Below are 57,150 nucleotides of genomic sequence, written 5' to 3'. Positions count from 1 at the left end.
GCCCGCTCGTATCGGGAGGCGTACATGAAGATGTTCTGCGCGGTGGGCAGGCAGGCCGTAGTGACGGGCACGAGCAGCGCCTGGCCCCGCAGTCCCATGAGGCCGCCGACGGCGAGAGCGATGAGTGGCGCGACGAACAGTTTCCAGCCCACCGCGCACCACAGCGCCGGACCGGCGGGCTCGGTCACCCTCCCGAGCGGCTCCGGTCCCATCCGGCGCTCGCGCTGCGAGTCGGCCAGGCTCAACCCCAGGGAGAGCATCATGAGGGGGACCGCCATGCGGCCCAGCAGGCCCAGGACCTCGGCAGGGCTCCCTCCGGCGATCCCGGCCAGGTCCCACCCGGCCAGGTTGAGGGCGGTGCCCGTCGCCACGCCGATGAGGAGCGGGTTGCGCAGTGGCGCGGTGGCGCGCCGCAGGGCGGTCTGACCCCGCCTGCCGGTGATGACGTCGAGGATCGCGAAGGAGACCGGGGTCAGGACGATGAGCTGGAGCAGGAGGATCGGCGCGATCGGTGTCACATCGCCGACGACGAGGATCGCCACCGGGATCCCCAGGTTCGCCGCGTTGACGTAGCCCGAGGCCAGAGCCCCGATGAGGGCGTCGGCGGTGCCGCGCCCCAGCACCCACCGGTGCACTGCCCAGGCGCCGGCAATCGTCAGCAGCTCGGCGATGATCGCGGCCAGCGCCCGCGCGGAGACGACGGCGCCCAGGTCGGCGCCCGCCAGCGTCGTCAGCATGAGGGCGGGGGTGGCGGCGAAGAAGGCAAGGCGCGTGAGCACGCGATCGGATCGGGGCGGGAGCGCGCCGGTGCGCCCGAGGACCCACCCGATCGTGATGACGACGGCGAAGACCGCCAGTCCGCTGATGATCCTCAGCATCGTCTCATCACGGTCTCAGCACGGCGGGCTCACGGGACCGGCTCGAGGTCGGCCCAGGCGCCCGCATGGTCGGAGACGACGAAGGCGCGGGTCCCCCAGGCGACCGCGCGCAGGAGGGGCGCGTCCGTCGAGCCCGGGGAGAGCGCGGTGCCCGGCGCTCCCGGCATCCCGTCGGCACCCATGGGCCAGGGATCGGTGAGGAGGTGATCGATGCGCTCGCGGGGCGCCCAGGCGGGGAACGTCGCCCCCTCCCCCAGGGGACGGGCCACCCCCGTCGCCGCGACGCCGCCCGGCCCCATGTTGAGGTCGCCCGCGAGTAGGCGCGGCCCGGGCAGGGTGGTCAGAGCCGCCCAGGCGGCGGCGAGCTGCCGGGCGGCCATGCCGGTGCGCGTGGCCAGATGCGTGGAGGCCAGGGTGATCGAGCCGACTCCGCCGTCCCCGGGGACCTCGATCCGGGCGGCGAGCATGGTGCGGGCGGTGGAGGTCTCGAGGCGGTAGGAGCGGGGGCTCCAGGCGCGTTCGCCCCGTCGACTGAGGGTGGCCGGGCCCCTGCCGAGGCGGCGCACGTGCCAGGAGCACACGGGCAGGCGGGACAGGATCGCGTTGCCGAATCCGGCGGGCCCGCGGCCCTTGATCAGGTGGAGGGGGGCGAGGATGTCATCCCAGGCGCGCTCCAGGGACGAGCGCAGGGGGCGGCGCCGCAGGCCGACCACGGGCCCGGCCCAGGCGGCGGCGAAGCGGTGGTGCTCCCAGCCGAGCAGGCGGGCGAGCTCGCCGGCCTGGTCGAGACCGCCGGAGCGCCTCTGGCGCATATCGACCTCCTGGAGGGCGACGACGTCGGGGGCGAGCGCGGAGATCTGTTCTGCGAGCGCCTCCAGCACGGTCCGTGCGGCGGCGGGGTCGGTGATATCGGCTCCCGCCAAGGAGGCGGTGCCGCTGTCGTGCTCGGCCCCGGCGCCAGGAAGGCAGTGCTGGAGGTTGAGGCTGAGCACCCGGATCACGGGAACCGACTCTATGCCCGCCCGACGCGTCGAAGCCAGTGACGCCGTCCTGCGCCCCCGTCCGCAGCGGCCTCGGGCTCGCCGTCGTCGCCGTCGGAGGAGCCATCGTCGGCCTCGAAGGTGAGGCTCACGGAGTTCATGCAGTAGCGCTGGCCGGTGGGCGTGTGGGGGGCGTCGTCGAAGACGTGGCCGAGGTGGGAGTCGCAGGCGGCGCAGCGCACCTCGGTGCGCACCATGCCGTGGGAGGTGTCGCGCAGGAGGGTGACCGCCCGGGAGTCGGCGGGGTCGTAGAAGGAGGGCCAGCCGCATCCGGACTCGAACTTGGTGGTCGAGCGGAAGAGCTCGGCACCGCAGCCCCGGCACCGGTAGACGCCGACGCGCTTCTCATCCAGGAGGGCGCCGGTGAAGGCCCGCTCGGTGCCGGCCTCGCGCAGCACGTGGTACTCCATGGGGTCCAGGAGGGCGCGCCACTGGGCGTCGGTGCGGGCGATGGCCGCCGGGTCCAGACGGGGGATGTCGGTTCCGGTCTCCCCGGCGGAGGTGCGGTCCGGTGCTGGCGTGGTCGGGTTGCTCGTGGTGCTCACGGGCCCATGGTCGCCCGCCCGCGCCGTTAGCGCGAGCCCGACGGCGCTGTTTTCACGATCCGGGAACCGCGCCATCCGCGGACGCCATCGGCTCCGAACCATCTGCTCCGCCGTCGTCCTGTCCCTGGCCCTCGGCGCCGGGCCCTTCCAGCTCGGCGACGGCGGACGCGCCCTGGGCCGTCTCGATGCGGATGCGGGTGCGCGGCAGGGCCTCGGGGGCCTCGCGCTGCAACCAGACGAGGATCTCCTCGCGCACATGGGCGCGCAGATTGGCGACGTCGATGGGGTTGCGCCCGGAGACGGCGATGCGCAGCATGACCGTCGCGGTGGAGGTGTCGAGGACGGAGAGGGAGGCCAGGCGCCCGTCCCACAGCGGGGTACCGGCGACGACATGCGCGAGTTGGGCGCGGATCGCCTCGATGGGGGCGCGCCAGTCGAGGGCGAGGTCCACCGAGCCCGTGTACTGGGCGGAGCGTCGGGACCAGTTCTCGAAGGGGTTCTGGGTGAAGTGCGTGGAGGGGAGGATGAGGCGGCGGTCGTCCCAGGTCCGCATGACCACGTAGGTCAGCGTGATCTCCTCGACGACGCCCTGCTGGTCCTTCTGGACGACGACGGTGTCCCCCACTCTCATGGCATCGGTGCTGGCCAGTTGGATGCCGGCGAAGACATTGCTCAGGGCGGACTGGGCGGCCAGGCCCATGACCACCGAGAGGATGCCGGCGGAGGCCAGGAGGGATCCCATGGCGACCCGGGCGGCGGGGAAGGTCATGATGACGCCGACCAGCCCGCAGATGATGATGATGGCCTTGGCGACGCGCCGCAGGATCTGGGCCTGGGTCGTCACCCGGTTGGTGCGCCCGGGCTCGCCGCGGGCGCGCACCCCCTCGACGACGAGCGCCTCGACGGCCTTTGTCAGGGAGACGACGAGGAGGGTCGACGCCGCTATGACGCCGATGAGCAGGATGTGGAGGGCGTCGCTGGTCCACTCGGGCGCGTCACTGCTCCCGGCGGCGAACTGGCAGCCGAAGTAGCCGCCCAGGGCGCCTCCCAGGATGACCAGCGGCGTACGGCAGTGCTCCACGAAGTGCGTGTAGTAGCCGCGGCGCCGCGCCATGACGCGCAGGGCGAAGACGATGGCGACGGCGATGAGCGCGCCCGCCAGCGCGAACAGCAGGACCTTCACCGCCAGGGCCGCCACGTCGAAGGTGGCCTCGACGGCGACCTCGACGGTCCCGGGGGTGGCGGTGACGCTCGGGGTGGGCGTGGCCGAGGGGTCGAGCGGGGGCGAGGGGATCGGGGTGGCCGACGGACTGGGGATCGGGGTCGGGGAGGGAACCGGCGGCGTCGTCATGAGCACAGCGTACTGAGGAGGGGCCCGGAGCCGCCTCATGCGGGGGTCGATGAAGGATGGCCGATGGGCCCTCCGGCGTCCATGATCGCCGTCGCGGATCGGAGGCGCCGCTCCTGAGCGGCGCGCTCGCGCTCACCGATCAGCCTGCCACCTGGCGGCGAGCGCCTCGGCGCGTGCGACGAGTCCGGAGACGTCCTCCCCCGTGCTGGCGGCCGCCCAGCCGATGATGAATGCCGTCATGGGCGCAGCAGGACGTGATGGGCCGTGGGCGACGGTTGAGACGAGGTGGAGGAGCTCATCCCGGTGGGCGTCGATGATCGCGCGATCGCTCCCGATCTCGGCGCACAGAGCGTCGAGCCAGCGCTCCATCTGGAACATCCGGCGGGCCTCGTCGTCGTGGCCACTCCGCTTGCGCGCCCCGCGCACGGGCTCAACAGGCACGGACGCCTCCTCTCCATCGTGAGCATCGTCGAGAAGAACACCGATGCGCCGACCATCGAGAGGCACGATACACGCAGCGGCTTCCCGCTGCCTCCCGCAATAGAATTATGCACACGGTCTTTGTCGATATCTCACCTCATCGAGAGCGCGCAGCAGTGGCTCAGAAGCACACTCCACCTGCGACTCCACCATTTCGGGCATCCCGCTCCACTCCTGTCGTCTAGCGTGGTGGGCGATCTGAACCCGTTCCCTGAGCGTTCCCTCAATGAGGAGAGGCCGCGATGCCCACAGGCGACCAGGCGCAGTCCGCGCCTCTGCCCCCATCAGCCACCGCCCCCACGATGACGCCACCCGCCGGAGCGGCGCAGGGTCCGCAGAGCCCCGCCGGCCCGCGTCCCAAGCGCCGCTCCGTACTCGCATGGTCGGCGGTCGCCGCCGGGACCGCCGGACTCGTGGCCGCCGCCACGGACCTGGGCATGCCGGGGATCGGCGCGCCCGCCCGGGCGGAGCAGGCCGAGGGCATGGCCGACGCGGATAAGATCGTCTGGTCCGCCTGCACGGTCAATTGCGGTTCGCGCTGCCCCCTGCGCCTCCAGGTCAAGGACGGCACAGTGGTGCGGGTCCTTCCGGACAACACCGGTGATGACTCCCTGGGCTCCCAGCGCGTGCGGGCGTGCGTGCGCGGACGCTCCATCCGCCACCGCATCTACAACCCCGACCGCCTCAAGAAGCCCCTCAAGCGCAAGGAGGGCACCGAGCGCGGTGACGGCCAATGGGAGGAGATCCCCTGGGAGCAGGCCATCAGCGAGATCGCCGCGAAGATGAGGGACATCAAGTCCCGCCACGGCAATGAGGCCTTCTACATCAATTACGGCACTGGCACACTCGGCTCCACGATGGCCTGCTCCTGGCCGCCGGACCAGACGCCCTTCGCCCGGATGATGAACTGCTGGGGCGGCTATCTGGATCACTACTCCGATTACTCCACCACGGAGATCACCGCCGCCTACCCCTATTTCTACGGGGACTGGACGGCGTCGAACTCCCTGGATGACGCTGCTCACTCCAAGCTCCAGGTCTACTTCGGCAATAACCCTCTGGAGACCCGCATGTCCGGAGGCGGCTGGACCTTCGTCTCCCAGCAGGTCAAGAAGCAGACCTCCGTGCGCACGATCATCATCGATCCGCGCTACTCCGAGACCGCCGCGCTGCTCGGCGACGACTGGATCGCTCTGCGCCCCGGCACCGACGCCGCACTCGTGGCCGGCTTGATCCACGTGATGCTCAAGGAGAACCTGCACGACCAGGCATTCCTCGACAAGTACTGCATCGGCTTCGACGAGGCTCACATGCCGCCCGGCGCTCCAGCCAATTCCTCCTACCGCTCCTACATCGAGGGCAAGGGCGCCGACGGCGTCGAGAAGACACCCGAGTGGGCGGCCGGCATCTGCGGGGTTCCGGCCGAGCGCATCCGCAGACTCGCCCGCGAGATCGCGTCCGCCAAGCCCTGCGCGATCAATCAGGGCTGGGGACCGCAGCGCCATGCCAACGGGGAGAACACCTCGCGAGCGATCTTCCTGCTGGCCTGCGTCACCGGCAATCCCGGTATTCCCGGTGGAGGCACCGGTGGCCGCGAGGGAGCCCCCTCCCTCAAGTTGGACCGCACCTTCCTCACCGGCAAGACGAACCCCTCCAACCGCATCATCTCAGTGTTCTCCTGGCTCGACGCCATCGACCACGGAGAGCAGATGGACACCTTCAACGCCGGGGTCTGCGAGAAACCGGAACCCGGCGTTCGCGCGGCCAAGGTCCCGGTGGACGAGGCCGGTAACCCTACGAACGTGGGCCTGAGCTCTCCGATCAAGATGGTGTGGCAATACTCCGGGAACTCGCTCGTCAATCAGACAGGGCAGAACAATCTGTCCGTTGAGATCCTGCGCGATGACACGAAGTGCGAGCTCATCGTCGTATGCGATATCCAGATGACCGTCTCGGCCCGCTACGCCGACTACGTCCTGCCGGGGACCTCTACGGCCGAGGAATTCGACCTCCATCCCGGGGAGAACGCCTCTCCCATGGCCTACGGCATCATGTCCAGTCAGGCCATCGAACCGCTCTACGAATGCCGCTCCGTGTTCGACATCTGCGGCGCGCTGGCCACGGAGCTCGGCGTCGGCGACGAGTATTACGAGGGCAAGGACCGCGAGGGCTGGCTGCGCGAGATCGTGGAGAAGTCACGCACCAAGGACCCCGATCTGCCCACCTACGACGACTGGGTCGAGATGGGTCTCTTCCGCAAGAACGTCGGCCCAGTCATCCCCCTGGAGGACTTCCGCGCAGATCCCGTGGCCAATCCACTCCCCACGCCGTCGGGAAAGATCGAGATCTACTCCTCCCGCCTGGCCGCCATGGGGGAGAAGTGGACCTGGGACACCTTCCGCGAGCCGCTGCCCGGGGATCACTTGGCCCCCATCCCCGAGTTCACCGCGACCTGGGAGGGAGCGCTGGAGACCCGGGAGTCGGAGAAGTACCCTCTGCAGATCATCGGGCACCACTACCGCCAGCGCACTCACTCCACCTACGGGAACGTGGATTGGATGAGGGAGGCGCACCACCAGTACCTGGCCATCAACCCCATCGACGCCGCACCGCGGGGCATCAAGAATGGCGACCTCGTCTTCGCCTACAACGACCGCGGCACCATCCGCATCGAGGCTCGCGTGACCGAGAGGATCGTGCCCGGCGTCGTCGACGTTCCCCAAGGCGCGTGGTACGACCCCCGTCCCGCCTCCGAGGTGGCCCCACCGCCCGGCGCCAACCCCGACCATCCTGTCGATGTCAACGGCTCGGTCAACACGCTGACCTCTTTGCATCCCTCGCCCTTGGCGAAGGGCAATGCCGTCCATACCTCGGCAGTCCAGGTCGTCAAGGCCTGAAGCGGAAAGGAACCAGGACGATGACTGAGTACGCGGACACCGCCGATGACTCCCTGACCCGCCCCGGAGCGGACTACGGCTTCTACCTTGATCAGACCTTGTGCACGGGTTGCAAGGCCTGCCAGGTGGCCTGCAAGGACAAGCACGACCTGCCCGTGGGCGTCACCTGGCGCCGCGTGGTGGAGTACGCCGGCGGCTCCTGGCGGATCGACGGCGACACCTTCGTCCCCGATGTCTTCACCTACTACACCTCCGTGTCCTGCAATCACTGCGAGAACCCGATCTGCGTGGAGGTCTGCCCGACGACGGCGATGAGTCGACGCGACGACGGCACGGTGTACGTCGATGGCGACAAGTGCGTGGGCTGTCGCTACTGCCAGTGGGCCTGCCCCTACGGCGCCCCGCAGCTCGACCCCCGCACCGGCCACATGTCCAAGTGCGACCTGTGCTACGACTACCGCTCCACCGGCCAGGACCCGGCATGCGTGGACGCCTGCCCCTCCCGCGCCCTGCACTGGGGGCCCATCGAGGAACTGCGCGCCGAGCACGGCGATGAGGCGGGGATCTCGCCTCTGCCCGACCCGTCCTTCACCAAGCCCCATCTGGTCATCAAGCCTCACCGCGATGCGCAGCGCTGGGACGGCGGCACGGGCGCCATCATGAACCCCAAGGAGATCTGATGAATGCCGCCGAATTGCCGATGATCCTGTTCACGGTCCTGGCCCAGATGTCAGTGGGGGCATTTCTCACGCTGGTGCTCATCCAGTCCTACGGAGCGGTGCGCAGGATTCCCGCGGCGAGCATCGATCGCGTCACCCATGCCGCGGCCTTCGCCGTCGGCCCCCTCCTCGTGCTGGGGTTCCTGGCCGCCTTCTTCCACCTGAACGACCCCTTTCACGCGCTGAGCACCTTCCGGCACGTCGGCACGTCCTGGCTGAGCCGTGAGATCGCCTTCGGCGTTCTCTACGGCGCGCTCGGCCTCCTCACCACCGCGATGGAGTGGTTCTCCTGGGGGCCCCGGCGCGCCCGCCAGGCGCTGGCGGTCCTCACCGCGCTGTCGGGAGCGGGGCTCGTCATCGCGATGACCTGCGTCTACTACTCCGTGCGCACCATCCCGGCATGGCACACCCCCGCGACCTGGATGCTGTTCGTCGGCTCCACGCTGCTGACCGGGCCGCTCGCCGTCGGGGTCGCCCTGCTCTTCTCCTGGACGAGGCAGCGGGTTCGCGAGAAGTGGGGCGCGCGGACGGCGTGGAGCCGGTTCCTCGAACGCCTCCAGGTCACGCGCGAGGAGCCCATGGACGCCGACTGCTCGGGGCTCATCGCCCGATCGATTCAGCTCACCGCCGCCATCGCGTCAGTCGCCGGAGCGCTACTGCTCGTCGCCTACCCCTTCTGCCTCATGCGCTTGGCCGGCGCGGGAAGTGGGGAGGAAGAAGCCGCCGACCATGTGCTCGCGGGCCTCTCCGAAGGGCCCGTGCTGGGCGTGCGACTGGTGCTGCTGGCCGCCGTCGTGGTGCTGATCAGGCTCGTGGCCCATCAGCGGGCGAAGGAGTCCTCGCAGCCCTCGCGCGTCCTGGTGTGGGTGATGATCGTGGCCTGCATCATGGCCGTGGTCACCGAGCTCATGGGGCGCGCCATCCATTACGAGGGTTTGTTCCATGTCGGGATCAACACGCTGCAGACGGGTCTGGGGCAGTGACCCCGGATGATGCACGGAGCGTCGCGGGCTCACAGCAAGGTTGGAAAGGGGCGGGCCGCCGGGCCCTGAGCATCGATGATCTCGATGCCCTCGCCGCAGCGCTCGGAGCCCTCGGCCGTCTGCACCTGGCCCCCGCCAGCGCCGAGGAAAGAGCCGACGTCGTCCCCCTCCTGGAGGAATGGCCTCTCGACGCGCTGCCGGTGAGCGAGGAGACGGCCGAACTCGCCAGGAGGGCGAAGGCGCTCCTGGCGGCCTCCCTCGCCGACGGCGAGACGCAGGAGGCCACCGCGGGGGACCAGGACGCCCTGTATGGGATCAGTCGCGGCGCGATCGTACCGCCTTTCGAGTCGGTTCATCGTGGGGAGGAGGGACTGGTTTTCGATACCCACACCCTCCAGGTGCGCCAGGAATTCCGGGCCGCGGGCCTGCGGGCGCCCCATCTGGGCCGTGAGCCTGACGACCACCTCGGCCTGGAGCTGGAGTTCGTGGCCCGCTGCTGCGCTGCCGCCGCGGATTCGCTGGGGGGCGGGGAGGCCGGCGCGGCCGGCATCCAGGTGGAGCGCGCCCGCGACTTCAGCGTGGAGCACCTTCTCGTCTGGGCACCGTCGATGCTCCAGGAGGCAGCCGCCCATGCCCGTACGAATTGGATGCGGGGCCTGTGCTCCCTCACCCTCGCCGCACTGGCCACCTGGGTGGAGGCGGCCGGGATCGAGGCGCCCGCCGGCCAACCCGCGCGAGTGCGGATCGCCCGTCGGCAGGGATGGGCGTGAGCATGCCCCGGCAGTCGTTCACGCCCTACGAAGCACCTGCCCAGGAGGATGTCGGCGCCCGCGCCGTCCGGCTCGCCACTGCCCTGGCGGTGCTGTCGATGATGACGTCCGCGCCGCCGTCGCCCGGGCTGCTGGAGAACCTGCGCGAGGCCGACATGCTTGACCGCTGGCCTCTGCGCGACGAGCAGTCGGCGGCAGGTGTGGCGATGCTGCGCGCGGTGGCGCTGGCCCGCGATGGGGCGCTGCACGAGGACTTCCAGGACCTCCTCGGGCCGGCGGGGAGGATCAGCCCGGTGCTCCCCGACGACGAAGTTGCGAGCATCGTCGCCGACTGCTCGGCGCTGGGATTCCGAGCGCCGCATTCAGGGGGCCTGCCGACCGGGCATATCGCCGCGCTCATGGCCCGCGCCGGGTTCCTCGCCACTGCTCGGGGCCAGGCGATCCATGCCGGGGACCACGTACAGGCGGAGGCTCTCCGAGCGGCGCTTGCGAGGCTCATCGGCGAGAGCCTGGGGCCCTTGGCCGAGCAGGTGGCGCGCGAGGCGCAGGAGCACGCGCGGACGAGTATGTACGCCGCACTGGCGCCGCTGCTGCGCGGGGCGGTCACGGAAGCGGACTCTCTCTGCTCCCAGCGAGCGCCCATGGCGGCGGGGACGGCGGATGATCAGGCGCCGGGCGATGGCTGATCCGACTGCGCTGCTGGAGTTGCTGCGCTCGCGGGACCCCTACGAGCGAGTCATCCTGGTGTGCGCGGGCCTCGCGCCGCCCAGGGTGGGGCGCCACGATCTCGTCGTCGTCTGGGACGAGTGCCTGGGCGGGGGCGAGTGCCGGGGCGGCGAACCACAGGACAAGGATGATGCGGTCGACGGCGCCTCTGGTGCCCCGGTGGGGCGGGCCGGTCTGGCGGCGCGGCTCCTCCATGCCGGAGCGCGCCGCGTGGAGGCCGTCGCCTGCCCTGGTGGCGCTCTGATCATCAGCCTGTGGGCGAGGCTCACTCCGGGGCTCGTCGGTCCGTACACTCCTGGCGGCCGGCACCCGCTGCGTCGGGGGGAGGTGCTGCGAATCGATGCCATGCCGCTGCCCCGCAGGAGCCTTCTGCGCCTGGGGAACCCGCCGGAGCCGCCACCGGATGGGCAGGCAGGCGCATTGGCGGCGCTGAGCGGTCTGGAGGCCGAGGGCCGGACCCGCGTCGACCGCGATGCCCTGGCGGAGATCAGCGCCGCCGGTCGCAGGCTCGTGGCGCGGGACTGCACGAGTTGCGGGGTCTGCACCGCTGCCTGCCCGGAGCGGGCCCTGGAACTCATCCTCACCCCGGGTGACGATGAGGAGTCCGGGAGGGCCTCATTGCGGGGGCTCGTCCATGACCTGGCGGCGTGCCGCTCCTGCGGAGCCTGCGTCGAGGCCTGCCCCGTGGCCGCGCTGGCCCCGGCGGGGCGGGTGTCACTGCGCGAGGCCTGGGCCGACCGCCATGAGGTCTTGGAGGTGCAGGAGGTCAAGGCCTGCGATCACTGCGGCAATCCGCATCCGGCTCGGGAGGGCGGGCTCTGCGCCCTGTGCTCCGCGCGGCGGCGCTCCCCCTTCAGGGCGGAACTGCCCGCAGAGGCGCTGGCCCAGCTGCCCGCGAGCGTGGTGGCCGCCATCCGCCGCTCCCGGAACCCGGTCGAGGATTCCGGAGAAGCTGCCGGGCTTCGCTCCCGGGGCGCCGGAACCGGGCTCGGGCGCAGGATCCCGAGATGAGCGAAACCCCTGGAGCCTTGTGGGTTCCAGGGGTTATCGCCGTGGCTCCGACCGGCGTCGATCCGGTGACCTTTCGATTTTCAGTCGAACGCTCTACCAACTGAGCTACAGAGCCATGGGATGCGATCGGCCCGATCATCATCTGATCGGGCCGACCCTTCCGCGACCTCGACGGGACTTGAACCCGCGACCTCCGCCGTGACAGGGCGGCGCGCTAACCAACTGCGCCACGAGGCCTCGTGTGGCACGAAGCCGGACTCTATTCGAGTTCTTCCACTCGCACAAGCCGTACCCCCAACGGGATTCGAACCCGTGCTACCGCCGTGAAAGGGCGGGGTCCTAGGCCGCTAGACGATGGGGGCCCAGATGCCCTTGGCGTCGCCGCGCCTCGAACCAGATAGAACCTTAGGGGGCGCCGCCGAGGGCGCGCAAATCGGCCGGGCGTGAGTCGCCTCACCACGACGGAATGGCACCGTGGCACTATGAGGCCATGGCACCGGCCCACCTGACCGCGGAGGAGTTCGAGGACGCCGTCGACGCCGGTCTCGGCCTCATCCCCGGCGCCCTCCTCGACCAGATCGACAACGCCGCCATCATCATCGAGGCCGAGCCCGACGCCGAGCTGCTCACCCCCGAGGATTACGACGACGACGGTCTGCCCACCCTCCTGGGCTGCTACGACGGCATCCCCCTGACCGAGCGCGATGACGGCTGGTCCGGGGTCCTGCCGGACCGGATCCTCATCTTCTCCGGACCCTTGGAGCGCTGGTGCGACAGCCGCGAGGAGCTGGTCGAGGAGATCGCCGTGACCGTCATCCACGAGATCGCCCACCACTTCGGCATCTCCGATGAGCGCCTCCACGAGCTCGGCTGGGAGTGAGCCCCGCCGCACTCCGCCACTCGCCGCCACCCGCTCCCCCGACTCGGCGCCATCCTCTAGGGTGCTGGGCATGACGTCCCTCGACCCGAGCCCTGCCACCACCCCTGCGGCCGGCGCCCACTGCGCCGGACGGACGCGCGTGGGCCGGCGCCCCGTGCTGATCGCGGCCCTGCTGGGAACAGCGGGCCTGGCCGCCTGCGGCGAGGACTCCTCGGACTCCGGCGCCGCGCCCGAGCAGAGCCCGTCGGACGCGCCCTCCCCCGCCGAGACGACGTCGGAGCCCGCCCAGGAGCCGACCGCCGCGCCATCGGAGACGACGGCCCCCGATGACCCGCTCGCGGGCTGGCCCCTGGAGGAGAAGGTCGGGCAGCTCCTCATGGTGGGCGTGGACGCCACCACCCCCTCGCAGGCCTCCAAGGACGCCGTGACCGCCCATCACGTGGGCAATGTCTTCCTGTCCGGGCGCTCCACCGCCCCCGCCCCCACGATCAGCCGCACCGTCTCCGCGTTCACCGGGCTCGCCGAATCCGCCACCCGCGGCACCGCCATGCTCGTGGCCACTGATCAGGAGGGCGGGAATGTCCAGGTCCTGTCCGGCTCCGGATTCTCCTCCATCCCGTCGGGCACCGAGCAGGCGGGGCAGTCGCGCGAGCAGCTGGTCGCCTCCGCCACGGCCTGGGGCCAGGAGCTCGCGAGCGCCGGGGTAACGATGAACCTGGCGCCGGTCGCCGACCTCGTCGACATCGCCGGCCCCACGTCCAACGCCCCCATCGGCCAGTGGCACCGCGAGTACGGTCACGACGCCGCCACGGTGAGCTCACAGGCGAGGGCCTTCGCGGAGGGGATGCGCGCCGCCGGCGTCACTCCCGTCTTCAAGCACTTCCCCGGGCTGGGCAGGGTCAAGGAGAACACCGACACCGCCTCGGGCGTCACCGACTCCGCGACCACGCGCACCGGGGACCCCGCCGTCGCGATCTTCGGGGACGCGATCGCGGGCGGCGCCGAGGCCATCATGGTCTCCTCCGCCTACTACCCGCAGATCGACGCCGGCGCCCCCGCCGTCTTCTCCTCCACGATCGTCACGGACATGCTGCGCACCGAGATGGGCTTCACCGGCGTCATCATCACCGATGACGTCTCGGCCGCCATCCAGGTGCAGGACTGGGGGGCGGGCGAGCGCGCGGTGAAAGCAGTGAGCGCGGGCTGCGACCTCGTCCTGGCCTCGGCCGACGCCTCGGTGGCGGGCGACATGGCGACGGCGCTCGTCTCAGCCGCGCAGTCCGATCCGGCGCTGGCGGCGCGGATCGATGAGTCGGCCCGGCGGATCCTGGCGCTCAAGAGCGCCAGGCAGGGCGGATGACCGGGAGTCACTATCCCGTGTACCCGGGGCGCAGGGCGATCGATTGCACCGTGGGGTCGTCGACGAGGAGGCCTCCGCTCCGGAACCGCGACGCACCATGGATGGCCATAATGCTGGACGCCTCGCCCGAGGACATCCCGTATCGGCTCATCGTCAGATCGGCATCCGGATCAGCCGGCACGTCCAGGACGAACACGTAGGCGTCCATGAAAGCGAATTGAGAGAATGACAGCTCATCGCTCAGCGGGATAGAGAAGTGCGACTTCAGGGCGCCTGTCGGCAATTCCACCCGATAAGCCTCCCCTTCCCTGGTGACGACCTGCAGCTCTCCATCAATAATTCTGTTGGCGGCACCACTGATATCTTGCGAGGAGAAATCGAGAGGAGTCCCGGACGCGTCAATGACGGGGATTATCCTGCGCTGGCCCGAAGAGGTGTCCCAGGCCTGGATGACGAGAGTGGCGGCCGTGGGATCCAGGCCATTGCCGGGATCGGCCTGCGGGTGGGATCGCTTCGCGGTCGGGACGTAGATCACGTCAGTGTCGCACGTGTAGTAGTTCAGTGCGGCATCCAGGGAATCATCATGCTCATCCGTTCCGAGAATAACGGGAAGATCGCCCCCCTCGGCGTGCGGATAGACTTGGACGAGCGCGTCGAAAGGGCCATTGCTGTCGGGCAAGGTGATTCTCGAGCCGATATCCGGGGCGTAGCCGGTGTTGACGATGGACACCACCCTGTCCCCGCAGTGGCCATTGCTCGCGAACATTCCGTTCTGATCCGAGCGCCCCTTGATGCCCGTCTTATCACCGACGATGACGCTCTGCACTCCCGCGCGCGAGTAGAATGCCATGTAACCCTGCGAGTCCGATGTGGAGTACCCGCCAACCTCATACCCCTCATCCACCCCTCGGGGGAATGAGGTCACACCACTACCGTCAACATGATATTCATCATTCCTGCCCGAAAAGAACAGTCCCGTCTCATTCCAGACCAGCCCCCCGCCCAGCATATCCTTGACATCGAGGACCTGATAGGACCCTCCTTCATCAACGAGCATGACATACCCCTTACCGACCCCGAGCAAGTCACCTCCAACATTCGGAGAATTGCTGAGCCTGATCGCCAGCACCTTCCCCTCAGTCGTCACCTCCTCACGAGGCGTTGAACGAGCCCCGCAGCCCGAGATCAGCAACGGGGACGAGAACCCGTAGAGCGAGCAGGCGACGACCAATCTCCCCAGCCCCCTCCGCGAGAGGGAGGAACGAGTGCGGCATCCCATCAGCGTCAGAGCCCCCAATAGACCCGCGACACCATCGTCGCCGTCGGGCAGGCCCTGTCGGCCGCCCCGCAAGTAATATAGGCGCACCTAACCTTCAAAGTCGACACTTTCGACAATCTATTTATATAGAGGCAATTATTAGCGCAGTTTGGTGGTGCCGTCCGGGGTGCCGGTGGTGTCGATCTTCTTGGCTAAGCAGTGGTCCCGGTCCAGCCCCTGGGTGTCGCACCAGGCGTTGGCCTGCTCCGGGGTGTCGTAGGCGACGCCGGCCAGGGTCACCCACCAGCCGCCGCCGGCGTCGAAGACCGGCCAATCGTCGCTGTTGATGAGAACGGCGGTGGGCACGCTGCGGCGCGTGGTCTGGAACTCCTCGAGGGTGGCGCGGCTGTCCCAGGTCCTGCCCTCGGCGACGAGGCCCGGCCGCTTGGAGGAGAGCTGGGGCGTCCACTTGCCCTTGAGGGTGGAGGTCACCGTCGTCTTGTCATGGGTCTTCTGCCACTGCAGGGCGCTGGAGGCGGCGGTGTCCTCGAGGGCGTTGTCGGCGGGATGGGTCTCGGACCGTGCGAGCACGGCGACGCTGCCGCTCCCCACCCCCTGGGCGGGCAGGCTGCTGCCTCCGCTCCGATCGGGCTCGACGCCGACACTGATGCTCGGGGCGCTCATGTCCTGCGCTGAGCGGAAGTAATGGCCCGCCCCGAATCTCAGGGTGAGCGTCCTGCCGCCGGAGGGGATGAAGAAGGGAGCGGCGGAGAAGTCGAAGCGGCCATTGGCCACCACGTCGTCGGCCCCACCCCGGCCCGACGGCGCCTTGACGTAGAGGCGGTCGACGCTGCCGGCCAGGAAGTCGCCGTCGGCGCAGGACGAGGTCGCCCTGACCGACACCTGGAGCTCCCCGTTCGACTCGGTCACCGAGGTCGGGTTGAGACTCGGGGCGGTGCCGCAGGCCTCGATGGTGGAGTCCATCGTCACCGAGGGCTCGGCGCTCGGCAGCTGGGAGCCCTGATCCGCGTCCTGTGAGCCCTGGGAGGCGCCGTCGGCGGCCACGACGCTCGCACCCGTGGCATCGTCCCCGCCACGGGTGGTGCCGTACCACACGCCACCGCCCGTGGCGATGACGAGCAGCAGGATGATGACGACGATGAGGAGCCCCCGCTGGGATGACCGCGACTCCTGGGGCAGGGTCGCGGGCTCCGCGGCACTCTGGGGCTGGTAGGGGAGGACCTGCTGGTACGGCACCGGGGCCATGTAGGCCGACGGCGCACTGTAGGCGGAAGGGGCGGAGAACCCCGAGTAGGCGGCCTGCGGCACGGGATCGGCGAAGCTCGTGGGCGCCTGGCTGGGAGTGTCGGCCCAGGCGGCCGCGTCATCCATCGGGGGCAGGGGGGCGACATCGCCCAACCCGGCCTCATCGGCCTTATCAGCGCTGCCGGCTCCTCCAGGAGGGTCAGCAGGGGCGGCCTCATCGTCGGTGAGGACCGACTCGGCGGGAGCGGCAGTACCGTCAGCGGGCTCGCCTCCGGGCTCGTCAGCAGGCTCGTCCCCGCCATCGGCGTCGGCGGCCTCAGAGGCGTCATCGCCGTCGTCGGGCTCGGCCCCCTCGTCAGGATCGGCCTCCTCGGTTCCGGCCTCCGCGGCGCCGGCCTCGGCGTCATCGCCGTCGGGGCCATCTGGATCCTCCGACGCCCCGGACTCCTTCGCACCGGTCCCCTCAGCCTCCGCGGCGCCATCCGCGTCCTCAGCCACGGCGCTTTCCCCGCCATCCTGCTCGCCGGGACCGTCCTCGGCGCTGGCCGCACTGGCCGGTAGGTCCTCATGCGGAGTGTCGGGCTCGTCGTCGAGCTGTCGGGAATCCACGGGAGCCTCCCAGGAGAACGCGGTCAGGGGTGATCACCCGAGGGCCGGGGCGCACCGCCGTCATGCCTCGGCCTCGGGTCTGCCCCGATCCTAACCATGAGCGCGCCGGCCGGGCCAAGAAGCCGTGAGACCAGTCGGCACCGCGCCGCCTGGAACCCCCACCCACGCGGATCAGGGACGACTCAGGGTGGTCACCCATGCCGGGGCGCGCGGCCGCCAGGTACGTTGGGGCCATGACTACGGACTCCGCCTCCTCCGCGCCCCGTCTCCTCACCACCCACCACCGCGCCGAGGACTCCGTCCTCACCGCCCGGTCCCTCACCAAGATATTCGGCAAGGGCGACGCCGCCGTCACCGCGCTGGACAATGTCGATGTCGATATCGCCCGTGCGCGATTCACCGCGATCATGGGCCCATCGGGCTCGGGGAAGTCCACGCTCATGCACTGCCTGGCCGGGCTGGACGCGGTCACCTCGGGCAGGATCATGCTCGACGGCGATGAGATCTCCTCGATGAGCCAGCGCCGGCTCACCCGCCTGCGCCGCGAGCGCATCGGCTTCGTCTTCCAGTCCTTCAACCTGGTCCCCACCCTCAGCGCGGAGGAGAACATCACGCTGCCCCTGGACATCGCCCGGCGCCGTGTCGACCGCGCCCGCTTCGACCAGATCGTCGGCGCCGTCGGGCTCACGGACCGGCTCCACCACCGCCCCGCGGAGCTCTCCGGCGGGCAGGTCCAGCGCGTGGCCTGCGCGAGGGCGCTCGTGGGGGACCCCGCCGTCGTCTTCGCCGATGAGCCCACCGGGAACCTCGACTCGCACTCCACCGAGCAGGTCCTGCAGATCCTGCGCACCTCCGTGGACGAGCTCGGCCAGAGCGTCGTCATGGTCACCCATGAGCCCGAGGCCGCCGCCTGGGCGGACACGGTCCTCTTCCTGCGCGACGGGAGGGTCGTCGCCCAGCTCGACGACCCGGACCGCGACCGCGTGCTCGACGCCCTGCGCGAGCTCGCCGCCGGCGCCGCGCCGTCCGCACCGTCGGCCGACCCGACCGGCACGGGGGCCTGAGCCATGAATCGTGTCGCCTGGCGCTCGATCCGCGCCCATGCCAAGCAGTTCATCCTCACCGCCCTCGCCGTCGTCCTGGGGGTGACCTTCCTGTCCGGGACACTCGCCCTGCGCGGGGTGCTCTCCGAGACCTTCTCCGCCCTCACCTCCTCCACGGCCACGGCCGACCTCTACGTCACCGGGCAGAAGGTCTCCTCGGATGCCAACTCCGCCGGAGGAGGCGCGCTCACCCGGCCCATCGACGCCTCCCTGGAGGAGACGGCGGCGGGCATCGACGGCGTGCGCGGCGCTCACGCCTCGGCCTCCCTCACCGGCGTCCTCGTGGGCTCCGACGGCGCGCCGGTGACCTCCACGGGGGCGCCGACGCTCCTCATCCCCTTCCAATCCGACATCGACGGCGACAAGCTCGTGGCCGGGAGCGCGCCCGAGGGCGGGGACCAGATCATCCTGGAGTCGTCCGCGCTCAAGCGCTCTGGCCTGTCCATCGGGGACACGACCACGCTCGTGGTCCAGGGCTCCCCGCAGGAGGTGCGCGTCGTCGGGGAGCTCAGCTTCGGGGCATCCATGGCGGGGGCGACCGTCGTCGGGATGGACCCGGACTGGCTCATGCCCCTGGCGGCCCCCGATGGCAAGGTGAGCTCCATCGAGGTCGTCATCGACGGGGAGGCGGACGCGGGCGCCGTCAAGCAGGCTCTCGCCTCCCAGGTGCCCGAGGACGTCCGGGTCCAGACCCGTGCCGAGCGCGTCGACGACATCAACGCCTCCGTTGAGAGGATCCTCGGGTACGTCCAGGCCTTCCTCATGGTCTTCGTCGTGCTGGCGATGTTCGTGGGCTCCTTCATCATCATGAACACCTTCTCCATGAGCGTGCGCCAGCGCATCAAGGAGTTCGCGCTCATGCGCGCCATCGGCGCCTCGCCCGCATCCGTGTTCCGCGTCGTCATCCTCCAGGCGCTGGCGGTTGGCGCGGTGGGCTCGGCGCTGGGCGTGGCCGGGGGCTTCGGCCTGACCCGGCTCATCGTGATGGCGCTGGAGTCGATGGGGATGCCGCTGCCCGCAGGAGTGCCGATGACCAGCAGCGTCATCATCACCTCGCTCATCGTCGGCGTGCTCGTCACCGTCATCGGCGCCCTGCTGCCCGCCCGCGAGGCCGCCCTGGTCGCGCCGGTGGAGGCCATGCGGGGAGTGTCCGGGGCCCGCGAGAAGTCCCTCGCGCTGCGCGGCTCGATCGGGATGCTCCTGGCGGCGGCGGGCGCGGCGGGCGTGATCGCCGCCTGGCTGGCGGACGACCTGCCCCATCGGACCGCCGCGCTCGGTGGCGCGGCGGGCGCCCTGCTCATCGGCCTGCTCATCGCCTCGCCCGTGCTGTCGCGCCCCATCGTCACGCTCATCGGCCTGCCGCTGCGGCTCATCCGCCCCGGCGGGCGCCTGGCGGCGCGCAACATCGTGCACAACCCGCGCCGCACGGCCGCGACCTCGGCCGCCCTGCTCATCGGCATGACGCTCGTATGCGCCGGCGCCATCATCGCGGCCTCGATGCAGCGCTCGGTGTCCTCGATCGTCAACGACTCCCTGCACGCCGACTTCATGGTCCAGCCCGCGTCCGCGGCCTCCACGGGCGCCCAGCTCTCCCCGGAGGCGGCCTCCCAGATCGAAGCCGTCGACGGCGTCGCCTCCACCACCAGATTCGCCGGCTACCTCGTGCAGACCACGGGGCCGGACGGCGCGCAGAGCACCGGCTACCTCAACATCGTTGAGCCCGCCGACTTCCAGGCCGCCTACGACCCGAACATGGTCAGCGGCTCCTTCACGGACATGGACGCCGACCATGTCATCGCCTTCGAGAACTCCGGGCTCAAGGCCGGGGACACGGTGACGATCACGGGGAGCATCGGCAGCCGCGAGGTGACGGTCGCCGGCATCGCCGATACTCAGGGCATCACGGGAACGGTCTGGGCGACACCGGACGTGGCGGCCGCCGTCGGATCCCTCTCCGGAACGGTGACGACCCAGGCCGACCAAGTACTGGCCAGCCCGATGGGCATGTTCGTCACCCTGGAGCCCGGGGCGGATGCCGTGGCGGTCAAGGATCGGATCAAGGAGATCGTCAAGCCGACCTACATCTACGCGGTCCAGGACGCCGACGAGATCTCCGACGCGGCGGGGCAGCAGGCGACGCGGATGCTCGCGATCCTCTACGCCCTGCTGGGCCTGTCGATCGTCATCGCGATCCTGGGCATCGTCAACACCCTCGTGCTCTCGGTGACCGAGAGGACCCGCGAGATCGGACTCATGCGCGCCATCGGCCTCGGCAAGGCGCAACTGGCCTCGGAGATCGTCGTCGAATCGGTGCTCACGGCGCTGTACGGCACGATCCTGGGCGGCGCCACGGGCGTGCTCCTCGCCGGGGCCCTGCGCGCGGTGCTGGAGAAGCAGGGACTCACGGAACTCGTCATCCCGTGGGGCCAGCTCGTGGCGATGATGGTGGTGTCCGCCGTCGTCGGGGTCATCGCGGCCGTGTGGCCCGCCCTGCGGGCCTCGCGCCTGCCCGTCCTGGAGGCGATCGCCACCGAATAGCCCGCGCGAGACCGGTCGTTGTTGTCATCGAGACCGGCCCTGAGGGCCGGTCTCGATGACAACAACGACCGGTCTCGCTCTCAGGGGAGGGCGGGTCATGGGGACGGGGCGACAGCTAGGCTCGGAGGATCATGCGATTCCTGCCCGTACCGGACGCGCCGCTGACCGCACCTCCCACGCACTCCACCCGAGCCATCCTGGTCTGGCTGCTGCGGCGCGCGGCCGCGCCCTTCGCCGTCGCCTGCGCGGCCTCCATCGTCGCCAACGTCATCCAGGCGATCGTCCCGGCGTTCCTCGGCGCCGCCCTCGACTCGGGCATCGAGCACGGCCTGACGCCCCGCATCTGGAACCTCGCCCTGGGCCTGCTCGCCCTGTTCTGCGTCTACGCCGTCGGGGACACGATACTGTCCTACTTCTCCACCCTCGTTCGCCTGCGCATCTCCTTCGACATCGATCGGCTCGTCGGCCGCCAGGTGACCACCACCGGCTCCACCCTGGGGCGCCAGACCTCCTCCGGCGAGGTCTCCTCGATCGTCGCCTCGGACTCCGATTCCATCGGCACCTTCTTCCAGCGCGCGGTCCCGGTCATCGGGGCGGCGATCTCCTTCGCGGTCGTGGCCGTGCTCATGCTGCGCACATCCCCGCTGCTGGGCACGATCGTCATCGTCGGCATGCCGCTGACGGCCTGGATCGTCACCCTCGTCATCAAGCCCCTCCAATCACGCCAGTCGCTCCAGCGCGAGGCGCAGTCCGACGTCACCACGATCACCACCGACACCGTCGCCGGATTGCGGATCCTGCGCGGCATCGGCGGGGAGGAGGTCTTCGCCGACCGCTACCGGCGGGCCTCCCAGGAGCTGCGGCGCCGCGGCGTGCAGGTGGCAGGCACCCAGTCGATCCTCATGAGCCTGCAGGTCCTCCTGCCGGGGCTGTTCGTGGCCGCCATCGTGTGGGCCGCGGCCAGGCTGGCCATCGAGGGGGAGATCACCGCCGGCGAACTCGTCACCTTCTACGGCTACACCGCCTACCTGTCCTGGCCTCTCATGGTCTTCTCCTCCTCGGTCCAGGAGTACACGCGCGCCGTTGTGGGCGTGCGCCGCCTGCGCCGCCTGCTCGAGACCGCGCCCACCGCCGGGAGCGTCGCCGAGCGCGAGCGCCTGGAGGAGGACATCCGCAGCACCGAGCCCATCACCGGGGAGCTCCGCGACACCGCCTCCGGGGCCCGCTTCGCCCCCGGGCTCATGACGGCGATCGTCGCCCCCGACCCAGACATCTCCGCAGCCCTGGCCACGCGCCTGGGGCGCTTCGACGACGGCGCCTCCCCCGTCACGCTGGACGGCACCGATCTGCGGGAGATGGGACTGGCCCGGGCGCGCGCGAGCATCGTCGTGGCCGGGGCGGAGGCCCAGCTCTTCACCGGGACGCTGCGCCAGGCCCTCGCCGGGCGCGCCGCCCCCGACCCGATCCCCGTGGGTCCGGCCGAGCTGGCCGTGGCGGAGGCCCGGCGGGCCGGGGTCGCCGACGTCGACCAGCAGGTCCGCCCGCAGCCGCGCCAGGCCGACGGGGACAACCGCCTCCTGGCCGCCCTGGAGGCCGCCGACGCGAATGACGTCCTCACCTCCCTGGACGCCGGCCTCGCCGGGATGATCACGGAGAAGGGCCGGTCGCTGTCCGGCGGGCAGCGCCAGAGGGTCGCCCTGGCCCGGGCCCTGCTCACCGAGGCGCCCGCCCTCGTGCTCATCTCCCCGACCTCCGCCCTCGACTCCCATACCGAGGCGCGCGTCGCCCAGCGGATCCGCTCGGCGCGCGCCGGGCGCACCACAGTGGTGGTCACCGAGTCGCCACTGGTCCTGGCGGCCTGCGATGAGGTCGTCCTCCTCGACGGCGAGGGCCGCGAGCGCGCTCGGGCCACCCACCGCGAGCTGCTCTCGCGCGCGGGCGCCGGGGATGAGGCGGCTCTGGCCTACCGACGGATCGTGGCCCGGGCCACCGGAGCCGAGGGCGCCCCCGCCCCGCCCGTCGCTGCCGGAGCGGCGGGCGAGCACGGCGAGCGCGATGAGGAGGCGGCTCACTGATGGCACTCCCCCTGGCCCCCGGTCGCGTCGCCATGCGCAAGGCCCTGGGCATCATCTCCGCCTACCGCTGGCGCTTCGTCGGTGTCCTGGCGCTCCAGATCGCCGCGGTCCTGGCCACGCTCGTCGCCCCGCAGCTGCTGGGCCGGCTCGTCACCCGCGTCTCGCAGGGAACCGCCAGCGCCTCCTACGTGGACGGCGTCGTGGGGGCGATCGTCGTCGTCACGCTCCTGGGGGCGGTCATCAACCGCTACGCGCAGATGCACGCGCGTACCCTGGGCGAGTCGGTGTTCGCCGACCTGCGCGAGCGAATGATGACGCGGGTGGTCCACCTGCCCCTGTCCGCCGTCGAGTCCGCGGGCACCGGTGACCTCGTGGGCCGCACCACCAACGACATCTCCCGCATCGAGTTCCTCGTGCGGGTCGGGATCCCGCAGATCATGGTGTGCGTGGTGACGATCGTCTTCACGGTGCTGGCCGCCTTCACCGCCGACTGGCTCCTCGCCCTGGCCCTGGGCGTCATCGCGCCGCCGGTGTGGGCCACGATGCGCTGGTACCTGCGCCGCGCCGTACCGGTCTACCGGGCGGACCTCGCCGCCGTGGCGCGCTTGAACGGGACGGTCTCGGAGACCGTCGAGCACGCCGAGACGGTGGACGCACTGGCCATGGGCGCGCGCCGCGAGGCGGCCCTGCGGGCCGACATCGCCGAGGCCTGGAGCCTGGAGGAGCTGGCAGCGCGCCTGCGGCTCATCATGTTCCTCATCCTCGACGTCGCCTGGCGGGCCCCGGTGGTCGTGGTCCTGCTGTGGGGCGGGTTCCTGGCCTCCCGCGGCTGGACCGGCCTGGGGGAGATCACGACGGTGGCGCTGTACGCCATGGAGATCCGCAAGCCGATCGGCCAGCTCATGTTCTGGATCGACCTGCTGCAGGTGGCCCAGGCCGCCCTGTCGCGGATCATGGGGGTCGAGGAGGTCCCGCCGGACCGGGCCCCCACCGGCCAGATCCCCCGGGACAAGCGGATCGTTCTCGACGACGTCCGCTTCGCCTACCGCGAGGGCGTCGAGGTGCTGCACGGCATCTCCCTGGAGCTCGTGCCCGGGGAGCGCCTGGCCGTCGTCGGCCCGTCCGGCTCGGGCAAGTCCACGCTGGGGCGGATGCTCGCCGGTATCAACCCGCCGACCTCGGGCGCGGTGACCGTCGGAGGAGTGAGCCTGACGGACCTGACTGAGACCGAGCTGCGCGGGCACGTGGCCCTCGTGACGCAGGAGCACCACGTGTTCGTCGGCTCGATCGCGGACAACCTGCGCCTGGCGCGCCCGGACGCCGACGACGCCACCCTGCGCCGCGCGCTGGCCTCCATCGGCGCCGAGGCCTGGGTGGACGCCCTGCCCGAGGGGATGGAGACACGCGTCGGCTCGGGGAACCTGGCGCTCACGCCGGCCCAGGCGCAGGAGGTCGCCCTGGCGCGGCTGGTCCTGCTCGACCCGCACACCCTCATCCTCGACGAGGCGACCTCCCTGCTGGATCCCGGTGCGGCCCGACGCCTGGAGTGCGCGCTGTCCACCGCGCTGGCGGGGCGCACGGTCATCGAGATCGCCCACCGGCTGTCCACGGCGCACGACGCCGACCGGATCGCCGTGGTCATGGACGGCATGATCACCGAGCTGGGCACGCATGACGAGCTCGTGGCGCTCGACGGCGAGTACGCGTCCCTGTGGGCGACCTGGAGCCGTTCCTGAAGGACGATGGACCCTTTCCCCCTCGGCGCGGCGGCGCGGCGCCCATGCGTGCACGCGTGGGCGCCGCGCCGCGCGGTGTGACATCCTTTGTGGAGCATTCGCGCCCCGCGCCCGACCGCGCATCCGACCAGGAGGGTCAACCATGAGCGAGACTCCCACCACGCCGCCCCCGCCAGGCGCCCCCGGCTCCCACGGCTCGACCAGCCGGAGTAGCGCACGCGGCCCGCAGCCGACGATCGGCGAGCTCATCGCCCGGATCTCGGAGAACGTCTCCGGGCTCATCCAGGGGGAGATCGACCTGGCCAAGGCCAAGGGCAAGCGGATGGCCGCGAACCTGGGGCTCGGCGCGGGGCTGCTCGCCGCGGCGGGGGTCCTCGCGCTGTTCGCCTTCGGGATCCTCCTCGGGGGCATCGTGCGCCTGCTGGCGCTCGCGCTGCCGCTGTGGGCCGGCTACCTCATCGTGGCAGCCGTCCTGTTCATCATCGTCGCGATCCTGGCGCTCCTGGGCGTCAAGCACCTCAAGAAGGGCCGCAGCGACGTCCCGGCGCCCCAGGAGGGTCTGCGCACGAGCGCGGAGACCGTGAAGTCCGCCGTCGCCTCCGGCCTGAAGAAGGGAGGCGAGGCGCTATGAGCGCCCAGCCCGATTACGGCATCATGCCAGGCGGCCAGTCGGGCACCCCGGGGGCCGCGGGAGCGACCGGGACAACCGGCGCGGCGGCATCGCCTGCCCTCTCCGCAGCGCCGTCAGCGGTGCCCCCGGCGCCATCGCCCTCCGGGGCGCCCGTGCCTTCAGCAGTGCCGCCACTGCCGCCGCGCCCCACCGCGCCCCAGGAGCTCCCGCACCGCTCAAGCGCGACTCCCGCCCCCCAGGCCCCCGCACGGCCCGAGGAGGCGTCCGCGCCGTCGAGCCCCGAGGAGATCCAGGCGGCGCTCAATGCCCGTCGCGCCGCCCTGGCCGCCGACGCCGAGGCCCTGGGTGAGCGCCTCGCCCCCGCCGCCGTCAGGGCCGTCGCGAGCCAGAGGGCCTCCACCGCCCTGGCCGCCGCGCGCGGCCGCGCCGAGGAGGCCGGCGCCCGGGCCCGTGCCTTCGTCGACGCCCACCGGCACGACTCCCCCACCCAGGTCGCGAAGAGCGCCGCCACGCGCGTCAAGCGCTTCCTCGATGACGCCGCCGACGGCGATCCCCTCGCCCTGGGGGTCGTCTCCCTGGTCGGCGCCGCCCTGGCAGGCGGCGGCATCACCGGTCTTGTCAGGCTCGCCCGGGCGGACCGGCGCCAGGCCTTCCCGGCGGAGTGACAGGAGCCCACATGAGCGAGCGAAGCGGAACGGCGCCGACGCCCGAGGAGATCGAGGCCCGGCTGCGCGCCCAGCGCGAGGCACTGGCCGGCAGCGTCGATGAGCTGGCGGCGCGCGTGGACCCCCGGGCCCAGGCGCGCGCCGCGGGAGAGGATCTCAAGGAGAGGGCGCAGGAGACCGCTGCGGACCTGCGCGAGCGGGCCGGCTCCCTGCGCGACCGCGTCTCCGAGACCCTGCACCGCGCCCAGGTCGGCGATGAGGAGGCGATCCGCTCCACCGCCACCGTCGTGGCGGTGGCCGGGGGCGCCATCGCGGCCGCCGTGGCCCTGGGGCGCCTGCTGCGGCGTTGACCCGCCCCTGTGATCGGGCCCGCGCCGGCGAGGTCCCGGAATCCCAGCAGCCGCGCCGGTCCCGTCCTCCGAGCGCCGAATGGTGCTCATGCTCGGTGACGATGTACGGTTGCCTCACGACACATTAGCCCATGCACACGCGCGCCCTGAGCGCGCTCAGAGACACGTTGGAGGGGGTCGAGCCTATGGGGCGCGGCCGTCAGAAGGCCAAGGCGACCAAGGTCGCCCGCAAGCTCAAGTACTTCAGCCCGGAGACCGATTACGCGGCGCTCGAGCGCGAGCTCTCCACCGCGTCGGGGCCCGAGGGCGACGACGAGATCGATTACGAAGCACTGGCCTCCAAGTACGACATCCCGGACGACGGCTCCGAGTGGGACGCCCCCGGCGAGGCTGCGCCCAGCCGGGGCGGTCGGCGCCGCTGAGGCGGTCACGGGCGGCGTCGCCGGGCGCGCTCCCTGTCAGTGCTCACTCAGCCCCCACCGTGCTCCCAGGTTCGTCACCTTACGGTTGACCCGCTCTTGGAGAGCGTGGGGCCGTCGTCCGCTCCCACGCGGGCGATCCGGGCCAGCGCGCCCGCGCAGTACCTGCCTATCAGGACCTGCGGGTGGACCGCGCCGAGAGCTCATCTCGACGAAGGGAGACACTGCCGATGGCACACAAGGACGAAGCGCAGCCCAGCGAGTGCGGCGCCTCCGCGCCCCGGATCAGCCCTCTCAACGAGGCCGAGACCGCCTGGATCGACATGCTCGTGTCCCAGGCCGATCAGGCCGGGCTCATGGCTTCACCAGCAGCGCTCCAGGACTTCCTCGTGGCCGAGCGGACCGCCTGGTCATCGGTCGCCCCCGAGGAACGGGAGGACCCGAACCCGACCGTCTCGATGATCGGCGCCGCCCTGGGCCAGATGCTCGTCGACCAGTGCGACCTCTCCTGGGCGCTGGTCACCGACGAGTACGGGACGGATGCCGCCGTGGTCGGCGATCCCGGCCAGATCACCCTGTTCCCCATCAATGCCGTCGCCAAGCGCTGGACGGGGCAGAGCGAGGGGGACCTGGCCGACTACGTGGAGGGCACCCACCGGGCCATTGAGCGGCTCCGGCACGCCGAGGCCACCGCGTGAGCAGGTCCTTCCCTTCCCGCCCACAGGACCCTCGACGCCGACGGCGTCGATCCCCTGACCCTGAGCAGCCGGCCCACATCCTTGATGCGCGCGGTCCCTGATCGCGCGTAGAGCCGGGCCCCTGAGAATGGCGCCGGGCGCACCCGTGGTGCGCCCGGCGCCGTCATGCCCGCGGGCCGGCGGCCACGTCCCCTCGGGCGGGGCGGCAGGCGGCCCCCCGGCCGTCGGCGGCGCCCGTCACGCCCGGTACTGGCCGTGGATGTCGACGGCGCCGCCGTCGACGCCCTTGGTGCCGGCCACGACGCGTCCGCTGGGCTCGTACCCGGCGGCGTCATGGACGGTCCCGAGCGCCCAGGCCTCGATGCCCGCCGCCCGGCTGGCCGCGATGGTGGCGTCAGCGGCCTCCGGGGCCACCACCGCCACCATGCCGACGCCCAGGTTGAGGGTGGATTCGAGATCGTCCCAGGGCACCTCCCCCAGGGCGCGGACGAGGTCGAAGACGGGCGGGACCGTCCAGGCCGAGCGGTCGACGTCGCCGACGAGGCCGGCGGGCAGGACGCGGGCGAGGTTGGCGGCCAGTCCCCCGCCGGTGATGTGGGACAGTGCGTGGACCCTCATGGCGCCCGAGCCGTCGTCGGGGCTGACGGAAGCGAGGATGTCCAGGCAGGCGGCGGTGTAGAGGCGGGTGGGCTCGAGGAGCTCGGCGCCCAGCGCCCGCCCGAGCTCGGGGACCTCGCGGTCCAGGGACCAGCCGGCGTGCTCGATGACGCGCCGCACGAGGGAGTACCCGTTGGAGTGCAGGCCGGAGGAGGCCATGGCGATGAGCGCATCCCCCGCGCGCACGCGCTCGGCGCCGAGGACGCGGTCGGCCTCGACGACCCCGGTGGCGGCGCCGGCGACGTCGTACTCATCGGGGGCCATGAGGCCGGGGTGCTCGGCGGTCTCCCCGCCCAGCAGGGGCGCGCCGACGGCGGCGCAGGCGTTCGCCACGCCGCGGACGATGTCGGCGACGCGCTCGGGGACGACGCGGCCGCAGGCGATGTAGTCGGTCATGAGCAGGGGGCGGGCGCCGACGACGACGATGTCGTCGACGACCATGCCCACGAGATCCTGTCCGATGGTGTCGTGGATGCCGAGGGCCTGGGCGATGGCGACCTTCGTGCCGACCCCATCGGTGGAGGTCGCCAGGAGGGGGCGCCGGTGATCGCGCAGCCCGCTGACGTCGACCATGCCGGCGAATCCACCGACGCCGCCGACGACCGCGGGCGTCATGGTGGCGGCCACGGAGGCCTTCATGAGCTCGACGGCGCGGTCCCCCGCCTCGGTGTCGACGCCGGCGGAGGCGTAGGTGATGCCGGTGGATCCTGTGGTGCCTGTGGTCCTCACTGGGGGTGTCCTTCCTCGGGGGCGGCGGGCGCTGGGACGGTGGGGTAGACGGGCGCCCCGGGGCGGGCGCCGTCGGGGACGCGGACGGTCTGCGGCTGCGGGGCCATGCGGCGCTTGGGGGCGGTGGCCCGGGTGGATCCGGTGGCGAGGTCCGGCATGGTGATGAGATCCGGGCTGATGTAGCGCGGCGCGCTGGGCGCAGTGGGCCGGGGCTCGATGGCCTCCCCTCCCCCGCGGGCCCGGGGGGCCGGTGCAGCGGAGGCGATGACGCCCTCGCGGGGCGGGGCGATGGGGTAGGAACCGGTGAAGCAGGCAAGGCAGAGCTCGCTGCCCGGCTGCCCACTGGCCTCGATCATGCCGTCCACGGACAGGTAGCCGAGCGAGTCCGCGCCGATGGAGCGCCGGATCGCGTCCACGCTCATCGAGGTGGCGATGAGCTCGTCGCGGGTGGCGAAGTCGATGCCGTAGAAGCAGGGCCACAGCACGGGCGGGGAGGAGATGCGGATGTGGACCTCGGCGGCGCCGGCCTCGCGGAGCATGCGCACCAGGGCCCGCTGAGTGTTGCCGCGCACGATGGAGTCGTCGACGACGACGAGCCGCTTGCCCTCGATGACCTCGCGCACGGGGTTGAGCTTGAGGCGGATGCCGAGCTGGCGCAGGGTCTGGGTGGGCTGGATGAAGGTGCGGCCCACGTAGGCGTTCTTCACCAGGCCCTGGGCGTAGGGGATGCCGGAGGCCTGGGCGTAGCCGATGGCGGCGGGGGTGCCGGACTCGGGGGTGGCGATGACGAGGTCGGCGTCGACGGCGTGCTCGCGGGCGAGGATGGCGCCCATGGCGTTGCGGGCGGTGATGATGGAGCGGCCCGCGATGCGCGTGTCGGGGCGGGCGAGGTAGACGTACTCGAAGACGCATCCGGCGCGGCGGGCGGCGGCGAAGCGGGTGGAGCGCACGCCGTCGGCATTGATCTCGATGAGCTCGCCGGGCTCGACCTCGCGCACGAAGCGCGCGCCGACGATGTCCAGGGCGGCGGTCTCGGAGGCGACGACCCACCCCGCGTCGAGCCGGCCCAGGACGAGAGGGCGCACGCCGTGGGGGTCGCGGGCGGCGTAGAGGGTGTGCTCGTCCATGAAGACCAGTGAGTAGGCGCCGCGCAGCATGGGCAGGACGAGGCGGGCGGCGGAGGCCACGTCGGGGGCGGGGCCGTCGTTCGCGTCCCCCCGGGAGGCGCCGTCGGGGGCCGGGGAGAGGCCGGGCCAGGACTCGGCGCGATCGGCCGCGCGGTCCCAGCCCGCCGGGGCTCCGGAGGTGGAGACGAGGTTCATGAGCGCGGCGATGACGGCGGTGTCGGTGGATGAGCCCCGGCCGAGCTCCCCGGTGAGGTCCTCGCCGCTGGCCGCATGGACGGCCTCCATGAGCTCGCGCGTGTTGGTGAGGTTGCCGTTGTGGGTCAGGGCGAGGGTGGAGCCGGCCACGGGGCCGAGCATCGGCTGGGCGTTCTCCCAGGTGGTGGCGCCGGTGGTGGCGTAGCGGACATGGGCGACGGCCATGTGGCCGGCGAGGTTGGTCAGGACGGGGTCGTCGAAGACCTGGGAGACGAGGCCGAGGTCCTTGTAGACGCGGATGGAGGCGCCGTCGGTGGTGGCGATGCCGGCGGACTCCTGGCCGCGGTGCTGGAGGGCGTAGAGCCCGAAGTAGCACAGGCGGGAGACCTCCTCCCCGGGGGCCCAGACGCCGAAGACGCCGCACTCCTCGTGAATCCCGGGCTCGAGGGCGGGGGACGGAGGGGCTGGAGCAGCGGATCGGATGGACGTGGGCGTGGGGATCTCACCGTGACGCACGGTGGCATCCTCCCACACCCCGCCCCCTCCTCAGACGACCAGCCACATCGCGGCGGTCAGGAGGAACCCGACCAGCCCGGCGATGGTCGACAGCGCCGTCCACGTCCGCAAGCCGTCCTTGACGGACAGGCCCATGTACTTCGTGACGATCCAGAACCCGGAGTCGGAGATATGCGACAGGCCGAGCGCCCCGAAGCCGATCGCCATCTGGATGAGGACCACCTGGAGGGGCGAGTAGCCGCCGGTCGCGACGGCGTCGGCCAGCAGTCCGCCGGTGGTGAGGATCGCGACCGTGGCCGACCCCTGGGAGGCCCGCAGCGCCAGGGAGATGACGAAGGCGGTGACCAGGATCGGCATATTGGCGTCCACGAGCACCCCGGACAGCGCCTTGCCGATCCCGCTGGCCACGAGGACCGAGGCGAAGACGCCCCCGGCGCCGGTGACGAAGACGATCGTGGCGACGTCGGGCAGGGCGGAGTCCAGGACCCTGCCGCGCTTCTCCAGGTCCCAGCGCTGCTGGTGGCCCACCACGACGTAGGCGAGCAGGACGGCGGTCAGCAGCGCCGTCGTCGAGGAGCCGATGAAGCCCAGCACCCCGTGGGCGGTGCTCCCCTCCTCGACCATCATCTGCCCGACGGTCCCCAGCATCATCTGGGCGATGGGCTCGATGATGAGGAGGATGACGGTGACCGGGCCGGTGGCGCGGGGACGGGCGATGGCCCCGCCCGGCGCGTAGGTCGACTCGGCGCTCTCCTGAGCGGAGCCCAGCGGGCTGCCGTCCAGGACGATGCTGTCGACCTTGAACAGCTTCGAGACGTAGTAGGAGGCGACGGCGACCAGGGCGCACACGGGCAGGGCGGCCATGGTCAGCAGCCCGACATCGGCCCCCAGGGTCGCGGCCGAGGCCACGGGCCCGGGGTGGGGCGGGACGACGACGTGCAGCGCCATGAGGGTGGCGGCGACCGGCAGCCCGATCCTGAGCGGGTTGATCCCGGCGATGTGGGCGAAGCCGAAGACGATCGGCGCCAGGATGATGAAGCCGACGTCGAAGAAGATCGGGATGCCCAGTATGAAGGAGGCGGCGGTCACGGCGGCGATGACGCGTTGCCGCCCCAGCATGCGGGTGAAGCGGTCGGCGAGGATCTCCGCGCCGCCCGCGGCCTCGATCACGCGCCCCAGGATCGCCCCCAGGCCCACGATCATCGCCACGGTCCCCAGGGTCTTGCCCATGCCGTTGGTCATGGTGGTCACGACGTCGCCCACGGGGATGCGGGCGGCGAGCGCCAAGCCCATGGAGACCAGGAGCATGGCGACGAAGGCGCTCATCTTGACCTTGATGACCAGGATGAGCAGGACGGCGATGGCCGCGGCGGCCAGGAGCAGCAGGACGGGCGCGGACAGCACCGGCTCGGGGGGCTCCTCGCCGGCCATGGGCAGGATGGAGGCGAGTGCGGGGCCCGGGCCCAGCGCGAGGGCGCTCATGCCGGCGCCTCCCCGGACCGGTCGGCCCCGCCCGCCTCGCCCCGGCTCGGCGCCACCACCGTGATGATGCTGGAGTCGTCCCGGGCGGCCAGCCCGCGCAGAGCTCCCTGGAGGTAGAGCTGCTCTGCGGCGGCCGCGACGGGGGTGGACAGGCCGGCGCTCTTGGCGGCCGCAGTGACGATGCCCATGTCCTTGACGAAGATGTCGAGGCGGGAGCGGACCTCGGCTCCCTCGGCGTCGTAGGCCTGGAGCATGCGGGGCCCGCGGTCGCCGAGCATGAAGGACTCGGCCGCGCCGGCCATGAGGGCCCGCAGGGCCGCCTCGGGGTCGAGGCCGAGCGCTCGGGCCAGGGCGAGGGCCTCGCCGGCGGCGGCGATGTGGACGCCGCACAGGAGCTGGTTGACGGTCTTCATGGACTGGCCGTAGCCCGGCGCGTCGCCCACGCGCACGAGGGTGGAGGCCATGGCGTCCAGGATGTCGTGGGCTCGCTGCCAGGCGTCGTCCTCGGCTCCGACGACGACGAGGAGGTCCCCCTGGCCGGCGCGCGCGGGCCCGCCGGAGACGGGGGCGTCGACGAGGGCGAGGCCCGCGTCGGCCAGGCGCGCTGCGACGTCCTTGACGCCCTCGCCGACGGTGGAGGTGAGCAGGACGATGGCGCCGGGGCGCATGGCGGGGGCGATCCCGGTCGGACCGAAGAGCAGCTCGTCGAGCTGGGCCTGGTTGCGCACGGCGACGAGGACGACGTCGGCTCCGGCGGCGGCCTCGGCGGCGCCGGCCGAGGGCGCGACCCCGGCCCGGGAGGCGAGCTCCATGCGCTCGGGGGCGATGTCGAAGCCGGTGACGGTGAAGGTGGCGGCCAGGTGGGTGGCCATGGGCAGCCCCATGGCCCCCAATCCGAGGACGGCGACGGTGGTGGTCATGTTGATCTCCTGATCCGGTTGGGGGCGCAGGGCCTCAGAGGGTTGTGTTGAGGGTCTCGACGACGACGGCGAGGGAGTCGTCGTCACCGACGTTGCCGGCGAAGACGATGTAGGGGACCCCGGCGGCGGGGCCGTCCTGGGGCTCCCACAGCGAGATGATCCCGGGGAGCATGGGGCCGCGCACGATCGCCCGGCTAATGCCCAGGCCCTTGGAGGCGACGTCGGAGGAGGTGATGCCGCCCTTGGCGATGACGAAGCGGGGGCAGCGGGCCGCGACGATGCGCTGGACGGTCTCGACGACGGCCGCTGAGACGCGCCGGGCGAAGTCGAGGGACTCCTCGGGGTCCCTCCCGGGCACGAAGGCCCCGCCGCGGCGCACGACGACATTGCCGTCCGCCAGGGCGGCGGCGGCGCGGTGGGCGATGTCCAGGACGTGGGCGTCGCGCCGCTGCGGGTCGAGGATGGTGGGCACGTCGAGGACGAGCTCGGGGGTGGAGGTGGCCGCGCGCAGGGCGTCGACCTGCCGCCCCGTCAGGCCGACGTGGGAGCCGACGACGATGAGGCCGCCCCGGGCGTCGGTGGCCGGGGCCGTGCTCGCGGGCTGGGCCTGGTCGGGGGTGAGCGGGGGGTGGGGCCTCTGGCCGATGCGGGCGCGCACGAAGGGCGGTCCGACGCGGTAGACGAAGGTGGATCCCTCCTCCTCGGCCCTCTGGAGGGCCAGGGCGAGCAGCAGGAGGTCGTTCTCCTCGACGCAGTCCACGGCGATGGGGGCGCGGTCGCGCGCGCCGCGCAGGGCCGAGACGACGGCGTCGGGGTCGGTGCGCAGCGCGACCAGGTCGATGACGATGACGTCGTCGGCCGCCGTGGCGCCCCCGGTCTTCTCCTCGACCCAGGCGGCGAGCTCGGAGGAGCGGTAGCCGAAGGCCTTGTCGCGGGCGAACTCGGTCTGGCCGACGGGGACGTAGCCGGTGGTCGGGGAGCCGGCGTAGTGGACGCCGTGGACGGTGATCCGCCCCGCGTCGGCGAAGGCGGGCGACAGGATGATGCCGTCGACGCGGGCGCCGTCGGCCTCGACGAGGTCGGCGATGGTGTCGGGCTCGAGGGGGTAGTGGCCGCGCAGGGTGGAGTCCGAGCGGGAGACGAAGGCGACGGCGCGCCCGGTGGCCCGGGAGGCCTCCAGGGCGTGGGTGACGACCTCGGTGTTGACCCTGGCCGCGTCCTGGGCGTCCAGGGACCGCGAGTTGGTCATGACGTAGACGGCGGGGGCGCCGGTGCTCAGCGCCCAGGTGAGGTCCGCGACGCTCCAGCCGGTGACGACGGGCAGGTCGGCGACGGACTGGGTGCCGGTGGGGTCGTCGTCGAGGACGATGAGGACGCGGTCGAGTCCTCCGGCGATGGTGGTGGGGTCGACGCGGGGGCCCTCCGGGATCCCTGCGGTGAGCTCGTCGAGGGTGGTCATGCTCGCTCCTTTGCGACAAAGTCCTCTGATGAATATCTGGCGATTGTGCGGGGCGCCCGTGAGGACCGGGGACGGGGCGCCCCGATTGGGCGGTTCAGGCTCCGGGGGGCGCCGGAACGGCCGGGAGGACCGGGGGGACGGGGCCGGGCCGGTGCTCGGGCGGCCCGTCGTCGCCGGCCCCGATGGGTCCCGGCGGGATCGGGATGACCGGGCTGTGGGAGAGCAGGTCGTTGCTCGTCTGCTCCATATGCGCCCGCATGGCCGCCTTGGCGGCATCGGGTGATCCGGCGCGCAGGGCGAACAGGATGCGCTCGTGCTGCTCGATGGCGTGGCCCCTGACCTCGGGGTGGGCGGAGGTCACGAGTCTGGCGCGCATGAGCTCCTCGCGCAGCGGGGCGTAGGTGCCCACGACGAGCGGGTTGCCGGCCGCGTGGATGAGCAGGTCGTGGAAGTCGAGGTCGGCCCGGGCGGCGGCCTCGACGTCGTCGTGCTCGTGGGCGCGGCGCAGGACATCGATGGCACGCCCCATGGCATCGAGCTGATCCGGGGTGCGGCGGGCGGCGGCGAGCCCCGCCGAGCCGACCTCGAGCATGCGGCGCACCTCGAGCAGGGCCAGGTCGACCTCGCGCTCATCGCGGCGGGCGCGCTCGAGCATGAGCAGCCCCGCCAAGTCCGTCCAGCGGTCCGGGTCGACGACGTAGGTGCCCGACCCCTGGCGGGATCGCAGGACGCCGCGGGCGACGAGGATCTTGATGGCCTCGCGCACGGTGAGGCGCGAGACCCGGAGGTCCTCGGCCAGGGAGGCCTCGGCGGGCAGCGCGCCGCCCGGCCGGTAGGTGCCGGCGACGACGCGGGCGAGGAGGGTGTCGACGATGACGGCGACGATGCTGACGCGCCCGCTCATGGCACCTCCCGTTCCCTCAAGTCCTCAGATGACTTGATATACGTTACGGCAGCCGCAGGTCAGGCGCAAGGGGTCGCGGCCCGGGCTGCGCCCGCCGCCGAGAGCGACCCGGCTCCGAGGGCCCGGCGCCGCGCTCACCCCTCCGCTTCCAGTTCCAGCCGGAAGCGCGTCCTGCCGGCGGCGACGTCGACCGATTCGAGCCGGACGCGCACGTCCTGGCCGACGGGCAGGCTCCGGCCGACGACCGTGCCGAGCACCGCCGGATCGTCGAGCATGACCTCGCCGCGCCCGTCGCGCTCGGAGGTGATCACGGCGTCGAAGACCTCCCCCTCGTGTCCGGCCAGGACGAGGGCCTCGATGGCGTCGATGGCGCCCCTGGAGGCTGCGTTCGCCCGCCGCCCCGTCACGGCCATCGCCTCGGGCAGGCCCGGCAGCGCCTCCACCACCCAGTCCGGCGCGCCGCGCCCGTTGCAGGCGGCGAGGCAGGCCTCGAGGCCGTAGCGGTCGACGAGCCTGCGCAGCGGCGCGGTGACATGAGCGTAGCGGGCGGCGATGGCCGCGTGCTGGGCCTCGTCGTCGGCGAGCGGGTCACTGCCGGGCAGGAGGGCGAGGTAGCCCGAGCCGCGGAAGAGGGTGAGGGCGTGGTCCATGAAGGCCAGGTGCGCGGGGTCGGAGGCGTCCAGGCCGCGCACGAGCTCGGCGTACGGCAGGGAATCGGGCCAATCGATGCGCAGCGCCCGGGCGACGCGGCGCAGCCGGCGCCTGTCCTCCTCGGCGGCGGGCGGCATGGTGCGCAGGATGCCGAGGCCGGCGTCCACCATGATTCGCGCGGCGCAGATCCCGGTGAGCAGGGAGATCTGGGCGTTGAAGCCCTCGACGGCGACCGGCACGCGGAAGGCGAGGCGATAGGCCTCGCCGTCGCGCTCGATCTCGTGCTCCGGCGCGGGCAGGGAAACGCCTCCGCGGGCGGCCTCCTGATCCTGCCGCAGCTCGCCAACGGCGGCCAGCAGCGCGGGAAGCTCAGTGGGGACGGCGTCGGGCAGGGGCGCGCCGTCATCGAGGGCGGCCTGGACCTCCTGGTAGGTCAGGCGCGCGCGTGAGCGCACGAGCGCCCGCTCCACGCGGGCTGCGGCGACGGCGCCGGTGGCGTCGAGGTCGATGGTCCACAGGCAGGCGGGGCGCTCCTGGTCTGGCAGGAGGGAGGCGGCGCCGTGGGCGAGGACGGGCGGGTGCAGGGGCGTGGGGGCGTCGGGCAGGTAGACGGTCTCCCCGCGGCGCGCCAGCTCGGCGTCGAGGCTCCCGCCGGGGGTGACGAAGGTGGCCAGGGAGGCGATGGCGTAGGAGACGCGGTAGACGGCCTCCCCCGCGCCCGGGTCGGAGGCCGCCCCGCGCAGCCCGGGGGCTTCCCCATTCGCCGGAGCGGGCCCCGGGAGCGCGTCGGCATCGAGGTGCTCCAGGGCGATGGCCTGGTCGAGGTCCATGGAGCCGGGCGGGTCGATGGTGACCAGGGGCAGGTCGCGGGCGTCGCGGGCGCCCCCGGCCAGGAGGCGCGCCGGGCCGTCGGCCCGCCATGCGGCGGCGGCCGCCTCGGCCTCCGCGAGCGCGTCGGCGGGGAATCCCTCGGCGCCGGGATCGGGGACCTCGTAGCGCTCCCGCAGGGCGGCGAGGGCGGCGACGACGGGTCCGGGCGGTGCGGCGAAGCTGCTGAGGCGGGCGCGACTCATGGGGCGAACCTACCGCCTCGGCGGGGCGCGCCGGTGGAGGCGGGGTCAGGCGCGCATGAGGGGCAGGTAGGGGCTGAGGTCGCAGCGCTCCCCGGAGGCCATCAGGGCCCCCGAGTCCGTGGCGTCCTCCCAGGCCAGGCGGCCGGTGGCCAGGGCGAGCCAGGTGGTGGCGTCGGTCTCGACGACGCTGGGCGGGGTGCCGCGCCGGTGAGTGGTCCCGGCGACGGCCTGGGTGGCGCCGTAGGGCGGGACGCGGACTTCGACGCTGCGGCCGGGAGCGCAGGCGGCGAGCTCCTCGAGCGTGTAGCGCACGGCGGTGGCGAGGGTGCGGCGGTCGACGGCAGCCGATCGTTCCTGGCCCCCCTCCCCCGCGCCGGCGCCGGCGGCGGCCCAGGCGCGGACGGCGGAGGCGCCGTCGGCGGGGTCGATGCGTCGTCGTGCCGGCATGGGTTGAAGATACCCGGGGCGCACTGGATGCGCAGAACGCCCCGGGCCCCACTCGCGACGACGGCGAGCGGGGCCCGGGGCGCCAGCAGGGCGCTGGCAGGGCGCGGGCAGGGCGCGGCGCTCAGGCGGCGACTGCGGCCGCAGCCGCCTTGCGGTGCCCGAGGCCCTTGAGGACCACCACGAGCGCGGAGGTCACCACCACGCCGGCGAGGATCGCCAGGAGGAAGCCCACCACGTTGGTGATGGCGAAGGCCACGAAGAGGCCGCCATGGGGAGCTCGGGAGCCCACGTGGAGGGCCATGGACAGCGCGCCGGTGACGGCGCCGCCGGCCATGGTGGCCGGGATGATGCGCAGCGGATCTGCGGCGGCGAAGGGGATGGCGCCCTCGGAGATGAAGGACAGGCCGAGCAGCCAGGCGCTGCGGCCGTTCTCGACCTCGGCCTTGGTGAACAGGCGGGGGCGCAGGAAGGTCGCCACGGAGACGGCCAGCGGCGGCACCATGCCGGCGGCCATGACGGCCGCCATGATCTCGAAGGAGGCGGTTGTCTGCGCGGATAGGCCGGCCGTGGCGAAGAGGTAGGCGGCCTTGTTGACGGGCCCGCCCAGGTCGAAGCACATCATGAGGCCCAGGATGACGCCCAGGAGGATGGCCGAGCTGCCACCGGACATCGAGGTCAGCCCGTCCTGGAGGGAGGTCATGAGTGCCGCGAGCGGCCGGCCGAGCACGAGGTACATGAGCCCGCCCACGACCAGCGTGGTCCCCAGCGGGATGACGACGACGGGCATGAGCCCGCGCAGCCAGCGAGGCACTGCGAGGCCCGCGAGCCAGGCGGCGACGTAGCCGGCGAGGATGCCTCCCACAAGGCCGCCGATGAAGCCGGAGCCGACTGCGGTGGCCACGACGCCCATGGCGAAGCCGGGGGCGATGCCGGGGCGGCCGGCCAGTCCGAAGGCGATGTACCCGGAGAGTGCCGGGACGAGGAAGCCCATGGCGGCCTGACCGAGCATGAACAGCACGGAGCCGAGGTAGAGGAGCATCCCCGAGTGGATGCCCTCGCCGGCGATGGCCGTCGGCGGATTGGTGAGCGAGTAGTCCTTGACCACCGAGGCCGCGATGGACTCGCTGGCGCCGTCGGGGGTGAGGGCGACGCCGTAGCCGCCCAGGAGGAACCCGAGAGCGATGAGCAGACCGCCGGCGGCGACGAAGGGGATCATGTAGGACACGCCGGTCATGACGGCGCGCTGGAGGCGCCGGGCCCAGTGGACGGAGCCCTCATCCTCCTCCGCGGCGTCCTGGCCGCCCGCGGCGTCGGCGGGGACGCGCTGGGCGGCGGGGTCGTCGATGGCGGCCAGGGCCCGGTCGATGAGGCTCCCGGCGTCGTTGACGGCGGCCTTGACGCCGACGTCGATGACCGGCTTGCCGGCGAAGCGCTCGCGCCCCTTGATGGGCAGGTCGTGGGCGAAGACGACGGCGTCGGCGCGCTTGATGAGCTCGGGGTCGAGCGCGTCGATCCTGCCCGAGCCCTGGCCCTCGATGCGCACGGTGATGCCGCGGTCCTTCCCCGCCTGCTCGAGTGCCTCAGCGGCCATGAAGGTGTGGGCGATGCCGGTGGGGCAGGAGGTGGCGCCGACGATGACGCGCTCGGCGCCGCTTCCGGAGGCGGGGGCGGGAGCGCTCGCCTCCTCAGCGCCCGCGCCGCCCTCGAGCAGCTCGGGCTGGACCTGCTCGGTGACCATGCGGACAACCTCCTCCGCGCTGCCCGCGCTGCGCAGGGCGTCGGTGAAATCGGTGCGCATGAGGCCGCGGGCGAGCTTGGCCAGGAGCTTGAGGTGCATGTCATCGGCGCCGGCGGGGGCGGCGATCATGAAGATGAGGTCGGCGGCACGGCCGTCGGCGGCGCCGAAGTCCACCGGCTCGGCGAGGCGGGCGAATCCGAGGCTGGCGGCGAGCACGTGCTCGGAGCGGCAGTGCGGGATGGCGATGCCGCCGGGGATGCCGGTCGGGGCGGTGGACTCCCGGGCGAGGGCGTCGGCGGCCAGGCCCTCGGGGCCGTCGGCCCGCCCGGCCCCCGCGACGACTCCGGCCAGGTAGGTGATGACGTCGCTCTTGTCGGAGCCGGGGCTGGCGTCGAGCGCGACGAGCTCGGGGATGATGAGCGGCGCGGCGCCGCCGGTGTCGATGGTCTCGGTCATAGTGCTTCCTTGGATCGGTGGGTGCCGGGGCTGCCGGCGGATCGGGTCATCGGGTCGTAGGGTGCTGGTGGCCGGGGCGGGCCTCGCGGCCGGGCGCTCAGGCGAATCGGGTGGCGGTTGGCGGGGCGCCGGGCAGGTCGGCGGGGGTGGGCAGGGTGGTTCCGGGCAGGGAGGCGGCGGCGGAGCCGTAGAGCATGGCGGTGGCCAGGCGCTCGGCGGGGCCGTCCCCGCGAGTGTCGGCCAGGACGTAGCCGGCGACGGAGGAGTCCCCCGCGCCGACGGTGGAGACGACGTCGATGGCCGGGGCCGGGGCGTGCCAGGCGCCCTCGGCGGTCACGAGGACTCCCCCGGCGGGGCCGAGGGTGGCCATGACGGCGGTGACGCCGCGGTCGACGAGGACGCGGGCGGCATCGACGACGGGCGCGAGGTCCCCGGCGAGGGCACCGTCCTCCAGGGCCATGGCGCGCTCGGCGGGCAGTCCGGCGAGCTGGCCGAGCTCCTCCCCGTTGGGCTTGATGAGGTCGGGGGCGGCTTCCGGCAGGGCGGCGGCCAGGGCGGCGAGCGGGGCGTCCGAGGTGTCGACGGCGATGCTCACGCCTGTGGGGCGCAGCAGCGCGACGAGGCGGGCGTACCAGTCGGTGGGGGCGCCGGGCGGCAGGGAGCCCGACAGGATCGCCCATCGGGCGCCGTCGGCCCCGAGAGAGCCGTCCCCGCCCCTGACAGCCGCGAGCAGGGCCTCCTCGATGGCGGCCCGCTCGGACCGGCCGAGCTCGGCTCCGGGCTCGTTGATCTTGGTGGTGGTGCCGTCGGGCTCGGTGACGGCGGTGTTGACGCGCGCGGCGCCCGGCACGGTGACGGCGTTGACGGTCAGGCCGGGCTGGGCGACGGCCTCGAGGGCGGCGCGCAAGGGGTCGTGCTCGGCGGCGGGCAGGACCGTGGTGGCCTCCAGGCCGGAGGAGACCAGGACGCGGGCGACGTTGACGCCCTTGCCACCGGGATCCGTGACGACGCCGGTGAGACGGTTGACGCCACCGCGGATGAGGGGCCCGGGCAGGGCGACGGTGCGGTCGAGCGAGGGATTGGGTGTGAGCGTGACGATCATGCGATGCGGACCTCGGTTCCTGTGGTGGACAGCTGGCTGGCGAGAGGCTCGGGCAGGGGGGCGTTGGTGATGAGGAGGTCGACGTCGGCGGTGTCGGCGAAGGAGACGAGGTGCTCCTGACCGATCTTGGAGGCGTCGGCCAGGGCGAGGACGCGGCGCCCGGCTCTCGCCATGGCGCGCTTGACGGCCGCCTCGTCCGGGTCGGGCGTGGACAGCCCGTGCTCCGCACTGATCCCGTTGGCGCCCAGGACGGTGACGTCGACCCGCAGGTGGGCGAGGGCGTCGAGGGCCTCCGGGCCGACGGCGGCCTGCGTCATGCCGCGTACCTGTCCCCCCAGGACGCGCACGCTGATGCTCTCGCGGGGGGCGAGGAGGGAGGCGATGAGCAGGGAGTCGGTGATGACGCGCAGGTCGAGGCCCGCGGGCAGGAGACGGGCGAGCGCGGCGGTGGTGGTCCCGGCGTCGAGGAGGATGCTCATCCCCTCGCCCGGCTCCAGGGCCTCGAGGGCGGCGGCGGCGATGGCGGCCTTGGCGGGGGCGGCCGCGAGCTCGCGCTCGGCGACGCCCGTCTCGGGGGAGGCGCTGACGAGGGCGGGGACGGCGCCGCCGTGAACCTTGCGCAGGGCTCCGGCGCGGTCGAGGGCGCCGAGGTCCCGGCGGATGGTCTCGACGGTCACGCCGTAGCGGGTGGCGAGCTCGGTGACGTGGACGCGGCCCTCGCGGGCGACGGCGGCGACGATGCCCGCCTGGCGTTTCTCGGCGTTCATGCTGCCCTCCTCGACGACGCTGTCACGGATGCTCCAGAATCCACCCAATGCCCGCTCGGGCATTGAAGCCGGACCATGAAGCCCTAACAAGCACAACCGTACGCCCGTTCGGGCGATACGTCATATGATCCACGCCATACACCCGAGTGGCGCGCACGACGGCGCCCGCCACCGGCCGAGGGTGGCGGGCGCCGTCGGGAGCCGGATCGGTCGGCGCGGGGCGGCCGATCCGGCACTAGGGGCCTCAGACGATCCCGTGGGCGATCATGACGTCGGCGACGCGGGTGAAGCCGGCGGCGTTGGCGCCCAGGACGTAGTCGCCGGGGCGGCCGTACTCCTCGGCGGCGGCCACGCAGGAGTCGTGGATGTCGGCCATGATGCCGGCGAGCTTGGCCTCGGCGGTCTCGAAGCTCCAGCGGGTGCGGCCGGCGTTCTGCTCCATCTCGAGGGCGGAGGTCGCCACGCCACCGGCGTTGGCGGCCTTGCCGGGGGCGTAGAGGATGCCGGCGGCCTGGAAGGCCTCGATGGCCTCGGGGGTGGAGGGCATGTTGGCGCCCTCGGCGACGACGGCGCAGCCGCCTCGCAGCAGCGTGGTGGCGCTGTCGCCGTCGAGCTCGTTCTGGGTGGCGCAGGGCAGGGCGACGTCCACGGGCACGTCCCAGACGCGGCCCTCGGTCACGAGGCGGGCGCCGGGGCGGCGGGAGACGTAGTCGGCGACGCGGCCGCGCTCGACCTCCTTGACCTGCTTGAGGAGCTCGAGGTCCACGCCGGCTTCGTCGACGACGTAGCCGGAGGAGTCGGAGAAGGTGATCGGGGAGGCGCCGAGCTGCTGCGCCTTCTCGATGGCGTAGATGGCGACGTTCCCGGAGCCGGAGACCGCGACCTTCTTGCCCTCCAGGCTCTGGCCCTTGGTGGCGAGCATGGACTGGGCGAACAGGACGGTGCCGTAGCCGGTGGCCTCGGTGCGCACGAGGGAGCCGCCCCATCCCAGGCCCTTGCCGGTGAGGACGCCGGCGTCGTAGGAGTTGCGCAGGCGCTTGTACTGGCCGAAGAGGTAGCCGATCTCGCGGCCGCCCACGCCGATGTCGCCGGCGGGCACATCCGTGCTCGGGCCGATGTGGCGGGAGAGCTCGGTCATGAAGGACTGGCAGAAGCGCATGACCTCGGCGTCGGAGCGGCCGTGGGGGTCGAAGTCGCTTCCGCCCTTGCCGCCGCCGATCGCCTGGTTGGTCAGGGCGTTCTTGAAGATCTGCTCGAAGCCGAGGAACTTGATGATGCCGGCGTTGACGCTGGGGTGGAAGCGCAGGCCGCCCTTGTAGGGGCCGAGGGCGGAGTTGAACTCGATGCGGAAGCCGCGGTTGACCTGGACGCTGCCGGTGTCATCGACCCACGGGACCCGGAACATGACCTGGCGCTCGGGCTCGACGATGCGCTCGAGGAGAGCGCCCTCGGCGTAGTGCGGGTGCTTGGCGATGACGGGGGCGAGGGAGTCCAGCACCTCGCGCACTGCCTGGTGGAACTCGGTCTCCCCGCGGTTGCGGGCGACCACCTGCTCGTAGACCTTCTCAACGACTTCAGCCATGACGGACTCCTTCGGGTACTCGCGTCCTCACAAAAGGCACCGTGCTTCTGCCCCGGTGCCGGATTCAAGAGTCCCACCACCACGTTTCACTGAGATGAATGATCTCACTCAGTGGCCTTCCTGCGCAGCCGGTTTCCGGTGCTCCGGGGCCTCCGGGCCGGTTGCGACCCGGGGCCGGGGTCAGTCGGCCCAGGCCCCGGGAGGCGACCGCCGTTGCTGTCATTTCTGCTGCCGTGGAGGGACGGCGGCGCCACGGACCCGCGAGCCGGCCGCATGATTCCAACGATCCTCCTCGCCCGCCGCGCATGACGCGCGCGCCACGGCAGCAGGATTGACGAAAGGGCGCCCGGACCGATCAAGAGGCCCTACAAGCCCAGCGCTCCAACATCCTGCCCGCCGTACCCGGATCAGGCAGACTCCTCCCATGGCCCCATTCCCCACGGGAGCCGATCCCGATGAGCGGCTCCTGGCCCGCGTGCGCGATTGCCATGGCGCGGTTCGCCGCGCGGACCTCCATCCGACCCGCGCGGACCGACGTCGCATTGACGCCCTCATCGATGGGGGCGACCTCGAGCTCCACCGGCATGGGACTCTCTCGCTGCCCGGTTGCAGCCGTCTCGTCCTGCTCGCTCGTATCCACGGAGGAGTCATCGCCGGCCACCATGCCGCCGCGTACCACCAGCTCCCGCTGCCCAGCCGCCTCGGGCCAATCACCATCGTCATTCCCCACGGCGGGCGGATGAGTCCTCTGGGCCGCGAGCGCCTCCGGAGCAGGCGGGGGCTCGCGCTTCCAGAGGTCACCGCCTATCCCGTTCTCCCACTCGCCGAGACCGTCGCGGACCTCCTGCAGTGGGATCCGGATGACGAGCTCGCCATCGCCGCCGCCGATGCGCCGCTGAAGCAGGGCACTGTGACGCTGCCCGAGCTGATCGCCCTCCTCTCGCCCCCTCGATTCGACACCGGTCGTCGCCGCCTGGCAATGACCTCAACCCGATCGCGCAGCCCGATCGAAACGCTCGCCCGGCTGCGCCTGCGGGCAGCGGGGCTCGAAGTCGACGAGGGCGTCGTCATCCGAGGCATTGGCGAGGTCGACCTCGTCGTCAACGGGTGGCTGGTGATCGAGCTCGATGGTTTCGACTACCACTCGGATATGTGGTCGCTGGAGCAGGATGACGCCCGCAGCCGCGACGTGGCAAGACTGGGGCTCGTCCTCATCCGCTTCACGGGGAGGCAGGTGAGAACGGGAAGCTTCGTGGGCGAGGTGCTCGCCGTCATCGCGGCGCATCCGGGCGCGACCCGACTCGTCCCCCGTGGAGTCGGCCCCTTCACCCTCTCCCGTTGAGAACCGTCCTGCCTCTGGAACCGGCTGTCATTTCTGCTGCCGTGGAGGGACGGCGGCGCCACGGACCCGCGAGCAGGCCGCATGATTCCAACGATCCTCCTCGCCCGCCGCGCATGACTCGCACGCCACGGCAGCAGGATTGACAGCGGGACCGCGGATCCGAGGTCTCAGGCGCCGAGGCTGTTGTAGAGGTCCTCGTCGACGGGCTCCAGCCACTCATTGGAGACGTTCTCACCGGGGACCGCGAGCGCGATGTGGCTGAACCACGAGTCGGCCGCCGCGCCGTGCCAGTGCTTGACGCCGGCCCGCGCGAAAACCGCCGTGCCGGGGGCCATGGGCACTGGCTCCGCGCCCTCCTCCTGGTACCAGCCCGAGCCCGCGGTGCACAGGAGCACCTGCCCGCCGCCGGTGGTGGCGTGGTGGATGTGCCAGTTGTTGCGGCATCCGGGGGCGAAGGTGACGTTGTGGACGCCGACGGCGCACTCGGGGTCGGTGATGATCTGCCGGAGGAAGGACTGACCTCTGAAGTACTGGGCGAAGGCCGTGTTCGGCTCACCGGTGCCGAAGACGTTGACGGCCTCGAAGGCGGGGTCGGGGGTGGCAGTGGCTGGATCGGTGGTCGGATCGCTGGTCGTGCTCATGCGCTCTTCTCATTCTCCTCGGGCGACGGTGGGGCCGCCGGAGTAGCCGCTCGGCCCGCGCGCCCTTGACACGCTAGGCGCGCGGCGCCGCCACTGCCAGGCACCGCCAGGGCCACCCGGCGCGCCGTCCCGGAGACCCCGGCGGGAAGCGAGGTGGGGCCGCCCCCACGGGGCGGCCCCACCATCACGTGGCCTCGGGCCGGGAGCGCATCCCCGGCTCAGGTCTTGGCCGCGTGAACGATGACGACGGACCACGGCGCGACGACGACCTCGCCGTCGAGCGCCTGCCCGGATCCCTCGGGCCAGCAGTTGCACTCGGGCTCGGCCCAGGCGGCGGTATCGGCGATCCGCCGCCACTGGACGTCGCCCTCATAGCCGGGCACCTCGAAGGCGACGGCGTCGCCGGCCATGTTGATCATGGCGCAGAAGGCCTCGCCGGGGCCGTCGATGAGGACGCGCAGGGCCCGATCGCCCTCCTGCGGCGAGCCCTCGCCGCTCGGGGTCCGGAAGAGGTAGGAGACGTCGTCGCCGCCGACCTGGTCGTCGCCCCAGGAGGCCTGGTGCAGGGCGGGGTGGTCGTGGCGCAGGCGCATGAGGAAGCGCGCGAAGCGGAAGAGCGGGTTGACACTGCCGCTGGGCGCGTCGAAAGTGCCAAGGTTGTTGTGGTAGGAGGCCTCGACGCCCGCCTCGACGGGCACGCCCTGCGGGTCGCTCGTGGCCAGCATCGCGTAGTTGTTGCGCATGGCGGCGGTGTCGATGGCCCACGGGTTGTTGTTGCCGTTCTGGGTGCGGCCCAGCTCGTCTCCGGCCACGATCATGGGGACGCCGCGCGAGAGCATGAGGATGGTCCACAGGTTGCGCAGGCGCACGCGGCGCAAGGATTGGTCGCCGCCACTGTCCCATGACAGGTTGTTGTCGTTGCCGCCATCGGAGGGGCCAAAGGGGTCGGGCTGGTCGTTGGACTTGTTCTGGTAGGAGACCAGGTCGGCCAGGTTGAAGCCGTCATGGGCCACAATGAAGTTCACGGACTTCTGCGGTCCGCCGTTGTCGGCGAAGTGGTGGTAGTCGCCGTTCACCATGTCCAGGAAATCGATGGTGTTGCCGTCACCCTTGGTGAAGCGGCGCACGGCGTCGCGGTAGCGGCCGTTCCACTCGCCCCAGCCGCGCGGGAAGTTGCCGACCTCGTAACCCCACAGGTCCCAGGCCTCAGCGATGACCTCGATGTTCTCCTGCTCGGCCAGGTCGGCGATGGCGGTGAGCAGCGGATGGTCGGTGAAGAAGCGCTTCTGGGCGCCCCAGTCCTCGGCGGCGGCGGCGCCGGGCTTGCGGCCCAGCACGGTGGCCAGGTCGAAGCGGAAGCCGTCCACGCCCATGTCGCGGCACCAGTAGCCCAGGGAGTCCAGGACGAGTTGGCGGGCCACCGGGGAGGAGTAGTTCAGCTGGTTGGAGGTGCCGGTGGCGCCATCCACGAGCATCTTGGAGTCGGTCATCTGGTAGTACTCGGCGGTGGCGAATCCGCCCAGGCTGGTGAAGCCGGTGGTGTTGACGTCCCCACCCCAGTTGCCGCCCTCAGCAGTGTGGTTGTAGACGACGTCCAGGTACACCTCCAGGCCGGCGGTGTGGAAGGCGGAGATCATCTGTTTGAATTCGCGGGTGGGTCCGCCCCAGGACTTGTCGGAGGAGTACTGGCGGTTGGGGGCGAAGAAGGACAGGGTCATGTAGCCCCAGGCGTTGGTCTTGCCCGGTCGGCAGGACTCGGAGTTGTTGGTCTCGTGGACGGGCAGCAACTCAATGGTGGTGACGCCGATGGATTTGAGGTACGGCGCCAGCATTCCGGCGCCTTTGTAGGTGCCCAGGTACTCGGCGGGAATATTCGCTAGGCCCGCAAAACCGGCCTGTCCGTGCAGGAGGTCGGCTAGGTGAGCGGCGGAGGGGTGGCCGGTGAGTTGCCTGATGGAGGCCTCGTAGATGATGGCCCGCTCCTGCGGTAGCTCGGGCTTGGGCGCCATGGGGGTGGCATCGGCGACGACGACGCCCTTGGGCGCGTAGGGGGCGGTGTCGATCTGGCGGCGGGGCACGCCGTCCACCAGTTCCCCGCCGGTGCCCAGCACGCCGTCGTTGACGCCTAGTTCCGCTAGAGCGTCGGTGTAGACGTTGTGGGTGACTTCGCGGGCGTAGGGGTCGAAGAGGACCTTGTTGGGGTTGAAGCGGTTGCCCTGTTCGTCTAGGTCGGCGTTGAAGCCGGTGGTGGAGCCGGGGGTCCAGGACTCCTCGTAGGACCAGTTGGGGCCCCAGGCGCGGTAGCCGAAGAGGGTGCCGGCGGGGGCGTCGGAGAGGCGGGCGCGCCAGACGCCGTCGCTGCCCTTGGCGGGCAGGAAGGTGGCGGAGGCGGTGGCACCCAGGGCCTGGGGGTAGATCTCCAGCTGGAGGCGGGTGGCGGCGGGCGCGTAGACGGCGAAGGTGGTGTCGCCGTCAGTGTCAGGGTGGGCGCCCAGGGGCCAGGTCGCGGTGGCCCAGGTGGATTCTGCAATTGCGGAGGGTGTTGCCATGCCGCCATCATCGCATTGCGACGGCGGGAGCGCTGTGGCGAAGCTGGCTCCTACGCCCGCCGCGAGATCGGGGCATCGGTGCCGCAAGATCGGGACATATGGCTCGCGAAACCGGTAGGGCGACCCTTAGTTCCGGTGGATAACTGCCCCGCGCCCCCGCAGCAGCACCGACCTCATCCACCAGGCCTGACTACCCCTGGATGGGCGGATCCATTGGAATCACAGTGCCCGTCTGCCGCCATTGACTCTGGTACTTGCAGGCCCTCAGCCTCCTCCGCTCAGCGGCGACGGCGCAGCATGACCAGCGAGGCCGTAAACCCCGCCACCGCCCAGCAGGCCACCACGGCCCACGGCCGCGAATCGACCGGAAACTCCTGCGGGGACATCCCGCCACGCACCAGGTGCCCCATAGATTCGAAGGGCAACCACTCGTGCAGGCTCCGCCCCCAGGCGGGCAGCCGTTCAGCCGGGTAGGCGATGGGGGTGAACAGCATCGTGCCCATGATGAAGACCTGGGTACACATAAGCGTGCCGACCTTGCCGAAGGTGACGGCAGGGACGTAACCGATAGCGGTAGCGCAAAATGCCACCAGCAGTACGGCTGGCACCACGGACCAGCTGGGTGAGAACTCCAGCCCGTACCGCCAGCCGGCCACCAGTACGCAGGAGATCAGTCCCGGCAGGGCCAGGGCTATCCACACCAACATGTCCCCCAGAACGAAAGCAGCCCGGGGAACGGGCAGGGTGAGCATCCACTCGTACCCGCCCTCGGCACGGGTGTCGGCCACGGTCTGCGGGGCTACCACCAGCCCGAGCATCAGCAGGCAGACGGTCATGGAGGCGGTGCTCAGGAGCAGGCTAGTGCGGTGGTCCACGTCCCCGACGATCAGGCCGTAGCCAAGGGTGATAGCGGCAGCGATGATGACCTGCAGGGCTAGGTAGACGGGCAGGGCCATGGCCTGGCGGCGCAACTGCCACTGCATGAACAAGCCGAACTGCCTAAGGGTTCTCATTGGGACTCCTCGGCTTGCTGGGTTAGCTGGAGGTATAGGTCTTCCAGGCTGGGCGGCGCGTCGGGCCCACTAAACAGCTCGGCGCGGGAGCCTTCTGCGATAACCCGTCCGTGGTCGAGGAGGGTCAGGCGGTCGACGGCGGTCTCGGCTTCGCGCACGTTGTGGGTCACGAGCAGGATGGCAGCCCCGGCGTCCGCCACCTCCCTGACCTGCCGCCACAGCAGTTGGCGACGCACCGGGTCGACGTCATTGGTGGGCTCGTCGAGGGCCACTAGCTTGCCGGGGGCAACCACGGCCATGGCGAAGGCGGTCAGGCGCGCCACCCCGCCGGAGAGGGTCTGGCTGACGCGGTCAGCCCACTCGCCAATGTCGAGGGCCTCGATCAGCACGGCGGCCCGGCGCTTGCTCTCGGCTCGCGATAGGCCACGCAGGCGGCCAACGAGTTCGATCGCCTTGCGGGGAGCTAACCCGGAGACAGGAACTGTCCCTTGCGCCTGGACGCTCACCAGGCTTCGGGCAACCTCCGGGCGTGCGACGAGGTCGTGACCGTCTAGGTAGATGTTCCCCGAGGTGGGGCGCAGCAGGCCGACGATCTGGCGGATGAGGGTGGTCTTGCCAGCACCGTTGTGGCCGAGCAGGCAGTGTACATGCCCGGCAGGCACTTCAAGACTCAGGTCGATATTGGCCTGCACGGGACCGTGCCGGGTGGGAAAGGTGCGGCACAGGTGTGTCACATTGAGACTCATGACTCTCCTCTTGCAGATACCATACCGTTCGATATATCCCGTAAGGTATCACTAGAGGCGAGGGCAGGCAAGACCTTTCTCAACCCAATCCACTTACACCAACCCGCATACCGTTCGGTATCATGTGGGAATGAGCGACTCGGAACAGTCACCCGGGGTAACCGACGCCCTGCACGACCTGACGCAAGCTGTCGGCAGCCTCGCCCGCGCACTCACCCGCGATGCGCTCGACACCAGCACCACCGCCCAAGCCCGAGCCTTCAACCAGGTCTCGCGCCAGCTTCAGGAGGCCGCCGATACCCTGACGAAGAAAGCTGACGCCGCCTCAGGTCGGCTGAAGCGGGACCGTACTTCCACCCAGGAGGAGATCCTCGCAGCCACGAAGCGGGTGGTGGCCGCCAAGGGCTTCGCGGGCGCCTCGATGGCCGATATCGCAGCCGAGGCAAGGTTCACCAAGGGGGCGATCTACGGTTCCTTCTCCTCCAAGGAGGAGCTCCTCCTAGCGGCTGCCGACCGCCACTACGAGCTTCAGCAGGAGCAGCTGTCCGAGCACTACGTCAACGGCACCACACCCCAGACGTGGGAGGAGATGTGCCGCGAAGGGGGCACCGTCGACATCACCTTCGCCCTGGAGATCATCCTGTTCGCCATCCGTAACCCGGTGGGCCGCGCCCACACCGCCAGGCACATCAGCGAACTGCTGCAGGCCGCCGCTCGGCTCTGTGTCAAGACCGATGGGCAGGAGCCTGGGCCAGAGCACCAGGCCTTCGCATTCATCATGAGCTCGGTCTTCTCCATGGCCGGGCTCTACTCGGCGATCCTGGGGCCGGAGAACGCCAAGGACATATTCACTCACGCCGCCCGCCTCCTCGAGAGCCTGGGGGACTCCCTGACCCGCCTCGAGTAGCACCGAGGGGCATCGACTGTCTTGGCCAAGGCCTCGGCCAGGAGGCCAAGGCACGCCGTCAGAACAACGCGGGCAGGGTGGCCTCGACGGCGTCGCGCAGCTCGGAAAGCTCCAGAACCAACGGCGCTTCAGCCAGCAGGTCGGTGCCGGTGACTACCAGCAGGTCGCCGCCGGTGGTGCCGATCCGCGCCCAAGCCACACCCTCTGCCTCAGCGGCGGCGGCCACCACCCGCAGGGCCACCTCCGGCACGGCCACCAGGGCCCGGGCACCGGACTCGGAGAACAGGGCGGTGAAGTCGTCCACCTGGTCACGCCCCTGGATTTGGCCCAAATCAATGCTGGCGCCCACGCCACTGCGCAGTACAGCGTCTACCAAGGACTGGATTAGGCCGCCGTTGGACAGGTCGTGGGCAGCCCGCAGCACCCGGCCGCCGTCGTCGGGCAGATCTGCCGCGGAGAGGGCCAGCAGCACTCGCCCTAAAGCCATTTCTGCGGCCAGGTCCACGTGCGGCGGCAGGCCGCCCAGGTGGTCGTGAATGATGCGGGACCAAGCGGAGCCGTCAAGCTCCGCGGCGGTGACCCCCAGGGCCACCACCGCCAGGCCCTCTTCGTGCCAGCCGGAGGGGTTGGCGCGACGCACGTCGTCCATGACGCCCAGCACGCCCACCACGGGGGTGGGGTTGATGGAGGAGTCAATCAGACCCTTGACCTTGCCGTGAGAGTTGTACAGGGAGACGTTACCGCCGGTGACGGGCACGCCCATCTCTTGGCAGGCGTCGGCCAAACCGGTGATGGCCTGCACAAGCTGCCACATGGCGTCAGGGTCCTCGGGAGAGCCGAAGTTGAGGCAGTCGGTGACGGCTAGGGGCCGGGCGCCCACCGTGCAGACATTGCGGTAGGACTCGGCCAGGGCCTGGGCGGCGCCGGTGGCCGGGTCGAGCTTGGTGAAGCGGCCGTTGGCGTCGGTGGCGATGGCGATGCCCCGGCCGGTGGCCTCGTCCACGCGGATGACACCGGCGTCGTCGGGCTGGGCCAGGGCGGTGTCACCGCGCACGAAGCGGTCGTACTGGTCGGTGACCCAGGCGGGCGAGGCCTGATTGGGGCTGGTCACGAGCGCGCGGATCTGCTCGGCGAGGTCCTGGGCACTCTCGGGTCGGGGCAGGCGCGCGGTGGTATCCGCATTGAGGGCGTCCTGCCAGGAGGGGCGCGCGTAGGGGCGGTCGTAGGTGGGGCCCTCGTGGGCGACCGTGCGCGGGTCCACATCCACGATGCGCTCCCCGAAGTGGTCGATGGTCAGGCGGCCGGAGCCGTTGACCTCGCCGATGACGGCGGCCTCGACGTCCCACTTGTCGATGACGGCCATGAAGTCGTCGAGCCTGTCGGGGGCGACGACGGCCATCATGCGCTCCTGCGACTCGCTCATGAGGATCTCGCCCGCAGTGAGGGTGGGGTCGCGCAGCAGGACATTCTCCAGGTCCACGTGCATGCCGCCGTCTCCGTTAGAGGCGAGCTCACTGGTGGCGCAGGAGATACCGGCAGCGCCAAGGTCTTGAATGCCGAGGACTAGCCCCGCCTGGAATAGGTCCAGGCAGCATTCGATCAGAACCTTCTCCATGAAGGGGTCGCCCACCTGCACACTGGGGCGCTTGGCGGGCATGCCGTCCTCAAAGGACTCAGAAGCCAGGATGGAGGCCCCGCCGATGCCGTCGCCGCCGGTGCGCGCCCCAAAGAGCACCACCTGATTGCCTGCCCCGGAGGCGTTGGCTAGGTGGATGTCCTCGTGGCGCAGCACGCCGACGCACAGGGCGTTGACCAGGGGGTTCTCCTGGTAGGAGGAGTCGAACTCGGTCTCACCGCCGATATTGGGCAGGCCCAGGCAGTTGCCGTAGCCGCCCACACCCGCCACGACGCCGTGGACGACGCGGGCAGTATCAGGGTGGTCTACGGCGCCGAAGCGCAGTTGATCCATGACGGCCACGGGCCGGGCTCCCATGGAGATGATGTCGCGGACGATCCCGCCCACGCCGGTGGCGGCGCCCTGGTAGGGCTCCACGAAGCTGGGGTGGTTGTGGGACTCGACCTTGTAGGTGACGGCCCAGCCGTCGCCGATGTCGACGACGCCGGCGTTCTCCCCCATGCCGACGAGCAGGTGCTTCTTCATCTCAGGGGTGACCTTGGCGCCGAACTGCCGCAGGTGCTTCTTGGAGGACTTGTAGGAGCAGTGCTCGGACCACATGACCGAGTACATGGCGAGCTCGGCGGTAGTGGGGCGGCGGCCGAGGAGGCGCTTGATGTCCTCGTACTCGTCGGCCTTGAGGCCGAGCTCGGCCCAGGGCATCGCCTGATCGGGCGTCGCCGCGGCGTCGGCGACGGTGTCGGGGTGCTCCACGGGGCGGGGGGCGGTCTCAGCGGTGCGGGCTGTGTGAGCCATGCGGCTGCTCCTGGGGGTGAGCGGGAGGGGGCCACGACCGAGGATACCCGGCAGGTGGGAGCGGCCGGTCATGGGTCCCCCAGGTGAGCCGGTCGAGGGGCGCGCTCGGCGATTCGAGATGAAGACGCGCCCCAAAGGTGCGCCCTCTCACACGCGGACAGGGCAAGATCGTGCCATGAGAACCATCGACGTCGCTCCACTGCCCCTGTCCGAGCTCGAGCCCCACCTCGACGAGGTCGCCGCGCACCGGCTCCGCGACGGTGCGGCGGCCGCTCAGGCGCTCCTGGAGGGGCGCGCCCTGTGGACCGTGACCCCCACGGACCAGGCGGGCGCCGGCCCCGTGGAGACCGTGGCCCCCCTGGTGGGCTATGCCCGCGGCCTGGACGTCGACGCCCGATGGCTGTGCCTGGACGCACCGGCGGAGTTCACCGCCCTCAGCGGGCGCCTGCACTCGTGGATCCACGGGGACATCGGGGACCGCGGCCGCCTGGGGGACAAGGAGCGCGACCTCTACGAGCACACGCTGGCGTCCAATGCGGAGAACATCGCCGGGGATGTCCGCGAGGGCGACATCGTCATCCTCCACGATCCCGCGACCGCCGGCCTGGCGCGCCCGCTCAAGGCGGCGGGCGCCGTCGTCGTGTGGCGCTGCCACGCGGGCGCGGACCTCGCCACCGCCGGCCCCGAGGGAGTCGAGGACGCCCAGCGCGCCTGGGCCTTCCTGGACCGCTACTTGGAGGATGCGGACTACGTGATCGTCTCCTGCGAGGAGTACCGGCCCCCCTTCACCGAGCCCGAGGCCTGCGCCGTCATCCCGCCCTCCATCAACCCCGACAGCCCCAAGAACCGCGTGCTCGACATGGACGAGGCCTGGTCGATCGCGCGCCTGGCGGGGATCTTCGACGGCGAGCCCCCCTTCGACGCCTTCCCCTTCATCCGCGGTGACGGCCGGACCGACGCGCTCCGGGCGGCGGCCGAGGGCGGCGAGGGCGGCGTCATGCGCGCCGGGGGCCCGGTACCGCTGGGGGCGCGGACGATCACGCAGGTCTCGCGCTGGGACCGGCTCAAGGGCATGAGGGAGGTGGCGATCGCCTTCGCGGAGAACCTCGGGGCCCTCCCCGACGACGCGCACCTGCTGCTGGTGGGCCCTCGCCCCGGGAGCGGCACCGCAGCGGCGCGGGTGCTGGACGAGGTCGTCGAGGCCGTCGAGCTCCTCCCCGCGGCAGCGCGCTCGCGCATCCACATCGCGGCGGTGCCCGCCCAGGACCGGGAGGTCAACGCCCTCGTGGTCAACGCCGTGCAGCGAGTGAGTTCGGTGGTCACCCAGCGCTCGATCGTCGAGGCCTTCGGGCTGACGGTGGCCGAGGCGATGTGGAAGAAGGCCCCCGTGGTGGCCTCCGGCGTCGGGGGGATCCGCACGCAGGTGACCGACGGCGTCGACGGCGTCCTCGTGGATCCGCATGACGGCGCTGCTTGGGCTCAGGCCGTGGCGGACCTGCTGCTCTTCCCCGAGCGGGCGGCGGAGATGGGGGCGACGGCGCACGAGTCGGTGCGCCGCTCCTTCCTGCCGGACCGGCATCTCCTACAGGTCCTCGACGCCCTCGCGGCGGCCCTTGAGAGGTCCTGAGGCCCGGCCCCAGCGGTCGGGCGCGCGCCTTCCCCCAGAGTTTTCCACAGGCTTCCTCCACAGGCATGTGCGCAGTGGAGGACGAGCCGAGAGATAGCGGGCCTCCGCCTGTGAAGGCGCCCTCACACCCACGATTGTGCCCCCGTATGTACCGCACGCGGGGGCACAAGTCTCTTTTCAGGGTGCGTACAGGGTCTTGCCAGGATTGGTCAAATCCCCGAGATTATGCGGTTTTCCTCACGTTTTGAACTCCGGGAGCCCCGTTTCCCGCAGCAGGCCGCCATTCCGAGGGGACGCCCGAGAAGCCGGCCCGGATATGGGGCCATTCCTCCCCGATCACGATGCCGACACGATTCCGGCACTTCGGTCTCAGAGCGATCAACACAGGCTTGTCCACAGCCCACCGGGCGACCTTGTGGATAACTCCCAGGCTTCTCACAGGTTCCCGCTCATGCTCCACGCGCAGCCGGGCGCCCCACTGCCCGGCCCTCTCATCCTGCCGGGTACGCGATCCGCCCCGGTGGGCGCGCGGCGCTCCCACCGGGGCGGATCGATGAGAAGCGGCTCAGGCGGCCACGAGGGAGCTGATGACCGACTGGAAGATCCGCAGGCCGTCTGTGCCGGTCCGGGGGCCGGCGGGCGAGTCGGGGCCGAAACCCGGCTCCACCGCGTGCTCGGGGTGGGGCATGAGGCCGACGACATTCCCGCGCTCGTTCCTCACCCCGGCGATGCCCCTCGCCGAGCCGTTGGGGTTGTCGATGTAGCGGAAGACGACGAGGCCCTCGCCCTCGAGGCGGTCGAGCTCCTCGGGGGAGGCGATGAAGTTGCCCTCGCCGTTCTTGAGCGGAACGACGATCTCCTCGCCGTCGTCCATGGACGCCGTCCAGGCGGTCGTCGTCGACTCCACGCGCAGGCGCTGCTCGCGGCAGTAGAACTTCTGGTGGTCGTTGCGGATGAGAGCGCCGGGGAGCAGGTGCGCCTCGGCGAGGATCTGGAAGCCGTTGCAGATGCCCAGGACCGGCATCCCGGCGCCGGCCGCGTTGATGACCTCGCCCATGACGGGCGCGAAACGGGCGATGGCGCCGCAGCGCAGGTAGTCGCCGTAGGAGAAGCCGCCGGGGACGACGACGGCGTCCACGCCCCTCAGGTCGGCGTCCTTGTGCCACAGGCTCACGGCCTCGCCGCCGGCCAGGCGGATGGCGCGGGCGGCATCGACGTCGTCGAGGGTGCCGGGGAAGGTGATGACTCCGATGCGGGCGCCGACGGGGCTGTCACTCACGGCTCAGTCCTCCTGGAGCGGGCGGATGGAGACGACGTCCTCGATGATGGGGTTGGACAGCAGGGTGCTGGCGGCCTGGGCGGCGTCGTCGAGGTGCTCCTGAGTGACGGGCCCCTCGACGGCGAGCTCGAAGCGGCGGCCCTGCCGCACTCCGGTGAATCCGGTGAGGCCGATCCTGGGCAGGCTCCCCATGACGGCCTTGCCCTGCGGGTCGAGGATCTCCGGCTTGGGCATGACTTCAACGACGATGCGTCCCAATGTGCTCTCCTGGGAGTTGAGGGAAGTGCGGCGCGATCAGTGTAACCAGTCCGCGCCCGCGCCAGCAGGAGTGACAGCACGGGCGGACACGGGTGCGGTTCGCCGGTTCGCCCTCGCTGGTGCGCTCTCCCCTGACCGGTGCGATGCGCTCCGACCGGTGCGTCCTGCCCGCACCTCTCGGAGCGGATCGCTGCACTCGGCAGCACTCGATGGGCGCCGGTGGCCTGACCCGGCCCTGGTGGCGGCGCGGGGCCCTAGATGCGGCCGAGCCAGTCGCCGGCGAGCTTGAGGGCGAGGATGCCGCCGATGGCCAGGGCGCAGGTGCCGATGAGCCAGGCGGGCCCCAGTACGAGGGCAATGATCGCGCAGACCACGGCGGCGGCGAGCATGAAGCCGCCGACGGCGCCCGCCACGCCGGCGGGGGCCTGACTCGACTGGTCCACCGTGGAGGTCCCCATGAGGGGCCGGGGGCCCGAGCCGACGGCGACGCGCGGCCCCGCCCCCGCGGGGGCGAAGCCGACGGGCTCGCTGTCAGCTCCGGAGGCGAGCAGGCGCTGGGGATCGGCGACGTCGACCTCGCCGGTGGTCAGCCCGGCGGCCACATCCACGACCGTGGGCTCCCAGCGCTGCGCCTCGCCGCGCACGGGCGTGCCCCCGGCCCAGGCGAGGTACCCGGCGGCGGAGACGAGTCCCGCGCCTCCCAGGACGACGACGAGCCAGGGCGGCACCCAGGGGTGCCCGTCGTTGGCGGCCGTGGCCAGGCGCATCGCCGAGGTGGTGGCCAGGAGGAGGCCGACGAGGGCGCAAGCGATCCCCGCCAGGCGCTGGCGCAGGACGGAGGCCGGCCAGGGTGTGCGGGCCCGTTGCAGGGGCGTGGGCTCCGTGGAGCGGCCGCGCCCGACGCCCCAGTCGGTGCCCCGGGGATTGCGGGACCGGCTGGAGGGGGCCGGGCCCTCGGAACGGTGGGCGCCGGGCCCGTCGGCGTTGGAGGGGGCGTCGTCGGTGATGCCGGAGCCGGGGCGAGGGGCACGGCCAAGGTCCTCGCCGAGGCCCAGGTCCTCGTCGGCGTCGATGATCTCTGCCTCGGACCACGTGGTGCGCCGGCGCCCGCCGGAGCCCTTCGAGGGCCGTGACTGGCCCCAGTTGACGGGACCGCGCTCGGAGGCCGGCCGCCGGTCGCGGCCGATGGGCGGGGTCACTCAGATCACCTGCCCGAGGATGGAGGCCAGGCCGAGGGCGATGAGGAGGAAGCCGAAGGCGGCCACGAGGATCTGACCGAGTCGCAGGAGGGACTCCCCGGTCGTGGTCCCGGAGAGGCGCTCGTCGGCGGCCCGGCCCAGGGATGTCGAGGCCAGCGCTGAGGAGACGGGGCCGGAGACGACGTCGAGGGCGGTGAGCTCGCGGCGACCGGTGGGCTCGGGCAGCGCGATGGCGGTGGAGCTGCCGGAGGGGATGACGGTCAGCTCGGCACCGGGGGCGGTGGGCCGACCGGGGGCGGTGGGCCGACCGGGGGCGCCCGCGGCGCCGACCGGGGCCGCGGCGCGCGTGCGGGCGGCCGCGGCGC

Annotated in this window: 47 protein-coding genes, 3 tRNA genes and 1 pseudogene (1 of these 51 only partly in view); 20 read left to right on the top strand and 31 right to left on the bottom strand. The window is 71.7% G+C overall.

Translation table 11 applies throughout. The features are described 5' to 3' along the window. The 5 genes from B1H55_RS04640 to B1H55_RS04620 form a co-directional block, all read right to left on the bottom strand. Positions 1-878: the 5' portion of an AEC family transporter gene (locus B1H55_RS04640; protein ID WP_077240549.1), read on the bottom strand. 85 nt of this gene lie to the left of the window's left edge; the window shows 878 of its 963 coding nt (coding positions 1-878); it begins with the start codon at positions 876-878; its stop codon lies beyond the left edge, outside the window. A gap of 29 nt (positions 879-907) precedes the next feature. Next, on the bottom strand, positions 908-1,879 hold the full coding sequence (locus B1H55_RS04635) for an endonuclease/exonuclease/phosphatase family protein (RefSeq protein ID WP_077240550.1): 972 nt from the start codon (positions 1,877-1,879) through the stop codon (positions 908-910). A gap of 11 nt (positions 1,880-1,890) precedes the next feature. After that, on the bottom strand, positions 1,891-2,538 hold the full coding sequence (gene msrB / locus B1H55_RS04630; protein WP_370427858.1) for a peptide-methionine (R)-S-oxide reductase MsrB: 648 nt from the start codon (positions 2,536-2,538) through the stop codon (positions 1,891-1,893). Then, positions 2,516-3,814 (bottom strand): mechanosensitive ion channel family protein, encoded by a 1,299-nt coding sequence (locus B1H55_RS04625; RefSeq protein WP_080461612.1) that lies wholly within the window; start codon positions 3,812-3,814, stop codon positions 2,516-2,518. Before B1H55_RS04625 ends, msrB begins: the two co-directional genes overlap by 23 nt. 132 nt (positions 3,815-3,946) lie before the next feature. Then, positions 3,947-4,255, bottom strand: a complete 309-nt coding sequence (locus B1H55_RS04620; protein ID WP_231952738.1) for a DUF6457 domain-containing protein — start codon at positions 4,253-4,255, stop codon at positions 3,947-3,949. A gap of 281 nt (positions 4,256-4,536) precedes the next feature. Here B1H55_RS04620 and B1H55_RS04615 point away from each other — a divergent pair, with 281 nt between their 5' ends. Genes B1H55_RS04615 through B1H55_RS12225 form a run of 6 tightly spaced genes read left to right on the top strand, consistent with a single transcriptional unit; the run spans position 4,537 to position 11,400 of the window. Further along, a complete protein-coding gene (locus B1H55_RS04615; protein ID WP_305790825.1) occupies positions 4,537-7,191 on the top strand; it encodes a DMSO/selenate family reductase complex A subunit in 2,655 nt (884 codons plus the stop codon). Between the two features lie 20 nt (positions 7,192-7,211). Continuing rightward, positions 7,212-7,871, top strand: a complete 660-nt coding sequence (locus tag B1H55_RS04610; RefSeq protein WP_073453027.1) for a DMSO/selenate family reductase complex B subunit — start codon at positions 7,212-7,214, stop codon at positions 7,869-7,871. Continuing rightward, on the top strand, positions 7,871-8,893 hold the full coding sequence (locus B1H55_RS04605; RefSeq protein WP_077240552.1) for a dimethyl sulfoxide reductase anchor subunit family protein: 1,023 nt from the start codon (positions 7,871-7,873) through the stop codon (positions 8,891-8,893). The genes B1H55_RS04610 and B1H55_RS04605 overlap by 1 nt, the downstream gene beginning before the upstream one ends. Next, entirely contained in the window at positions 8,890-9,663 is a 774-nt protein-coding gene (locus tag B1H55_RS04600; protein ID WP_157750253.1) for a TorD/DmsD family molecular chaperone, read from the top strand. The genes B1H55_RS04605 and B1H55_RS04600 overlap by 4 nt, the downstream gene beginning before the upstream one ends. Beyond that, a complete protein-coding gene (locus B1H55_RS04595; protein WP_143221383.1) occupies positions 9,660-10,349 on the top strand; it encodes a hypothetical protein in 690 nt (229 codons plus the stop codon). Before B1H55_RS04600 ends, B1H55_RS04595 begins: the two co-directional genes overlap by 4 nt. Then, positions 10,342-11,400, top strand: coding sequence for a 4Fe-4S dicluster domain-containing protein (locus B1H55_RS12225; RefSeq protein WP_096519385.1), 1,059 nt, complete (start codon positions 10,342-10,344; stop codon positions 11,398-11,400). The genes B1H55_RS04595 and B1H55_RS12225 overlap by 8 nt, the downstream gene beginning before the upstream one ends. A gap of 42 nt (positions 11,401-11,442) precedes the next feature. Here the strand turns inward: B1H55_RS12225 and B1H55_RS04585 are convergent. The 3 genes from B1H55_RS04585 to B1H55_RS04575 all read right to left on the bottom strand — a co-directional run bounded on the left by B1H55_RS04585 (position 11,443) and on the right by B1H55_RS04575 (position 11,762). After that, a tRNA-Phe gene (locus tag B1H55_RS04585) sits at positions 11,443-11,515 on the bottom strand. A 48-nt stretch (positions 11,516-11,563) separates the two neighbouring features. Continuing rightward, positions 11,564-11,637, bottom strand: a tRNA-Asp gene (locus B1H55_RS04580). Between the two features lie 52 nt (positions 11,638-11,689). Further along, positions 11,690-11,762, bottom strand: a tRNA-Glu gene (locus B1H55_RS04575). A 128-nt stretch (positions 11,763-11,890) separates the two neighbouring features. Between B1H55_RS04575 and B1H55_RS04570 the strand changes: the two genes are divergently transcribed. After that, the gene (locus B1H55_RS04570; RefSeq protein ID WP_073453017.1) at positions 11,891-12,280 is read left to right on the top strand and encodes a metallopeptidase family protein; all 390 of its coding nucleotides are present in this window, start codon (positions 11,891-11,893) and stop codon (positions 12,278-12,280) included. 70 nt (positions 12,281-12,350) lie between these two features. Further along, entirely contained in the window at positions 12,351-13,640 is a 1,290-nt protein-coding gene (locus tag B1H55_RS04565) for a glycoside hydrolase family 3 N-terminal domain-containing protein (RefSeq protein ID WP_080461608.1), read from the top strand. Positions 13,641-13,650: 10 nt separating this feature from the next. Here B1H55_RS04565 and B1H55_RS04560 read toward each other — a convergent pair whose 3' ends face one another. Next, the gene (locus B1H55_RS04560) at positions 13,651-14,697 is read right to left on the bottom strand and encodes a hypothetical protein (protein ID WP_096519383.1); all 1,047 of its coding nucleotides are present in this window, start codon (positions 14,695-14,697) and stop codon (positions 13,651-13,653) included. 360 nt (positions 14,698-15,057) lie between these two features. Beyond that, positions 15,058-16,773, bottom strand: a complete 1,716-nt coding sequence (locus tag B1H55_RS04555; protein ID WP_077240556.1) for a hypothetical protein — start codon at positions 16,771-16,773, stop codon at positions 15,058-15,060. Positions 16,774-17,006: 233 nt separating this feature from the next. Between B1H55_RS04555 and B1H55_RS04550 the strand changes: the two genes are divergently transcribed. From B1H55_RS04550 to B1H55_RS04510, 9 genes are all read left to right on the top strand, one after another. Beyond that, positions 17,007-17,837: an ABC transporter ATP-binding protein gene (locus tag B1H55_RS04550; RefSeq protein WP_073453096.1), complete on the top strand. Its 831-nt coding sequence runs from the start codon at positions 17,007-17,009 to the stop codon at positions 17,835-17,837. Between the two features lie 3 nt (positions 17,838-17,840). Further along, positions 17,841-20,414, top strand: coding sequence for an ABC transporter permease (locus B1H55_RS04545; protein ID WP_073453011.1), 2,574 nt, complete (start codon positions 17,841-17,843; stop codon positions 20,412-20,414). 131 nt (positions 20,415-20,545) lie between these two features. Then, positions 20,546-22,489, top strand: coding sequence for an ABC transporter ATP-binding protein (locus tag B1H55_RS04540; RefSeq protein ID WP_231952736.1), 1,944 nt, complete (start codon positions 20,546-20,548; stop codon positions 22,487-22,489). Continuing rightward, entirely contained in the window at positions 22,489-24,225 is a 1,737-nt protein-coding gene (locus B1H55_RS04535) for an ABC transporter ATP-binding protein (protein ID WP_077240557.1), read from the top strand. Before B1H55_RS04540 ends, B1H55_RS04535 begins: the two co-directional genes overlap by 1 nt. A gap of 142 nt (positions 24,226-24,367) precedes the next feature. Continuing rightward, on the top strand, positions 24,368-24,856 hold the full coding sequence (locus B1H55_RS04530) for a phage holin family protein (protein WP_073453007.1): 489 nt from the start codon (positions 24,368-24,370) through the stop codon (positions 24,854-24,856). Further along, positions 24,853-25,521: a hypothetical protein gene (locus B1H55_RS04525; RefSeq protein WP_077240558.1), complete on the top strand. Its 669-nt coding sequence runs from the start codon at positions 24,853-24,855 to the stop codon at positions 25,519-25,521. The genes B1H55_RS04530 and B1H55_RS04525 overlap by 4 nt, the downstream gene beginning before the upstream one ends. 11 nt (positions 25,522-25,532) lie before the next feature. After that, positions 25,533-25,871 carry a DUF3618 domain-containing protein gene (locus tag B1H55_RS04520; protein ID WP_077240559.1) on the top strand — a complete coding sequence of 113 codons (339 nt, stop codon included), beginning with the start codon at positions 25,533-25,535 and terminating at the stop codon, positions 25,869-25,871. Positions 25,872-26,056: 185 nt separating this feature from the next. Beyond that, positions 26,057-26,293: a DUF3073 domain-containing protein gene (locus B1H55_RS04515; protein WP_077240560.1), complete on the top strand. Its 237-nt coding sequence runs from the start codon at positions 26,057-26,059 to the stop codon at positions 26,291-26,293. 227 nt (positions 26,294-26,520) lie between these two features. Further along, positions 26,521-26,988, top strand: coding sequence for a DUF3806 domain-containing protein (locus B1H55_RS04510; protein WP_073452999.1), 468 nt, complete (start codon positions 26,521-26,523; stop codon positions 26,986-26,988). 237 nt (positions 26,989-27,225) lie between these two features. On the opposite strand, the gene purM is transcribed toward B1H55_RS04510, so the two are convergent. The 12 genes from purM to gdhA all read right to left on the bottom strand — a co-directional run bounded on the left by purM (position 27,226) and on the right by gdhA (position 42,793). Then, on the bottom strand, positions 27,226-28,374 hold the full coding sequence (gene purM / locus B1H55_RS04505) for a phosphoribosylformylglycinamidine cyclo-ligase (RefSeq protein WP_077240561.1): 1,149 nt from the start codon (positions 28,372-28,374) through the stop codon (positions 27,226-27,228). After that, positions 28,371-30,212, bottom strand: a complete 1,842-nt coding sequence (gene purF / locus B1H55_RS04500; protein WP_080461610.1) for an amidophosphoribosyltransferase — start codon at positions 30,210-30,212, stop codon at positions 28,371-28,373. The genes purM and purF overlap by 4 nt, the downstream gene beginning before the upstream one ends. A 30-nt stretch (positions 30,213-30,242) precedes the next feature. Further along, on the bottom strand, positions 30,243-31,694 hold the full coding sequence (locus B1H55_RS04495; RefSeq protein WP_231952734.1) for a GntP family transporter: 1,452 nt from the start codon (positions 31,692-31,694) through the stop codon (positions 30,243-30,245). After that, complete coding sequence (locus B1H55_RS04490) at positions 31,691-32,614, bottom strand: NAD(P)-dependent oxidoreductase (protein ID WP_077240562.1); 924 nt, start codon at positions 32,612-32,614, stop codon at positions 31,691-31,693. Before B1H55_RS04490 ends, B1H55_RS04495 begins: the two co-directional genes overlap by 4 nt. Positions 32,615-32,648: 34 nt before the next feature. Then, positions 32,649-34,073, bottom strand: coding sequence for a four-carbon acid sugar kinase family protein (locus tag B1H55_RS04485; protein WP_080461606.1), 1,425 nt, complete (start codon positions 34,071-34,073; stop codon positions 32,649-32,651). Between the two features lie 94 nt (positions 34,074-34,167). Next, the gene (locus B1H55_RS04480; protein WP_080461605.1) at positions 34,168-34,977 is read right to left on the bottom strand and encodes a FadR/GntR family transcriptional regulator; all 810 of its coding nucleotides are present in this window, start codon (positions 34,975-34,977) and stop codon (positions 34,168-34,170) included. A 134-nt stretch (positions 34,978-35,111) separates the two neighbouring features. Next, on the bottom strand, positions 35,112-36,701 hold the full coding sequence (locus B1H55_RS04475; protein WP_077240564.1) for an RNB domain-containing ribonuclease: 1,590 nt from the start codon (positions 36,699-36,701) through the stop codon (positions 35,112-35,114). A gap of 45 nt (positions 36,702-36,746) precedes the next feature. Next, positions 36,747-37,148 (bottom strand): sterol carrier family protein, encoded by a 402-nt coding sequence (locus tag B1H55_RS04470; protein ID WP_073452987.1) that lies wholly within the window; start codon positions 37,146-37,148, stop codon positions 36,747-36,749. Positions 37,149-37,269: 121 nt separating this feature from the next. After that, a complete protein-coding gene (locus tag B1H55_RS04465; protein ID WP_073452985.1) occupies positions 37,270-39,342 on the bottom strand; it encodes a PTS fructose transporter subunit IIABC in 2,073 nt (690 codons plus the stop codon). Positions 39,343-39,439: 97 nt separating this feature from the next. After that, positions 39,440-40,444 (bottom strand): 1-phosphofructokinase family hexose kinase, encoded by a 1,005-nt coding sequence (locus B1H55_RS04460; RefSeq protein ID WP_073452983.1) that lies wholly within the window; start codon positions 40,442-40,444, stop codon positions 39,440-39,442. After that, a complete protein-coding gene (locus B1H55_RS04455; protein ID WP_077240565.1) occupies positions 40,441-41,211 on the bottom strand; it encodes a DeoR/GlpR family DNA-binding transcription regulator in 771 nt (256 codons plus the stop codon). The genes B1H55_RS04460 and B1H55_RS04455 overlap by 4 nt, the downstream gene beginning before the upstream one ends. Positions 41,212-41,455: 244 nt before the next feature. After that, positions 41,456-42,793 (bottom strand): NADP-specific glutamate dehydrogenase, encoded by a 1,338-nt coding sequence (gdhA, locus tag B1H55_RS04450; protein ID WP_073452979.1) that lies wholly within the window; start codon positions 42,791-42,793, stop codon positions 41,456-41,458. Positions 42,794-43,217: 424 nt separating this feature from the next. Between gdhA and B1H55_RS04445 the strand changes: the two genes are divergently transcribed. Then, a complete protein-coding gene (locus B1H55_RS04445; RefSeq protein WP_073452977.1) occupies positions 43,218-44,135 on the top strand; it encodes a hypothetical protein in 918 nt (305 codons plus the stop codon). Positions 44,136-44,302: 167 nt separating this feature from the next. Here B1H55_RS04445 and B1H55_RS04440 read toward each other — a convergent pair whose 3' ends face one another. From B1H55_RS04440 to B1H55_RS04425, 4 genes are all read right to left on the bottom strand, one after another. Further along, a complete protein-coding gene (locus B1H55_RS04440; RefSeq protein ID WP_073452975.1) occupies positions 44,303-44,776 on the bottom strand; it encodes a cupin domain-containing protein in 474 nt (157 codons plus the stop codon). A 218-nt stretch (positions 44,777-44,994) separates the two neighbouring features. Further along, positions 44,995-47,325 (bottom strand): glycogen debranching protein, encoded by a 2,331-nt coding sequence (locus tag B1H55_RS04435; protein WP_077240566.1) that lies wholly within the window; start codon positions 47,323-47,325, stop codon positions 44,995-44,997. 278 nt (positions 47,326-47,603) lie between these two features. After that, positions 47,604-48,338 (bottom strand): ABC transporter permease, encoded by a 735-nt coding sequence (locus tag B1H55_RS04430; protein ID WP_077240567.1) that lies wholly within the window; start codon positions 48,336-48,338, stop codon positions 47,604-47,606. Beyond that, complete coding sequence (locus B1H55_RS04425; RefSeq protein ID WP_077240568.1) at positions 48,335-49,084, bottom strand: ABC transporter ATP-binding protein; 750 nt, start codon at positions 49,082-49,084, stop codon at positions 48,335-48,337. The genes B1H55_RS04430 and B1H55_RS04425 overlap by 4 nt, the downstream gene beginning before the upstream one ends. 130 nt (positions 49,085-49,214) lie before the next feature. On the opposite strand from B1H55_RS04425, the gene B1H55_RS04420 reads away from it, so the two are divergent. After that, a complete protein-coding gene (locus B1H55_RS04420) occupies positions 49,215-49,991 on the top strand; it encodes a TetR/AcrR family transcriptional regulator (protein ID WP_077240569.1) in 777 nt (258 codons plus the stop codon). 58 nt (positions 49,992-50,049) lie between these two features. Here B1H55_RS04420 and purL read toward each other — a convergent pair whose 3' ends face one another. Continuing rightward, on the bottom strand, positions 50,050-52,422 hold the full coding sequence (gene purL, locus B1H55_RS04415) for a phosphoribosylformylglycinamidine synthase subunit PurL (RefSeq protein ID WP_077240570.1): 2,373 nt from the start codon (positions 52,420-52,422) through the stop codon (positions 50,050-50,052). A 175-nt stretch (positions 52,423-52,597) separates the two neighbouring features. Between purL and B1H55_RS04410 the strand changes: the two genes are divergently transcribed. Further along, entirely contained in the window at positions 52,598-54,049 is a 1,452-nt protein-coding gene (locus B1H55_RS04410; protein ID WP_073452965.1) for a glycosyltransferase, read from the top strand. 565 nt (positions 54,050-54,614) lie between these two features. On the opposite strand, the gene purQ is transcribed toward B1H55_RS04410, so the two are convergent. From purQ to B1H55_RS12795, 4 genes and pseudogenes are all read right to left on the bottom strand, one after another. Then, positions 54,615-55,328 carry a phosphoribosylformylglycinamidine synthase subunit PurQ gene (gene purQ / locus B1H55_RS04405; RefSeq protein ID WP_073452963.1) on the bottom strand — a complete coding sequence of 238 codons (714 nt, stop codon included), beginning with the start codon at positions 55,326-55,328 and terminating at the stop codon, positions 54,615-54,617. 3 nt (positions 55,329-55,331) lie between these two features. Next, complete coding sequence (locus tag B1H55_RS04400; protein ID WP_077240571.1) at positions 55,332-55,586, bottom strand: phosphoribosylformylglycinamidine synthase subunit PurS; 255 nt, start codon at positions 55,584-55,586, stop codon at positions 55,332-55,334. Between the two features lie 254 nt (positions 55,587-55,840). Then, positions 55,841-56,785 (bottom strand): PsbA protein, encoded by a 945-nt coding sequence (locus B1H55_RS04395; protein ID WP_231952732.1) that lies wholly within the window; start codon positions 56,783-56,785, stop codon positions 55,841-55,843. Further along, positions 56,786-57,150, bottom strand: a pseudogene (locus tag B1H55_RS12795) (hypothetical protein); the annotation flags it as partial. It abuts the gene before it with no gap.

It is taken from the genome of Actinomyces denticolens (assembly GCF_002072185.1).
GTDB lineage: Bacteria > Actinomycetota > Actinomycetes > Actinomycetales > Actinomycetaceae > Actinomyces > Actinomyces denticolens.
Note: the sequence above shows the minus strand (reverse complement) of the source record. Positions and strands in the feature narration are given on the sequence as shown.

Bases quoted from the DNA above. Each gene is read 5' to 3' on its own strand.
- msrB (WP_370427858.1), bottom strand. From the start codon at position 2,538: ATGGCGCGGTTCCCGGATCGTGAAAACAGCGCCGTCGGGCTCGCGCTA.
- B1H55_RS04625 (WP_080461612.1), bottom strand. From the start codon at position 3,814: ATGACGACGCCGCCGGTTCCCTCCCCGACCCCGATCCCCAGTCCGTCG.
- B1H55_RS04615 (WP_305790825.1), top strand. From the start codon at position 4,537: ATGCCCACAGGCGACCAGGCGCAGTCCGCGCCTCTGCCCCCATCAGCC.
- B1H55_RS04610 (WP_073453027.1), top strand. From the start codon at position 7,212: ATGACTGAGTACGCGGACACCGCCGATGACTCCCTGACCCGCCCCGGA.
- B1H55_RS04605 (WP_077240552.1), top strand. From the start codon at position 7,871: ATGAATGCCGCCGAATTGCCGATGATCCTGTTCACGGTCCTGGCCCAG.
- B1H55_RS12225 (WP_096519385.1), top strand. From the start codon at position 10,342: ATGGCTGATCCGACTGCGCTGCTGGAGTTGCTGCGCTCGCGGGACCCC.
- B1H55_RS04570 (WP_073453017.1), top strand. From the start codon at position 11,891: ATGGCACCGGCCCACCTGACCGCGGAGGAGTTCGAGGACGCCGTCGAC.
- B1H55_RS04565 (WP_080461608.1), top strand. From the start codon at position 12,351: ATGACGTCCCTCGACCCGAGCCCTGCCACCACCCCTGCGGCCGGCGCC.
- B1H55_RS04560 (WP_096519383.1), bottom strand. From the start codon at position 14,697: ATGCTCGTTGATGAAGGAGGGTCCTATCAGGTCCTCGATGTCAAGGAT.
- B1H55_RS04550 (WP_073453096.1), top strand. From the start codon at position 17,007: ATGACTACGGACTCCGCCTCCTCCGCGCCCCGTCTCCTCACCACCCAC.
- B1H55_RS04545 (WP_073453011.1), top strand. From the start codon at position 17,841: ATGAATCGTGTCGCCTGGCGCTCGATCCGCGCCCATGCCAAGCAGTTC.
- B1H55_RS04540 (WP_231952736.1), top strand. From the start codon at position 20,546: ATGCGATTCCTGCCCGTACCGGACGCGCCGCTGACCGCACCTCCCACG.
- B1H55_RS04535 (WP_077240557.1), top strand. From the start codon at position 22,489: ATGGCACTCCCCCTGGCCCCCGGTCGCGTCGCCATGCGCAAGGCCCTG.
- B1H55_RS04530 (WP_073453007.1), top strand. From the start codon at position 24,368: ATGAGCGAGACTCCCACCACGCCGCCCCCGCCAGGCGCCCCCGGCTCC.
- B1H55_RS04525 (WP_077240558.1), top strand. From the start codon at position 24,853: ATGAGCGCCCAGCCCGATTACGGCATCATGCCAGGCGGCCAGTCGGGC.
- B1H55_RS04520 (WP_077240559.1), top strand. From the start codon at position 25,533: ATGAGCGAGCGAAGCGGAACGGCGCCGACGCCCGAGGAGATCGAGGCC.
- B1H55_RS04515 (WP_077240560.1), top strand. From the start codon at position 26,057: ATGGGGCGCGGCCGTCAGAAGGCCAAGGCGACCAAGGTCGCCCGCAAG.
- B1H55_RS04510 (WP_073452999.1), top strand. From the start codon at position 26,521: ATGGCACACAAGGACGAAGCGCAGCCCAGCGAGTGCGGCGCCTCCGCG.
- B1H55_RS04495 (WP_231952734.1), bottom strand. From the start codon at position 31,694: ATGAGCGCCCTCGCGCTGGGCCCGGGCCCCGCACTCGCCTCCATCCTG.
- B1H55_RS04490 (WP_077240562.1), bottom strand. From the start codon at position 32,614: ATGACCACCACCGTCGCCGTCCTCGGATTGGGGGCCATGGGGCTGCCC.
- B1H55_RS04485 (WP_080461606.1), bottom strand. From the start codon at position 34,073: ATGACCACCCTCGACGAGCTCACCGCAGGGATCCCGGAGGGCCCCCGC.
- B1H55_RS04480 (WP_080461605.1), bottom strand. From the start codon at position 34,977: ATGAGCGGGCGCGTCAGCATCGTCGCCGTCATCGTCGACACCCTCCTC.
- B1H55_RS04475 (WP_077240564.1), bottom strand. From the start codon at position 36,701: ATGAGTCGCGCCCGCCTCAGCAGCTTCGCCGCACCGCCCGGACCCGTC.
- B1H55_RS04470 (WP_073452987.1), bottom strand. From the start codon at position 37,148: ATGCCGGCACGACGACGCATCGACCCCGCCGACGGCGCCTCCGCCGTC.
- B1H55_RS04465 (WP_073452985.1), bottom strand. From the start codon at position 39,342: ATGACCGAGACCATCGACACCGGCGGCGCCGCGCCGCTCATCATCCCC.
- B1H55_RS04460 (WP_073452983.1), bottom strand. From the start codon at position 40,444: ATGATCGTCACGCTCACACCCAATCCCTCGCTCGACCGCACCGTCGCC.
- B1H55_RS04455 (WP_077240565.1), bottom strand. From the start codon at position 41,211: ATGAACGCCGAGAAACGCCAGGCGGGCATCGTCGCCGCCGTCGCCCGC.
- gdhA (WP_073452979.1), bottom strand. From the start codon at position 42,793: ATGGCTGAAGTCGTTGAGAAGGTCTACGAGCAGGTGGTCGCCCGCAAC.
- B1H55_RS04445 (WP_073452977.1), top strand. From the start codon at position 43,218: ATGGCCCCATTCCCCACGGGAGCCGATCCCGATGAGCGGCTCCTGGCC.
- B1H55_RS04440 (WP_073452975.1), bottom strand. From the start codon at position 44,776: ATGAGCACGACCAGCGATCCGACCACCGATCCAGCCACTGCCACCCCC.
- B1H55_RS04435 (WP_077240566.1), bottom strand. From the start codon at position 47,325: ATGGCAACACCCTCCGCAATTGCAGAATCCACCTGGGCCACCGCGACC.
- B1H55_RS04430 (WP_077240567.1), bottom strand. From the start codon at position 48,338: ATGAGAACCCTTAGGCAGTTCGGCTTGTTCATGCAGTGGCAGTTGCGC.
- B1H55_RS04425 (WP_077240568.1), bottom strand. From the start codon at position 49,084: ATGAGTCTCAATGTGACACACCTGTGCCGCACCTTTCCCACCCGGCAC.
- B1H55_RS04420 (WP_077240569.1), top strand. From the start codon at position 49,215: ATGAGCGACTCGGAACAGTCACCCGGGGTAACCGACGCCCTGCACGAC.
- purL (WP_077240570.1), bottom strand. From the start codon at position 52,422: ATGGCTCACACAGCCCGCACCGCTGAGACCGCCCCCCGCCCCGTGGAG.
- B1H55_RS04410 (WP_073452965.1), top strand. From the start codon at position 52,598: ATGAGAACCATCGACGTCGCTCCACTGCCCCTGTCCGAGCTCGAGCCC.